Here is a 56,912-nt window from a genome sequence, read left to right on the forward strand (position 1 = left end):
ATGCGGCCGAGCTGCAGGCGCTTGTCATGATCGAGAAGCTCGTCACCGATGCGGTGCTCGACGAGCGGGCGCCGGGAAGTTTTGATCCCGTCGCGGTCATGCAGGACAGCCTCTCGGAGGAATTACGCAAGGCGCGTTTCAGCAAGAGCGAACTGGAGCGTCACGCCTCGCGAATCGGCCTGCATCTGGAACGACTCGAAAAACAGTCCGGCCGCGATGTGCTCGCGCACATGTTCCGCGCCCGCATCGAAGCGATCGGCAAGGCGGTCGCGGAAACCGAGGCGAAAATCAAGGCAGCCGAACGCGCCGCCGACATGCTCGCCGGCTATGTCTACGACGTCGATCCGTCACCGCTGACGGAGGCTTCCGTCGCCAGTCTCGAATGGATCGAAACGTCGAGAAACCGCTCCACCGGCTGAAGGAGCAATCTGGCCGAGGGTGACCGGAAATCAGCGCAGCCCAAGGTATGCCAATGGCGGCTTGCCGAACGCACGTTTAAACATGATCGTAAACGCGGCCGGGTTCTCGTATCCCAATTCCATCGCCACCGAGGTCACAGATTGACCGGCGGAGAGTTGTGGCAAAGCTGAAAGAAGACAGGCCTGCTGCCGCCACCCGACAAAACTCAACCCGGTCTGCTGTCGGAAAATGCGTGTGAAGGCACGCCGGCTCATCCCAAGCTCCCTGCTCCAGTCATCGGTCGTCTGATGAATGTTTGGCTGCCCCACGAACTCCCGGCACTTTTTGGCCAAGCGTTCGTCCGATGGAAACGGCAGTGACAAAGGCAGACTCGGCAGCCGTTCCATCTCGTATAGCGTTAAATCCATCAGTGCCTGACTGCGACCGTCGGCTTCTCTATCGAGAGAAAGCCCAACCACTTCGCCTATCAGACTCCTCATGAAAGAAGTAATCTCAAGAACCTGGCAGTGTACTGGCATAGCTTCTGCGCGGTCGGTTTCGACATACAGGCTTTGCATTCGGACCAGACCCACCGCGCGAACGCTATGCCGCACGCCCGCTGGGATCCACATACCGCGATGCGGCGGCATCACCCATTTTCCTTCCGGTGTGGTCAGGACAATGAGGCCTGAGGTCGCGTTCATAAGCTGGCCGCGTCGATGTTCATGGGGCTCTATCAAAAATCCGTCGGCGTAATCGTGGCTTAGCCCGATTACCGGCCGGGGAAGGTGATCAACCTTATCGATGCGAGGACTGCGCATACCGTGGCCCACTTTCGTAACATTGAGGCCCAACATCGGTGGATGGGTATCGAACAGAGCTTTAAACTGGACTGCACGATGGGGCAACCGCTCCGCTCTTCCCTCGAGGTTGTTGAATGTCGATTGCTACGTCACCGCCCATTAAAACCGAAACGGCAGTCTTCTCGGCTCTGGGTGCAGCCAGCTTATGTCATTTTCTAAATGACATGATGCAGGCTCTGCTTCCTGCCGTTTACCCGATCTTGCAAAGCAACTTTACGCTTTCGTTCGCGCAAATCGGAATACTGACTCTCGTCTACAACCTGACGGCGTCAATTCTGCAGCCGTTCATTGGGGCATATACAGATCGGCGGCCTGTGCCGTATTCACTCCCAGTCGGCATGGCATCTTCCATGTTAGGCCTCATCACCCTTGCCTATGCCCCAAGCTACGAGCTGCTGCTTGCGGGCGGGGTGTTGCTGGGGCTTGGCTCATCGATCTTTCATCCGGAAACCTCCCGGATAGCGCGTCTGGCTTCAGGTGGTTCGCACGGCCTGGCACAATCCCTGTTCCAGGTCGGCGGCAATTTCGGGTCAGCTGTGGGCCCGCTCGCTGCGGCATTCATTATCCTTCCGCGGGGGCAAGACGGCCTTGCGTGGTTCGCTCTGGCCGCGTTGGCAGGCATGATTATCCTGACGGCTCTGGGGCGCTGGTACAAACAGAATGGCCACGCGGAACGCCCGAAAGCTGGCACTGTGGTTCGATACTCGACCCTTTCCCGAAAAAAGGTGTTGGCCGTCATGGCGGTGCTAATCGCTTTGCTGTTTTCGAAATACATCTACCTCGCCGCCTTCACGAGCTATTACATATTCTACCTGATGGAAAAGTTCGGCTTGAGCACTCGGGATGCACAGCTTTACCAGTTTGTGTTCTTCGGGGCGGTTGCGGCCGGCACGATCGCTGGCGGGCCGATTGGCGACAGGCTTGGCCGGAAACTGGTGATTTGGGTTTCCATTCTAGGGGTTCTTCCCTTCACCCTGGTTCTTCCGCATGTGGGTCTTGTCCCGACAGTTGCTTTGAGCGCTATCATAGGTTTCGTCCTCGCTTCCGCGTTTCCGGCGATCGTTGTCTATGGGCAGGATCTGATGCCAGGCCGGGTTGGAATGGTTTCCGGGCTGTTCTTCGGATTCATTTTCGGGATTGGTGGTCTCGGCGCGGCGATGCTTGGCGCATTGGCCGACTGGAAGGGCATGGTTTTCGTATTCGATATCTGCGCCTTCCTTCCGGCGATCGGCATCCTCACCATTTTCCTCCCGAATGTGCGGGAAATCAAAGCATGATGCCGGCGAACGCGCAGGAGGCACTGTGAAAAAGGTAACACTTCTCACCGAGCATCTGAGCACACCAATCGGAACCCTCTTCCTTTTCAGTGAGGAAGACGGGACACTTCGTCTGGCGGATTGGGAAGATCTGTCGGAGCGGATGAACAAGCTTTTGATCCGCCATTTCGGCATCGACGGCTTGATAAACCGAGCGAGCAACCAGCGAAGCCCGTCCCACGAAGCCCTAGAGGCCTATTTTGATGGTGACCTCAACGCCCTTGCAAACGAACGGGTGAAAACCAGCGGAACCCCATTTCAGGTCAAGGTGTGGGAGCAACTTTGTCTGATTCCGCCTGGTTCAACGATCAGCTACGCAGAGCTTGCCCGCCGCGTCGGGAATCCGGCCAGTACCCGGGCAGTGGGCGCCGCGAATGGAGCAAACTTCATAAACATCGTCGTCCCGTGTCATAGGGTGATCGGATCCGATGCCTCATTGACGGGGTATGGGAGCGGCCTTTCGCGCAAACGATGGCTCCTCGATCATGAAAACGGAGCAAAGCCTCTCTTCGTTTGAACAGACCGGTTCAGCGAGACATGTGCCTAACAGCCTATTTGATCCCGGGGAGGCACTCCATTCTCCCCCAATTGGGGAGCGCCACCGGTGCTCCCTTTTTTGCTTAAATGAAAATATCGCCTTATTGGCAAGACACAGGTGTCCCCTCACCAGTTCCTGTCCACGGGTCTGTCGGAACTCAATAGGACAGCTTCGGATACCAGTCCGGCGCCCGGCCTTCGGGCGTGCAATCGAGCACGGTCCAGAGCGGCATCAGATCGGGCGCGCCACGCGGATCCTCGCCCGGATCGGCGGTCACCTCGCCCATCTCGCCGCTCCAGAAATGCCGGATCGTGCCGTCGCGCCGGGTGAAGACGTTGAAGGCCGCGTCATCGCCGCCGCCCCTGCCGATGGCATGATAATCGCGGCTGTACTCGCCCGTCGGATCGGAATAGAGCGGCAGGTGGTGCCAGCCGCGTTCCTTCTTGAAGGCGAGCAGCCTGCCGATTGGCGAAAGCGCGACGACCGCAAGCGCCACGCGCTGCTGGATATCGGGCACTTCACCGTCCCAGGCCGACAGCAGCGAGGTGCACATCGGACACGGCCGCTCGCGCGCGGGGCCGAACATATAGCTGTAGACGACCAGCGTTTCCTTGTCCGCGAAGAGCTCGCTGAAACCTATCGGCCCGCCGGCGCCTTCGAAGCGGTAGTCTTTCGTCACCGCGCCGCCCGGCGGCAGCGCCCGGCGCTGTACCGCCACGCGTTCGATGTGGCGGCGCAATTCGATCTCTTCGGCGAGCAGTGCATCGCGGGCGATCCGATATTCCTCGCTCTCGTTGGGGAACCGGACCCCGTTCTTTGCCGCAAGCACGGCGGCGGGTACGAGATTCTGATTATTCATATTCATATCTCCTACAATGGCCTGAGAACATGCTGACTGCAGCACATCGTTAAGATGACGATCGGCGGATGCGAAAATCGACAGCACGGCGCAAAAAGAACGGCAAGAAAAAATCCCACTTCGGAATCCCGAAATTCCCCCGCTTCGGGATCCCGAAATACGCCGGCTTTTTTGCCCCGTCGCGGCAGGGAAATATACAATGATTTCAATCACGCAGCCAATTTCGGGATTCCGAAGTGCTATATAGATTTTGGTGGGAGTTCCTCAAGATCGCCCAGCGAGGCCTCGAGAATGTCCGAAAGCAAAAAGGGCGCTCGACCCTTGCGGGGAGCGCCCTTATCCTGTCGAACAGCAAAGGGTTCGACGACGTCGATACCCCAGGCATCCGTTTTTCAGGCAGGGCTGGTATATGCGCCCTTTGCCTCGCCGTTTCAAGGGCCGATCTGCATGATAATTTCGCGATCCGCTAAAAGGCGACGCCGGTCACGGGGTTGACCACCGGCCGTTCGCTTTTGTCCCCTTCCCCCGCCGGCTGCACGGCTGGCGGCGCCATCGATTCTGAGTCGGCGGGCTCGGGTTTCTCGGGAACGACGGCGACATCCTTGGGACGGCGCTGCTCCGGCTTTACGTTTTCGTCGTTTGTCGACATTGTCTGTCTCCTTTCCAGGAACAAGTCGCGGCTGTCGACATGGTTCCGATGGCGGATGGAGGACTGCCGATGCTTGACCGGTTTCTGCTCGACGGCTCCGAGGATGCCCGCTTCACGATCCTGCTTGCGCATGGCGCCGGCGCGCCGATGGATTCGGCGTCGATGACGGCAGCGGCGAAAGCGCTTGCCGACACCGGTTTCCGCGTCATCAGGTTTGAATTCGCCTATATGGCCGCCCGCCGCAGCGGCGTCCGCAAGCCGCCGCCGCGCGCCGAAACACTCAATCCCGAATATGAGGCGGCAATTGCCGCGCTCGGCGCAAAGGGCCCCCTCATCATCGGCGGCAAGTCGATGGGCGGCCGCGTCGCCAGCATGGTCGCCGACGATCTCCATGACAAGGGGAAGATCGCCGGCCTCCTCTGCCTCGGTTATCCCTTCCATCCGCCCGGCCAGCCGGACAAGCTGCGCACGGGCCATCTCAAGCAGCTGGCGACCCCCGCGCTGATCTGCCAGGGAACGCGCGACGAGTTCGGCACGCGCGACGAGGTACCGGGCTACGATCTTTCCGACAGGATCGAGATCCGCTGGCTCGAGGACGGCGACCACGACCTGAAGCCGCGCAAGAAAATCTCCGGCTTCTCCGCTGCCGATCACCTTGCGACGATGGCCAAGGCGGCCAAGGCATGGGCCGAACGGTTGCCGGTTTAAGCTTTCAGCTGCCGTCGTCGGCTTGCAAGCTTCCTGAGGTCGATGCGCCGATCAGTGGCCGAAACGGTGATCTCGAAATGATCGGCCTGCACCACGTCGCGAATGTTGCGCGGCCGGTGGGCGGCGATGTTGACGCCGCCGCTCAGCCGGACGCTGTCGTAAAGAATGCCGGCGCCGGCGCTCGAACGCACCTGTTCTCCGAGCAGCTGCGACGCCGCATAGCTCGTGCCGTCATAAACATCGGGCCGCAGCGCCTGTTCGCCGCGAATGTCGAGATAGTCGCCGACCAGAGTGGCCTTGTAGCTTCGATAGGTGCGCGCCATCGTCGTCACGCCGCGCGCGACAGCCTCGCGCCGGAGATGATGGCCGACCTCGGCCGCGGCTGTCTTCAGATTGTCGGCGGCATACCAGGCGCCGAGCTCGGGGCCGTTGAAGCGCATGCCGCCGGGCGCGACATGCAGGAAGGCCGCCATCACGATGCTGGCATTCGGGCTGCCATAGACCCACTCGTTTTCGGGAAGCCGCCGGATGCGGTCGGCGACGAGACGATCGTTGGTCCAGCCGACGAGCTCCATCACGGCCTCGAGATCGGCCGCCCTCGCCACCGTCTCGAAAAGTCCGATCGGCGGAAATTGCGACGGAATCAGCCGGTAGGACGGCCGCGGCGCCTCGGCAAAACGGTCGCTCACCGGACGACGATGTCCGTGTCTTCGTAAGGCGTGAAGGTCTCGTCGAGACTGTTTGGCGGCATGTAAAGGCCGCCGCGCGCGCCGTCGAGAAAGCGGCGCACGGTCATCAACCCGTCCTGGGTTCCGTTGGTGACGATATCGAGCGGCGGATGGCCGCCGAACACCGGCGCCTGGTGCGGCGTGCGCAGCCAGGCGACGCCGGCCCGTTCATCGGAAAACAGCACGCCAAGCGCCTGATGAATGCCGAACACGGCGGAAATCCGGGTCAGCGTATCGACATCGAGCGTGAAAGCCCCGTGTTCGCGCGCCTGCTTGGCCCAGCTGTGATAGGTTGAGCGGGAGGGATAGCCGAGCACGAGCAGCCGCTGCTCTTCGTTCAAACCCCAGAGATCGGCGATCGCCAAGAACGTCCGCAAAGCCGGCGGGCTCAGCCGCCGTCGGTTTGCCGGCGCAAACCGCTCCGTTTCCAGCCGTTCCGGCTCCTGCTCCCTGCGTCGCGCGTGCTGCATGATGCTCTCCTGTCCTGAACTAGATTTAGTCCAAATCTGGGCATGCAGCAAGCGAATTTAAAGAGGTAAGGTCAGGATAGCTCCCGCGCCGCCTCGCGGATCGTCTGCATCAGGATCGATTGCGGCGCCGACGGCACGGCATCGGCCCGCATCGTCAGCCCGACCGGCCCCCTGGTCTCGCCGGTCTCGACCGGCAGAAGCGCCAGCCGCCCATCGGCGACATCGCCGGCCACCACGCCGTTGGAAATGATCCAGATCGCGTCGCTTGCCCTGAGGAACGCGCGGCCGAAGGCATCCGACACCGTCTCGATCTGGTTCGGCAGGCTGGAGACGCCGTTGGCGATGAGGAAATTTTCGACAACCGGCCGGATGATCGAACCGCGCGTTGGCATCAGCACCGTATAGTCGCCGAAGGCTGAGAACAGCGACTGCCGGCCATCAAGCAGCGGATGACCGGCCCGCACGGCAAACACCACCTGTTCGGAATAAAGGTGTTCGAAGGAAAAGCCCGCCATCTTTTCGGCGCCGGCCAGGCGCCCGACAACCAGATCGAGGTCGCCGACGCGCAGCTCTTCCAACAGCACCGCGTTCTCGCCGGTGACGATCTTCACTCGGCTCCACGTCTTCTCCTGGAGGAAGAGCTCCATCGCCCGCGGCATGATGCGCGACGAGACAGTCGGCAGGGCGCCGATGCGGATCGGCGGCGCTTCGGCGAACTGTTCCTGCGACACGGAATCGAGACCCTGGCGCAGCGCCGTCAGCGCCGCTCCGGCATGGCGCAGGAAAACCTCGCCGTAGCGGGTGATCTTGATGCCGCGGCCGTCGCGCTCGAAGACGTCGACGCCCAGCACCTGTTCCAGTTCGCGGATCGTCTTCGTCACCGCCGGCTGGCTGACATGCAGCAATTCCGCCGCCTTCATCACGCTCTTCTGCCGCGCCACCTCGACAAAGGTCTGCAGATGGCGAAACTTGATACGGCTGTCGATCATTGCTCGGATAACTCCTGGGTTATCGAAATGCCAGAAAATATCATTTTACTTAACCGGATCAACCGGTCAGTTTATCAGCAGGAGTATGTACCGCTGGATGGACGCCTGCGCCGGGGCGAGTTTGGCAAAAGCCAGCGCCGCCCTCCGTCATCCTCGGCCTTGAGCCGAGGATCCATGCCACGGCTGCTTGGTGGATGCCGCGTGGATGCTCGGGTCAAGCCCGAGCATGACGGAGTGTGGAGAGACGGACGCAGCCATTCGCGGCGTAAACCCGATTGAGGGAAGAGCCGGCCTAGTGAACCATCCAAGACGCGGTGTGCTTTGTAGGGTGGCGAGTTGGGCGAGACGCCGCCCCACGCTCCGTCATCCTCGGGCTTGACCCGAGGATCCATGGCGCGACTATCGGTGGATGCCGTGTGGATGCTCGGCTCAAGGCCGAGCATGACGGAGGGCGGGGGAACGGACGGAGCCATTCGTGGCGTAAAGCCGGCTGAAGGGAGAGGTGAAAGCCGGCCTGATGCAGCATCCGAGACGCGGCGTGCTTTGTAGGGCTGGCGAGTTTGGCGAAACGCCGCCCCACCCTCCGTCATCCTCGGGCTTGACCCGAGGATCCATGCCGCGGCGGCTGGTGGATGCCGGAGAGTGGAGAGACGGACAGAGCCATTCGCGGCGCGGGTATCCGTGTCAACGCGCTTCGCCAGTGGAACCAAACGATGCCGGCCCCCCGGCTGAGCTAACTTGATGAGGATGTGAAGTGCAGTTCGCCCGCATAAACGACGTCACGATCCATTATCAGGTCATCGGCGCGCCCGCCGACCGGCCGGTGATCGTCTTCATCAATTCGCTCGGAACGGATTTCCGCATCTGGCGCGATGTCGTGGTGCGGCTTGCCGGCGACTTCGCCATCCTGCTCTACGACAAGCGCGGCCATGGGCTTTCCGATGTCGGCCAGGTCCCCACATCGATCGAGGACCATGCGACCGATCTCGCCGGCCTGCTTGATCTGCTGTCGGTGAAGAACGCCGTCATCTGCGGCCTCTCCGTCGGCGGCCTCATTGCCCTATCGCTCTATCAGCGCCGGCCGGATCTTGTCGGCGCCCTCATCCTCAGCGACACCGCCCATAAGATCGGCACGGCCGAGAGCTGGAATGCCCGCATCGCCGCCGTCGAGCAAAACGGCATCGGCAGCATCGTCGACACCGTCATGGAGCGCTGGTTCACGCCCGCCTTCCGCCGGCCCGAGAACACAGCCTATTCAGGTTATTGCAACATGCTGACCCGCCAGCCGGTCGAAGGTTATATCGCCGCCTGCGAAGCGATCCGCGATGCCGATTTGACCGAGGCGGCGAAGAGGATCGCTGTCCCGACGATCTGCATCGTCGGCGACCAGGATGGCTCGACGCCGCCCGATCTCGTGCTGGCGACCGCAAAGCTGATCCCCGGCGCCCGTTACGAGCTCATCCCGGACTGCGCCCACATTCCCTGCGTCGAGCAGCCGGAAGCGCTGACGGCGATCATCCGCGCCTTCCTCACATCGATTTCGCCTGGAGACAGCAGCCCATGAACGAGACCCCCTCCGAACGCTACCGGCAGGGCATGGCGACCCGCCGCGCCGTGCTCGGCGACGCCCATGTCGACCGTGCCGCTGCCACCGCCACCGAATTCGACCGCCCCTTCCAGGAACTGATCACCGAAGCGGCCTGGGGCCATGTCTGGTCGCGTCCTGTGCTGAGCAAGCGCGAGCGCTCGATCGTCACCATCGCCCTGCTGGCGGCGCTCGGCCAGGACGATGAGGTCGCCATGCATGTGCGCGCCACTGCCAATACCGGCGCCACCCGCGAGGATATTTGCGAAGCGCTCCTGCATGTGGCGATCTATGCCGGCGTTCCCGCCGCCAATCACGCGATCAAGATCGCCAAACAGGCCTTTGCGCAAATGGACGCCGAAAAAGCGGCCTGAGGGGGAAACATGACTGAAAGAGCAAACAGCAAGCCGGAGACCGGCGCCTTCTTTGCCCGTGATCGCGGCTGGCATGCGCCGGCGCTGACGCCCGGCTACAAGACGTCGGTGCTGCGCGCGCCGCAGCGCGCCCTGCTCTCACTCGACGGCACGATCTCCGAAACCACAGGCCCGGTCTTCGGCCATTCGATGATCGGCGAGCTCGACAATGATCTGATCCTGAATTACGCGCGCCCCGGCGAAAGCGCCATCGGCGAGCGCATCATCGTTCATGGCCGCGTGCTCGACGAACGCGCCAAGCCGGTTGCCGGTGCGCTGGTCGAGTTCTGGCAGGCCAATGCCGGCGGGCGCTATCGCCACAAGAAGGAAAGCTATCTGGCGGCGATCGACCCGAACTTCGGCGGCTGCGGCCGCGCCATCACCGACGAGGACGGCCGCTATCATTTCCGAACGGTGCGGCCCGGCGCCTATCCCTGGCCGAACGGCGTCAACGACTGGCGCCCCGCCCATATCCACTTCTCGATCTTCGGTCACGGCTTTGCCCAGCGGCTGATCACCCAGATGTATTTCGAGGGCGATCCGATGATCTGGAAATGTCCGATCGTCGGCACGATCCCCGACAAGGCGGCGATCGAGCAGCTGATCGCGCCGCTCGACTGGGGCAACACGATCCCGATGGATTCACGCGCCTACAAATTCGATATCGTGCTGCGCGGCCGCCGCTCGACGATGTTCGAAAACAGGCTGGAGGGCAATTGATGCAGCAGCTCGGCTATCTCAAGGAAACCCCCTCGCAGACGGCAGGCCCGTATGTCCATATCGGCCTGACTCCGAATTTCTGCGACATAACGGGCGTCTATGACAGCGATCTCGGCGTGGCGATGATCAACGACAAGACGCTCGGCGAACGCATCACCGTCACCGGCCGCATCTTCGACGGCGCCGGCGCTCTGGTGCGCGACGCCGTCGTCGAGATCTGGCAGGCCGACAGCGCCGGCCTCTACAACAGCCCCTCTGAAATGCGCGGCGCCGCCGACCCGAATTTTACCGGCTGGGGCCGCTGCCCGACCCGCAGCGAGGACGGCGTCTACGGCTTCGAGACCATCAAGCCCGGTCGCGTCCCCTTCAAGGACGGCCGCAAGATGGCCCCGCACATCACCGTCTGGATCGCCGCCCGCGGCATCAATATCGGCCTGCAGACGCGCATGTATTTCCCGGAGGAGACGGAGGCCAACGCCGCCGATCCGCTGCTATCGCGCATCGAACATCGCGAGCGCGTCGCGACGATGATCGCCACCCGCGACGGTGCGACGTGTCATTTCGACATCCATTTGCAGGGTCCTGACGAAACGGTGTTTCTGGATATTTGAGGGGCTGGTGGCTTCTACGGAAAGCCCGGTGCCCGTAGCCCCTCGCCCTACCCTCTCCCCAAGGGGAGAGGGGATGTGCCATACGAGAGACATGCCCATAGGCGCCGGCGCTGCCTCATGCCCCTTCTCCCCTCGGGGGTCCGAAGGACGGGTCGAGACCGGCGGCTCGACCCCGGTTGGCAGCCGGATGAGGGGGCCACGACCACAAACGAGCAATCCATGACCGTATCGCCCTTCGACCACCCCTTCCTCTCCGGCCTCGTCGGCGACGATGAAATCGCGTCCTATTTCTCCGCCGAGGCTGATATCCGCGCCATGGCCGCCTTCGAGGCCGCGCTGGCGAAGGCGGAAGCCGCCCATGGCCTGATTCCTGCGGAAGCGGCAAGAAAGATCGCCGCAGCCTGCACCGGCTTCTCCCCCGATATCGCCAGTCTTCGCGCGGCAACGGCGCGGGACGGCGTCGTCGTCCCTGACTTCATCAAGCAGCTGCGCACCGCGGTCGGCGAGGAAGCAGCAAAAAGCCTGCATCTCGGCGCCACCAGCCAGGATGTCATCGACACCAGCCTGATGATCCGTCTGAAGGCGGTGGTTTTCCTGTTTGCCGGCCGGCTTTCCGCCGTCATTGCAGGGCTGGACGGGCTCGACCGCCGGTTCGGCGGCAACCGGCTGATGGGCCACACCCGCATGCAGGCCGCGATCCCGATCACCGTCGCCGACCGTCTCGCTGCCTGGCGCGCACCGCTGACGACCTATCGCGACCGCCTGACTGAGCAGAATTTCCCCGTCCAATTCGGCGGCGCCGCCGGCACGCTCGACAAGCTCGGGTCGCAGGCCACAGCCATCCGCGCCTCACTCGCCCAGGAACTCGGCCTCACCGACATCAACCAATGGCAGAGCACGCGCCTGGAGATCGCCGATATCTCCGGCCTGTTCGCCTCGATTTCGGGCAGCCTCGGCAAGATCGGCCAGGATATTGCCCTGCTCGCCCAGGTGGGCCGCGAGATCGAAATTTCAGGCGGCGGCACTTCCTCGGCCATGGCCCACAAACAGAACCCCGTCGCCGCCGAAGTCCTGGTCTCGCTTGCCCGCTTCAATGCCACGGCGCTCTCCGGCATCCACCAGTCGCTCGTCCATGAACAGGAACGCTCGGGTGCCGCCTGGACGCTCGAATGGCTGCTACTGCCGCAGATGACCATGGCAACGGCCGCCTCGCTGCGGCTCGCCGGGAAGTCGATAGGAAGTATCAAGAAGCTTGGAATAGCCTGAAGCCACGGCCCCAAGTCGGATTCGCACGTGAGAGCGCCCAAATTGTTTTTTCGATCGCGCGCAACCATCTAATAGACATGACTTGCGGAAAACGCCCGCCTCGAGCAGCCCATTTACCGAAAACCAACCATACTGGGTTGCTTTCCGACGCGAAAGCCGATTGCTTAGGAAAATCTACTTCTTCTTCCGCTAGCGGTTAGGAGAATGAAAGGGGGCGCAGGCAAACCCGTGGAATTCTGCTGCTTCGCATCGGGATAAACTATGAGTACGATGGCGATGCGGGAAGGCCGGTTTGAAAAACGATGACGACAGAACTGTTTCAGATAAAATTTTGGGGCGTCCGCGGCAGTATTCCCGTGTCGGGCCCCGAATTCGACCGCTACGGCGGTAACACTTCCTGCATCGAAATTCGCTGCGGAAACCATCGGATGCTTTTCGACGCGGGCTCCGGCCTGCGCGAGGCGGGGCTGTCATTGCTTGCCGACGGCGTCAGCGACGTCGATCTGTTCTTCAGCCATTGCCACTACGACCACATTATCGGCCTGCCGTTCTTCAAGGCGATTTATTATCCCTCGATCAACGTCAACATCTGGTCGGGCCATCTCGACGGCAAGATGAGCACACGGGAAATGGTCGAGCAGTTCATCAGCCCGCCCTGGTTCCCTGTTAAAACCGACATCTGCCAAGCAACGATGAACTTCCGCGATTTCCATGCCGGCCAAGTTCTGAGCCCGCATGAGGGCATCGAGATCAAGACCTTCACGCTCAACCATCCGGGCGGCGCCATCGGCTACCGCATCGAATGGCAGGGCCGGTCGATCGCGTTGATCTACGACATCGAGCATATCCCCGGCAGCTATGATCCGGTGTCGCTGGAGATGATGCAAGGCGCCGATCTCGTCGTCTACGACTGCACTTACAATGAAGACGAGATGCAGCGTTTCAAGGGCTTCGGCCATTCGACCTGGCAGCACGGCACCGAACTTGCCAAGATGGCCGGCGCCAAGCGCTTCGCGCTGTTCCATCACGCCCCCTCCCGCACGGATGAACAGCTGGCCGAGATGGAAGCGCAGGCCGAGGCCGCTTTCCCCGGCGCCTTCGCCGCCCGCGACAATCAGACCGTGGTGATCTGAACCATCGGCAGCCCGCAATGCGCGAGCTGCTGAGGGAACAGATGCAGGGGCAGGCCGTTTCCCCGGAATCGCAAGATCATCAACGGGGTATCAGCCATGACCGTGCTTTCCGGAAACTGCCTCTGCGGGCAGGTGCAGCTTTCTGTTCGGGGCGAAGCTTTGCGCGTCGGCATCTGTCATTGCACCGACTGTCGGAAGGAGAGCGGCTCGGCCTTCACATTCTATGGAATCTGGCCCGCCGCCCAATTCGAATATTCGGGGGAAACCGGCGAATTTCGCGGCCGGCATTTCTGCACCGGCTGTGGTTCGCGGCTGTTTTCCGTCGATGACGAAGAGGCCGAAATCAAGCTCGGTATTTTGTCCGAAGCCCCGACGCCCCTCGTGCCGCGCTACGAACTCTGGATCAAGCGCCGCGAAACGTGGCTGCAACCGGTGGAAGGCGCCGAGCAGCATGAGGAGGACCGAAGGTGAGCGTGGCCGGCCTCGTCCGGCATCGCGTCATGACGGTCGCAGGCATCGAGACTTTCTATCGCGAGGCCGGTCCACCGGCTGCTCCGGTCCTGTTGCTGCCGCACGGCTATCCCTGTTCGTCCTACGAGTTTCGTAATCTGATGCCGCGCCTTGCCGACCGCTGGCGTCTGATTGCCCCGGATTTCCCCGGCGCCGGCTACAGCGGCACCCCCGACGATTTCGACTACAGCTTCGACGGCTACGCCGCCTGGCTGGAGGCCTTCGTCGGCGCGGTCGACGTCAGCCGCTTCGCCCTCTACCTCCATGATTTCGGCTCGCCGATCGGCACGCGGCTGGCAATCAGAGATCCCGGGAGGATCACGGCGCTGATCATCCAGAACGGCGACATCCCCTATGAAGACGCCCTCGGGCCGAAATATGCGGATATCGAGGCGACATGGAGCCTCCCGCCGGCGGAGATGAAAAAGGCGCTGGCCGACGCGATCAGCGAAGAGACTTTCAAAGAGGAATTCCTCAATGATCTGCCGCCGCCTCTCGCCGAGACCATCCCGCCGGATCTTTGGAAGCTGCATTGGTCGCTGGTGACGCCGCGGCGCAAGGAAATCGCCATCGACCTGATCGCCGGATTGAAAGAGAACCGCGCCTGGTTTCCCGCGCACCGGAAATATCTGAGGGAAAACAGACCGCCGACCCTGATCGTCTGGGGGCCGAACGACCACTACATGCCGGAAAAGTCGGCGCGGGCCTATCTCCGCGACCTGCCGGATGGCGAACTGCATCTGCTCGTCGGCGGACACTGGCTGCTCGAGACGCATTTGGAGCCGGTCACGGCCCTGATACGGGACTTCCTCGGACGCGTTCATGCCGTCTGATTGACGGACTAAGTTTGCAGCAGCGCCGGCGCTCCCGACCAGCGGACGGCGGGATGCCGGCCTGTCGCCGCAAACAGTGCCGACAGGAAATTCCAGGCGGCTGCATCGTGCACCAGATGGTGGGTCAGCACCCCGATCGGCTCGTCGCTGCCGGCAAACCGGTCGCGCAACTCCGCCACCAGTTCGGCCACCAGCTCCTCGCCGCCGCGGCCGCCGCGCGTGCCGTGCCAGTCGATGATATCGACATGGGTGTTGAGAAGCGGCAGCGGGCCACCCGGCTTGGCCCGCCCGTAGACGGAAAGCGCTGCAAAGCCGAGGCCGGGCAACGCCGGGATGAGGGCGGCGTCGATCCGGTTCCACGGCGGCACCAGCACCGGCAGGAAACGGTCGGGATGTCGCCGCTCCAGCAGCCGGAACCCTTCGGCCAGTTCACCGAGCACGACGTCCGCCGGCCGATCGCTGCCGAGTTCCTGCTTCTTACGCTCCGGCCCGGCATGGTTCGTATGCGACCAGCCATGCACGGCGACACTGACGGCGTATTCCGCCGCCAGCCGGGCGGCCAGCGCCTCGCCGGTCAGGCCGGGAATGACGGCGAGCGTCAGCGGCACCGCGCTCTCGCCAGTGACCGCCAGCAGCCTTTCCAGATGAGGCGTCGGCTCGATCGCATCGTCGTCGCGCAACCAGAAGCGGGCTACGCGGCCGGCGGCCTGCCAGCGGTCGAGCTCGCGCTGCAGCGGCTCGAAGCTCATCCCGTCGATCATCGCACCACTCCCGTTGCTGCATAGTCGCGCAAAATCCCGTCCAGCCGCGCGGCCGCCGTCGCCAGCGAGCGTTCCGCAAGCACGAAGCGCCGCGCCGCCTGCCCCATCGCGTCGCGCTTTTGCCCGTCGTCAAGCAAGGCCGCGACGGCGCCGGCATAGGCGGCGACATCACCCTCGGGCGTGAGCAGGCCGGTCACCTCGGGTTCGACCACGGCAGGCACACCGGCCGTTTGCTGCGCGACGACAGGCAGGCCGGCGGCCTGGGCTTCCAGATAGGCAAGCCCGTACGCCTCGCCGCAGCCGGGCCAGACATAGAGGCCGCCGCATCCGAGCAAGCCGGCGATGTCAGCTCCATCCCGCTCGCCCAGCCATTCGATGCGGCCGGTGGGGAAATCCGCAAACAGCGTCTGCACCTGCTGGCGCATCGGACCATCGCCGATGACGGCAAGCGTCCAGGGCCGGCCTTCGATCAGCCGCAAAGCCTTTGCGAGCATCGCATAACTCTCCATCTTGTCGCCGGCCCGCATCATCGCCACCACCATCAGCCGGCGCGGATCGGGCACCGGCGACAGGCTCTCGAACGGCGCCGTATCGATGAAGGGCTTGAGGCCGGCAAGGCGCGCCTGCGGAAAGGCGGCGGCAAGCCCGGCCTGGTCCCGCCCGGTGAAACAGATATTGACGGCCGCCTGCAGGACCGCCTCGCCCACCCGCTTCTGCTGCGTCGCCCAGCCGGTCCCGTCCCGCTTTGCCGCATAGGAGGCCTCGGCGGTGACATAGGGAATGGCAAATTCGGCGGAGATCGCCGGCCCAAAGGGATCGGGCGATTTGTAATAGGGGTGATAGCAGAACCAGAGTTCGGGGCGCGGCGCGGATTGCCATTTCAGCCGCAGCCGCTCGCCTTCGAGAGCGATGGCGTTTCCGAGCGCGGCTGCTGCCTCCGGGGTTGCCGCATAGGTGCGGAATTCGGAGACGACCTCAACCTCGTGCCCGGCAAGCGCCAGCGCCCGGATCAGCAGCCGTGCCATCAGCCGATCGCCCGACGGCACCGGATGGTTCGGCGATTTCATCGGCGCGTAGAAAGCCACCCGCATGCCGCATCCCCTGTAAGACAGACTGTTTCCAAATCGGCGCTCACGGCCGAGCGAAAAATTCCGCTATTGTCCCATTCTCTAAAACTTGCGCATAAGCATATGGAATGTGATCGCGCTCGAAGCAATTCCGCCTTTTTCGCAATCTCTAAGAGCCTGCGGTTACATCGACAAGAACGGGAATGAATGACGACGGCCTCAGTCACAGGGATTTTTTCGGAGCGCGCGATCAGACGGGCGAGGCTCGGTTCCGGCCTCATCATTTTCATTTTCGTGCTGCTGCATTTGTCCAACCATGCGCTCGGGCTGATTTCGCTTGCCGCCGCCGACAAGGCCCGCCACCTTTTCCTCGCCATCTGGCGCAATCCCGTCGGCACCGCAGTGTTTTACGCCTCCGTGCTGACCCATATGGGGCTGGTGCTGCGCGCCATCTACATGCGCCGCAGCCTGGTCATGCCGAAGGGGGAGACGGCACAGCTCGTGCTCGGCCTGCTGATCCCGCTGCTTCTGATCGATCATGTCATCGGCACGCGCATCGCCCATGAGCTCTATGGCTATTTCGACGACTACGAGACCGTCGTCGAGCAGCTCTGGATCAAGAACCCGGCGAATGGCGCGCGCCAGGTGCTGGGCGTCATCGCCGTCTGGTTCCATGGCTGCATCGGCATTCATTTCTGGCTGCGCTACCGGCCGTGGTATGCGGGCTCCGCGCCGCTGCTGTTGGCGCTGGCGATCCTCGTGCCGGTGCTCTCCGTTCTCGGTTTCGTCCAGATGGGCCGCACCCTTGCCGATCCCTCCTATCAGCTGGCGACCAATCCTTACGAGGTGAACCTCAACGCCCACTATCTCCAGGACCCCGAGGTTCGCGCCCGGATCGCCGCTGTCCGCGCCGGGCTCTACGGGGCTTTCTCAGCCTCGCTGCTCATCGTCGTCGTCGCCCGCGCCCGGCGCCGGCTGAAGGAGCGCCTCGATCAGGTGGCGGTGCATTATCCGGGCGGCGAAGTGATCCGCGTACCGCGCGGCTTCACGGTGCTGGAAGCAAGCCGGCTCGGCGGCCTGCCGCATTATTCCGTCTGCGGCGGCAAAGGCCAATGCTCCACCTGCCGCGTTCAGATTCTCGGCGACTATGAAAGCCTGCCCGCGCCCGACAAGATGGAACAGACGACGCTCAAGCGCATCAATGCCGGCCCCGACGTCCGCCTTGCCTGCCAGCTGCGCCCGGACCGCGACGTGGCGGTCGCGCCGCTTCTCGTGCCGGCAGTCGAAACCGCCCTTCCCGCCAACAGCCAGGAGACCAGCCCCGGCCGCGAACGCGAGATCGCCGTGCTCTTCGTCGATATTCGCCATTTCACCACGCTGACGGAAACGCGCCTGCCCTTCGACGTCGTCTTCCTGCTGAACCGCTATTTCGCCATCATCGGCAAGGCGGTGGAGCAGGCGGGCGGGCGGCTCGACAAATTCATCGGCGATGGCGCCATGGCGCTCTTCGGCCTCGGCACGACGCCGGAGGAGGCCTGCCGCCAGGCACTGACCGCTGCCGCGGCAATCGTCGCCGAGATCGAAAAGCTCGCTGCAGAACTCGCCGACGAACTGACGCTGCCGCTACGCATCGCGATCGGCATCCACACCGGCCCGGCCGTCGTCGGCACGATGGGATATGGAAGGGTGCGCAGCATGACGGCGATCGGCGATACGGTGAATGTCGCAAGCCGGCTGGAAAGCGCCGCCAAGGAATTCGAGGCGGCGATCGTCATTTCCGAGCCGGTGGCGACGCTCGCCGGCGCCGATCTTTCCGGCATCGAAAGCCGTGAAATCAACGTACGCGGCCGGGCCCTGCCCTTGAAAGTCTATGTCATTCCGAGAGAGAAAGCGGCAGAACCGCTCAAAGGAAAAGACTGATGCCCGGCAAGCCCTGGCTCACCGCCAAATATTGGAGCCGCCGCCTGCGCAAGGCGCGTAATGCTGCGGCATCGCGCATCTTCGACACCCGCTTCGGCCGGCGGCTGCTGATCGAAAATATCGGGCCGCGCGTCGTCTCGATGACGGTCGACGCCGGCGATCATCTGATGACCTTTTCGCCCGCCGACTATATCGGCCGCAAGGTCTTCCGGAAGGGCCATTTCGAGCGCGACACCGTCGATCGGCTGATCGCCATCCTGCGCGAACGCGGCCTGTTGAGAAAGGAGGCGACGCTGCTCGAGATCGGCGGCAATATCGGCACCCAGACCGTCTATTTCGCCCTGAGCGGCACCTATACCGAGATCGTCAGCATCGAACCCGATCCGCGCAATTTCCCGCTGCTCGAACTCAACATCCGCCAGAACCGGCTGGAAGAGAAGGTCCGCCTCGTCAATTGCGCCGCCGGCGAGTGCGACGGCGAGATCGACTTTTTCCTGAACCGCAACAATCACGGCAAGAGCAGCGCTCTCCGCCAGAGCCCGACCGACCGAAGGATCAGCGTGCCGGTGAAACCGGTCTCCGAAATCCTGGCCGACCTCTCGATCGACCCGGCCACGATCGGCCTCGTCTGGATGGATATCGAAGGCTACGAGCCCGTCGCCTGCCGCTCGATGCAGCCGCTGCTTTCCCGCCGCGTGCCGCTCCACATGGAGTTCACGCCGCTCTTCTACGGGACTGAGGGAACGAGAACTTTCATATCGCTGCTCTCCGGCTACTACGAGGACTGCCTCGTGCTCTTCGAGGACCGCGAGGAGGAGATGAAGGTGCGCGATCTGCCGGTGGAGTTCGATCAGTATAACGTGCTGTTTTTGCCGTAGCTGACCGCCATTCGCAACGGGCCGAGCGCCCCTCTCTTCCCGCAATGCTCAAAGGCGCAGTCAAGCTATCCGCGGCACGCGCCATGTTCACATCGACGCCTTGTGCAAGCCCGAAAAAAGCAGTTAGCTGGCATCGCTGGGAACGCTCATTCCGCACAGGTGGACGAGCATCGGAACGCTAGGTGCGCTGAGACGTGTCCGCATTGCGAGGGGGAGCTCGTGCGCTGGTCCAAACCGCTCAGAGTGCATCTCGGCGTCCTGGTCGTCGCGTCGTTGCTGTGCACGTCGATGCCCATCATCTGGATGGCATTCTGGCAGGGAAGCGCTGCTGCGGTCAGCGCCGGCGCGCAGCAGATGCGCGAGATGAGCTTGCGGCTGATCGAGGGCTATAAAAGTACGCTTCAGGGCGGCACCGAGGCGGTGGCGCTGGCATCGACCCTGCCGCAGCTCATTTCCCCGCCGTCTCAGGATATCGAGCCAAAACAGGACGTCTTTCTCGAGGTTCTGCGAAACGTCCCCGAGGCGACGAGCGTTTACACCGGCTATCCCGATGGCTCCTATCTGCAGGTCATCAACACCGCCAGAAAGGATGTCCGTCAGGCGCTGGCAGCGCCAGATGGCACGGCCTTCGCGATCCGAACGATCGCGGAGAGACAAGGCGCGAATGTCATCTCGACGCTTCGCTTTCTCGACGGCCGGGCCAGACCGATCGGCGAGCGGGACACCAACTACGCATCCTTCGATCCGCGGCAGCGTCCCTGGTACCAATCCGTCGTCCAGGATGGTGTGCCGGTTTCCGTCGGGCCTTATGTGACCGGAACGCTCAATGTTCCGACGCTGACGATCGCGGCGCCGATGAAGGGTGACGGCCGGGTGGTCGTCGGCATCAACATTCATCTGCAGACGATCGGCCGTCTGCTGAATGCGCAGGGGATTTCTCCGCATGCCCGAGCCTACATCGTCGATGGCGGCGGCAATCTCGTGGCTCATTCCGACGCTCAGATCATGAGCAGGATCATCGGATTGTGGGCGAGAACATCAGGCGCCTTCGCCGCGACGGCAAACAGTTTCGACAGGAGCCTGGAAGCTGTGGTCAGGCTCAGGCAGGATCCCGCCTTCGCAAGCGGCGGCCTGGCGCGGCTCGATATCGAGGGCGAAAGCCACCTGGTGCAGATCGTCCCTGTCAGCGTCTCCGGCCTGTTTAAGGGCAGCACGGCCGCCATCGTCGTGCCGCTCGAAGACCTCGTGGAGGAGGCGCATAGGCTGCTCGTTCGCAACCTCCTGATCGCCGGCGCCCTGTTGATCGCCGGAGTCGGCGCATCGGTGGTGCTTTCCCGCATAGTCAGCCGCTCTCTCTATCGGCTCGCCGACGAGGCGCGGCGGATCGGTGATCTCGATCTTGGCGAGAAGGCCGCCTCGCATTCCTGGATAACGGAGATCAACACACTGGCCGGCGCGCTCTCGGCAAGCCGCCATGCCATCGGCCAATTTGCCCTCTACGTTCCGCGTGAAGTGGTCCGTCGCATCATCAGCCCTGAAGGGCGCGCGGTCGTCAAAGCCAAGCGCCAGGATGTAACCGTGCTGTTCACCGATATCAGGGACTTCACGACCATATCCGAGCTTAATTCTCCGGAAAACGTGGTCGATACGCTGTCAGCCTATTTCGAGCTCTTGAACATCATCGCCGAGCGCCACGGCGGGACGGTCGTGCAGTATCTCGGCGATTCCATTTTCGTCATGTGGAACGCCCCCGTTGCGGATGACAGACACGCCGAAAACGGCTGCCGCTGCGCGCTCGCGATGAAGGCGGCAATCGACGGCCTTAACGAGGAGAACAGAGGGAACGGCCGTCCTGTTCTCATCACGCGATTTGGCCTGCACACAGGCCCGGCCGTCGTTGGCAGTTTCGGGGCGATTTCGCGCCAGCAATACACGGCCATGGGCGATACGATCAATGTCGCCTCACGCCTGGAAGGATTGAACAAGGAATTCGGTACGTCGATCCTGGTCAGCGCCGCCATCCATAACGCCGTCGGCGATCGTTTCGCGTTTCGGTCGCTCGGTCTAGCACAGGTGAAGGGCCGGGCGGAGAAGGTGGGTATATGGGAATTGGTCGGGGAGAGTGGCGGCCAAATGTCTGGGCGCGAATCCTCGCGATAAGGGTATGCGGCCAGCCATCCATAATGCCGTTGGCGATCTCTTCAAGAGCCGCTCCGTCACTGCCACCATTTGGCTTTTTCCAGCGTGACTTTGCGCAGCACATTGTGGCTGTCGCGAACCCGGATCTCGATGGCCTTGCTTTTATTCCCTTTTTTCACCTCCGTACACACTGCTGCCACCGCCGGAAACAATGGGTCGTGAAGATCACTCATTCCAAGAGTGGCTGCAGCTTTTTCTGCCGATTCTGCCGTCATGTTGAAGCCGCATGACGATTTCGTAAAACTGTGAAAATAGAATGCCGCTGCGGCTCTGCGATCGTCAGCCTGAGCATGACCCGTCGCAGCAAGAACAAGCGCGATAGCGCCCAAAATACGCAGCTTCACTATACTACCCCTAAATTACAATTTTTGAGCGCACTACAACTTCGCGCATTTCCGAAGTCAATTGTCTGCAGTTCGAAACCACAATTCTTTCAGCGTTCGATCGGAAGAAGGGCTATGACAGCCGGGGCATTCAATCGGGCGCGGCATGCGCCCTGCCGGTTGAGAGGTGACGATGCCCAATATTCTGCCGGCACTTCCACCCCCTTAAACAAGTTTCTTCGCCTCTGCCCGCGTATGCTCGTGATACTTATTCTCCCGCACCGTTCCGAACAGCTTCAAGCTCTCCAGATGCTCACGCTGGGCGCGATAGAATTCGTTGAGGAAGAGCAGTTCCTGGCCGGGCTTGACGGTGTCGGGATAGCGTATCCTTCGGGTAATGGTGCGCACGATCTGGACGATCTCTTGGCTCTGGGCGTTCTTTGTCGTGTCGCGAAGCACGTCTTCCAGCGTCTGCAGCTCATATTTGCCGTAAACATCGAGATGCTGGGGCAAGAATTCGAATTCCAGCTGCGCGGCGGCGGTGGGTGCGGACAGTGCGAGGTCGGACAAAAGCACCGAGCGCGGATTATCGATGACCAACGTGCCGGCGATGATGTCGCCAAGGCGTTGCCGGCGCCGGTTGGCGAGCGGCACGATCACCACCACCAGAAGCCAGGCGCTCGTCAAAACGATTTCCCATCCCGACTGAGTGGCGACCGATGCCAGAAGGCTCATCGGGCCGAAGATCTCCACCTCTTTCATCAGGTTGCGCGCGGTCACCTGGTGCGGCGTCAGCCGCCGTCCGCCGGCGTTGATGACGCGGATGCCGGTTATCTTTTTTCCGAGCGTACGCCCGTTCCAGATGAGCTCCGAGAGAATGTAATAGGGGGTCCGCACCAGGAAGCCCAGCAGGACGATCAGCATCGCCTCGACGTTCGAAGGCAGGATTCCTGTGAAGGCGATCAGGAAGGCGCAGATGAAGATGAGGATATTGGTGAAGATGATGTCGAGGATTTGCGCGCCGAGGCGGCTGCCGATGGAGCCGATCGCGAAAGTGATCGGAACCCCTTCAGGCGGGATGAACCATTCGACGCGCTTGCTGTTCTGAACTGACTGGTTCATCGCACAGGCTCACGCGAAACTTTGCTGTCGCGGCCGCTAAACAGCAGCCAGCCCATCCAGAAGAGGCCCATGCCCCAGCCGACGGCAAGGCGCCAGATCGGATCCTGTATCAGCTGGCGCAGGAAGCCTTCGATGAAGGCCGCCACGATCAGCATCAGCGCCGCCAGGATCGCGAGCTTGACGGCATCATGCCCCTGGTGGCGCAACGCCTCCCTGCGCGTCCGTTCACCCGGCAGAAGAACGGCAAGGCCAAGCCTTGCGCCGCCGGCACAGGCAATGGCGATGGCCGCAAGCTCGGTCACGCCGTGGATCGAAAGCCAGCCGAACACCTCGTAACCCAATCCCTTGCGGGCAAACATCGCGAAGAAGGCGCCCAGGATCAGGCCGTTGTAAAAGGTCAGGACGAAGCTCGGCAGCGACACGAAAATGCCGAGCGTGAAAATCAGCACGGCGATGGTGGTGTTGTGGGAAAAGAGAAAGGCGGAAAAAGCGGCCAGCCTGTCGCTGTCATGCCCTTCATTGCCATAGATCGTCGAGCGGAGATATTCGGCCGATGCGTCCGGGGTGCGCTGGTCGGCGAGGTCCGGCGGCACCAAGGTATAGAACCAGCTCGGGTCACTGTTGCAGAGCTTGTAGCCGGCAAGCGCCCCCAGCACGAGCGCCAGGAAACCGATGAACAGAGGCAGGGCCGATCGGCGCACCGCCTGCGGAATGCTTTGCACCAGCAGGCGGGTGACCAGGCCGCCGAGGCTTTCCTGCGGCGCGTAGACGACCAGATAGGCCCGGGCGCAGAGGCTCTCGAGATAGGCGATCAGCGCACGGTCGAGGGAAATGTCGCGCGCCACGCTCAGCGAGTTCATCGCCTGCCTGTAGCCGCCGGCGAGATTGCGGACCTCGTCATAACCAAGCGCTGCTGCGCCACCCTTTTCGGCCCGCGTCACGAGGTCATCAAGCTGACGCCAGTGCGCTTCACGCTCCACCCGGAAGCGCGCCGAGCGAAGCATATCGGTCTGGATGGCGCCGACGTTCTCCGTCGCGCCCATTTCTCTCCTGCCGCCGATACCGACATCCATCATATCATCTCACCGGATTTGATTTCGATGTAACGCCCAATGAGATCCGAGGTCAGTGCCTCCGGCGTGCTGTCGAGACAGAGCACGCCGAGACGCGCCAGCTTTTCCATCACGGTGCGCCTCTCCTGCAGGATCTGGCGCGCGGCCACGGAGCGGGCGACGGCGTCCAGCGTCACCTCCTCGGGTTCTGTCAACTTTGCCAGCATCGGATCGCGCAGGGCGACATAGACGATGAAATGATGCCGGGCGAGCACCTGGATGTTCTCGATCATCAGCTCCGCCGTGATGCTGTCGACGAAATCAGAGAATATCACGATCAGCGATCGCCGTTTCAAACGCCCGGACAGATGCGTCAGTCCCAGCGTATGGTTGCTCTCCTGGGTTTCGTAACGCAGCTCGGCGCACATCGTCTGCAGCCGCGGAAAGGCCGCTCTTCCGGGCAAGGCCGGCACGAACAGGCGGGGGCGGCTGTCGAAGCTGTAGAAACCGACGAGATCGCCGGCAAGTCCTGCGGCCCAGCACATTGCCAGCGCGGCGTTGATGGCGCGATCGAGTTTGGTGAAACCCCCGAGCTGTTCGGCCATCAGCCGGCCGGAATCGACGCACAGGATGATCTGGTGGTTTCGTTCGGCCCGCATCTCGCGCACGACCAGATTGCGCATCCGGGCGGACCGCTTCCAATCGATGCTGCGCGGATCCATGCCGCTTGCAAATTCACGCAGCTGATGGAATTCCGATCCTTCGCCGCGCAGCCGCAGATCCTTCTGGCCGGCTTCCAGCGGCAGGATCTGGGTCTTGACCGCTCCCGACAGCACCGGCGATATGTCGGGCAGCACGGCGATCTCTTTCCCCACCGGCATGCGCGCGATCAGGTCGAGCAGCTTCAGCCGCGACGGCCATTTCAGCCACAGGTCATCGACGGCGTATCGTCCCCGTCGCGTCAGACGAAGATCGAAGGCAGCCCTGCTCTGTTCTTCTCCCTCGCCCGATGTGCCACTCGCCGATCTGCTTTCGCCGACGACAAGCTCAGGCGCGCAATCGAGCCGGATCTCGATATTCCGGGGCACCGCGCCCTTCTGAGGCTGGATGGCGAGCGTAAACGCGGCGGTGTGGCCGACAAAGCCTTGCGGCGGCAGATCGAATTCCACCGTCATCCGGCCCGACAGGACCGACATTACCAGATCGCCTGCCGTCATTGCCGCAAGCGCGACCCACAGGCCGATGAGGAGGTAGCCCATATCGTGCCACCACACGCTGACGAAAACCGTCACCGCCGCCAACATCAGCACAAGCGTGATCAGATACCGGGATGGCCGCATTTAACGGGGCGCGTCCACGCGGTTCACGATGTTACGGAGCACCTCGTCCGGTGTGCGGCCGTCGATTTCGGCCGAAGGCGAGAGAATGATGCGATGGCGAAGCGCCGGCACCAGCAATGCCTGGACGTCGTCAGGCAAGCCGTAGTCCCGGCCCTCGAAGGCCGCACGCACGCGCACGGCAGAGGCAAGAGCGTCGGCGGCGCGGGTCGATGCGCCGTAGAGAATATCGGCATCGGAGCGGGTGGCGCGCACCAGGTCGACGACATAGGTCAGGATCGTGCCGTCCAGATGGATCGCATCGATCAGCGCGCGTCCCTTGGCGAGCGCGGCGCTGGTGACGAGCGGGCGGATGCCGGCGTTGCGCATATCCGATTGCAGCGCCTGCTTGGCGTGTTTGGAGAGGATGGCAATTTCCGTATCGCGGTCGGGAAAATCGACGACGAGCTTGAACAGGAAGCGGTCGAGCTGGGCTTCGGGCAGAGGATAGGTGCCCTGCTGTTCGATCGGGTTCTGCGTCGCAAGCACGAAGAAATCCGGTCCCAGGGAGTAATCGGTTCCGTCAAGCGTCACCATCCGCTCGTTCATCGCCTGCAGCAGCGCCGATTGTGTCTTCGGCGGGGCGCGGTTGATCTCATCGGCCAGAAGGATATCGGTAAAGACCGGCCCCTTGGTCAGATGGAACTGATTGGTCTGGAAGTTGAAGAGATTGACGCCGAGCACATCGCCCGGCATCAGGTCGGGCGTGAACTGGATGCGGCGATAATCCAGCGCCATGGCGGCGGAAACCGAGCGGGCCAGCAGGGTCTTGGCCGTACCCGGCGGACCTTCGACGAGGCAGTGCCCGCCGGCAAAGATCGAGATCAGGACGAGATCGATGAGCGCATCCTGCCCCTGCACCACTTTGCCGATTTCGCCACGAACGGTGGCGATAAGATTGCGAAATTCACTTAGATCCAAGGTCAAAGCTCCCCAGCGATTTTCTGAATGTATCGAGATTGCGGTGCAGGTCCGCACGCGTCATCACATGTCCGCGTTCGATCAGTGCCTCGGCTGCGGCGTGCAAGGCCTGCGCGGCTGCCTTGTCCTGTCGTGCCAGGCGTTGAAACAGCCGCGCTATGCCGGCCTGATTGCCGGCTCCGGAACCAAAGAGCAGCTGCGCCTTGTCGGCAAGCAGATGCAGCACGAACTGGCCGGCCATCCGCCCGTCATTGCCCGACAGGCGCAAGAGCCGCGCCGTGGCGTCGATCGCGGCGGTCTTCGACAGCTCGACGTTTGCAGATGCCTCGCGCAACGCCGGCCCGAAGCGATAGGCACCCCGCCAGAAGCAGATCGCTGCGACGACGACCAGCGTTCCCCAGATGAGTGACAGCGGATAAGCGAAAAACCGCTTGAGATCGGAGGCTGAGCGCTCATAGGTCTTGCCTTCGTCAACCGGTTTCTCGCTGTCCAGAGGCTGGTCGGCCGTATCCAGATAGACCGGCCGCTGCGCTGTCCCGCGCAACAGCGTGACGAGCGACGCGGCAAAGGCGGCATTATCGGCCAGAGCCAGCCCGTGATTGTTCAACAGGTCGGGATCCGACAGGAGATAGGCGTGATGATAGTTCTCGCAATGGACGAGCAGCGCACCGGTCAGCGTGCCCGCAAGCTCCTTGCAGGAAGACGGCAGGCGCGCCAAATCGAAGGTTTGCGCGTTATACAAGGCGATGCTGACTGGCTGATCCGGCGTCAGGCGCGGATGTGCCTCTTCAAATCCCCTCTCGCTGCGATCGACACTCAAATCTGAATAACCGATCCTGTCGAGTTCGCTGCGGATGTCGGTGAGGTCAATCAGTCCCGCTGCGCTGGCAACACCATCGGTCGACACGCTGCCGCGCCATTTCGGCAAAATGATCAGCGTCGGCAGCGCGTAGCGACTTGATTCCTGCACTGAGCTTTCCGGATCCGCCTCATCCGCTTCTTCGCCCGCCGGCGATGCGACAGCCTCGCCTTGGCGGAGCGACAGGGGAACGATGCGCAGCGAGATTTCCGAACTCGTTCGGGCGATATGCGGGTCGGATCGGACGACAGGGATTCCCTTGGACTGCAGCCACAATTCCAATCCCTTGTTGCCGAGCGGCGAGCGGTCGTAATCGCTGCCCCGCGGCAGCCAGAAGAGCGCCAGTGCTGCGAGCCCAAGCACAAGAACCAGGATTAAAACGGGGGCTGACCTACGCATGGGTCAATCTGCCGATCGACAGAAGATCGCGCGCCGTCGAGAGAAGGATGCTGAAATGGTTTTCCGCAACGCTGCGGCCGCCGTAGTGAACGAGTTCCACCGCAGTCAGGAAATTTGCAAGCCGCTCGCGGTCGGGCATATTTTTCGGCAGGCGGGCGAAAACGGCGCGTTCCGTATCGGCGCGGAAAAGACGTGTTCCGGTGATATCCGCGGCGTGCAGCAGGCAATGTCTGAGCAGCAGGACAAGCGCCTGCCGCCGATCCGCCATGGCCGCAATACGCTGCAGGAAATCGCTCGGCTTTTCCTCAGCTTCGGCGGCTGATGTGCGCCAGCTTTCCGGCGCTTCGCCTTGTCGCTTCATCTCGCGGGGAGCCGATGAGAGCAAGACACCGCCATTGCCGAAGCGTATCAACAATCCGATGACCACGATGAGACCGACAAGCACCACGGCAACCGCCAGGGGGCCGCTGACGACCGGTTCCCGCGGCGTCATCAACGGCTTGCGTTGCGGTGACGATGTCGTCGTATTCGATGCCGGTGCAGCTTTTGCAGAGGCGTCGCCGTAGACAAGCGTACAACGCAAGCCGTTCTGCTGGCACTGCGAGGCATATTCGGCTCCGGCAGCGCTCCTTTGAAGATCACCGCCCTCGGCCTGCTGACTGCTGCTGTCCTGCGCTTGCGCAGGCGGAAAGGGAGCCGAGGCGACCAGGAACAAAGCCACCAGCAGGCCGGCGTTGCGGATGGTCATGCTCTACGCGAAGACTTCTGCGCGCGCTTCGGGACGCAGCGGATCCGGCCCGAACTTATTGGGGCCTTCGGTGCCTCTGAGAACGTTGATGACGAAAATCGCAATAATCGAAAGGATAGCGACGAAGGGGATGAAGCAGGAGACGAGCAGCCCGAGATACCACCAACCGGAAATGTTGCGGTCATGGAAGCGGCGAACCTGAAGGGATATCTGCGGCACGATCACTGCGATTGAAAGCAATCCGCCAATTATCGGGAAAATACCCACCTCTTGTGGTCGGAGACCGCCAGTAATCAAAAAATTCGCAGTCAGAAGTGCCATTCCCACCAGCCAGTAGAACAACTGGAACCACCAATATTCCGAGCGGGGAGCCCGGCCGGAAAAGGTTGCGTATTTCTGCGTCAGAACTGTCCTGACAGATTCAGTAAACCCCATTTCAATGCCCCCAATTATGCTTGCTGCAAGCGCAGTGGCGACTCACTATTCGCCTTGCTGCAATGGTTATTTCGACTAAAGAACAGCTACAATTCAAACGCAGAAATTGCAATAAGTCGGCTGCTTCAAACGGGCGCCAGCTGATGCGGAAACTAACCGCAGGAACGGAGCCGCCAGCAGGCCCAAAGTTGTGGAGGCCCATGCGCTTAGGCAAAGACCTCTGCGCGCGCTTCAGGACGCAGCGGATCGGGCCCGAACTTGTTCGAACCTTCGGTGCCCGGAAGCACGTTGATCACCAGGATCGCAATAACTGCAATGAGACCGATGTAGGGAACGAAGTTGCCGATCAATAACGCGAGATACCACCAGCCGGAAATGTTGCGATCATGGAAGCGGCGAACTTGAACTGCTATCGCTGGCAAAAACATCGCGAGCCAAATCAATCCGCAGAGGAAGAAGAGGAGGGCGAGTGGTGGGGGAACTCCGTCCCGGAAGTCGGAAAAGCTGGCGACTACATTGCACAAGATGCCCATCGCAAGCAGCACTAGAACATAAAATAAAACATACCACCAGTATTCCGAGCGGGAGGCCCTGCCGGAGAAAGTTGCATATTTCTGCACTAGAACCGTGCCGGCAGCTTCAGTTAACCCCACTTTGATGACCCATTTCTGCTAGCTGCGAGTTTGGTGATCCCTCACCTACCGGCTCGGACCTACAGCCCGACGAAAAACAGCTATAATTTAAACGTATAAATTGCAATAAGGCAGCTGCAGCGTGTCAGCGGATAGGCTTTAACTTCGACAACCGGGAGACGGGCTTCCTTTTTGCACTTTGCGGGGGAATTCGCTCATAGAATGTGGTGCTCAGCCCGCCTCGCCGTGCCGGCAGCCCCCTCATCCGCCTGCCGGCACCTTCTCCCGCGGGGGAGAAGAGGATCGTGGCAACGCCTCGCGTCTGTTGAAACTTCGGTTCGTCGCAGTCGCCGCTACGGCTCATGTCCTCCGATATAAAAAATACCGCCCTTCCTTGATCCCCTCCGGCAGCGGCAGCGCCGCCAGCTCGGGATGCTCCAGCGGCAGGCCGCTGACGGCGATGCCGTTGGGGGCGAGCACGCCGGCCACCAGTTGCGGCAGCCAGGTCAGCGTCACGGCGTCGATCTCGTCATGGCCGGTGCCGATATCGGCATGGGCGAGCGCCGCGCCGATGCCGAGGAAGGGCTGGCCGGAGTCGCGGATATTGCCGGTTACCATATCTTCCGGATCCGGAGTCGAGGCCGAATAGGAACGGACCTCCCAGTCGAAGGCGATGATGCGGCGGCTGGGAAAGTGCTCGCGCAGATGGTCGTAGGTGCGGCCATTGCCGAGGCCGAATTCCAGCACCGGGCCGTCGATTTCGGCGACCAGATCGGTGATCGCGTTCAAAATATCGCGTTGGGCCGTCAACCGGCGAATGAAGCTGTCGAGGCGGCTCATCTAATCCATATCCGTCATGAAAAATCGTGAGCGGGTGCTAACACATGAAACCTTGCCAAGTCGATTGCCGTAAATGGGAAATGGCGTTGCAGCACCAACATGGGTCTGTGCTAGGATCAATGACATGGAAACCGTGACCGACGAAGACTTCTTTGCCGCCGTGCCGCTCTTCAGCGCCTTCGAGGGCGTGACGGATGCCGCCAACTACCGGCCGCTGCCGGATGGATGGGTGCTGGCGCTGGCCGATATCGTCGGCTCGACCCAGGCGATCGCCGGCGGCCGCTACAAGGACGTCAACATGGCGGGCGCCAGCGTCATTTCGGCCGTCCTGAACGCCGTCGGCAAGGGCGATTATCCCTTCGTCTTCGGCGGCGACGGCGCGCTGATCGCGCTGCCGGGCTCGCTCGAGACGACGGCCCGCGAGGCGCTTGCCGCCGTGCAGGTCTGGGTCGAGGAGGATCTCGGCCTGATGCTGCGCGTCGCCATCGTTCCGGTCGCCGATACCCGCGCAGAGGGGCTCGACGTGCGCGTCGCGCGTTACTCGGCAAGCCCCTATGTCACCTATGCGATGTTCTGGGGCGGCGGCACCAGCTGGGCGGAACGGCAGATGAAGCGTGGCCACTACGCTATCGAGCGCGCCGCCCCGGGAACGCGGCCCGATCTCACCGGCCTCTCCTGCCGCTGGAGCCCGATCGACGCGCAGAACGGCGAGATCGTCTCGATCATCGCGGTTCCCGGCGAAGGCCGGCCGGGCGAAGAATTCCGCGACCTCGTCAACGGTATCGTCGCCATCACCGGCGAGCAGAACCGCGGCAGCCATCCGGTGCCGGCCGGCGGCCCGGACTTCGCCTTCTCGCTGCACGGCATCAATCGCGAGGCCAAGGCCACGGCACCCGCAGGCCGGCGGTTGCGCCAGAAGCTCTTCATTTTCCTGCAGCTCGCCATCACCGTCCTCTGCTACAAGCTCGGCATTCCGCTCGGCCGCTTCGATGCGCGCCGCTACAAGCGCGACGTCGCCGGCAATTCCGATTTCCGCAAGTTCGACGACGGGCTGAAAATGACGGTCGATGTCGATGCCGAACATCTGAAACGCATCGAGACGCTGCTCGAAGCGGCGCGGGCAAAGGGCATCGCCCGCTACGGCCTGCATCGGCAGGCCTCGGCGCTGATGACCTGCTTCGTGCCGACGCCGATTTCGCGCGACCACATGCATTTCATCGACGGCGCGTCAGGCGGCTATGCGGTGGCCGCGAGCCGGATGACCGGCAAGGCGCTTTCCGGCGTTGCCGTCACGCCTTGATGACGTGATCGGCCGGCAGGCCGCGCCGGTTGAAGACGTTGCGGGTGTCGATGATCAGTGCTGCGCTTTTCGCGATCGCCGCATAATCCACGCTCTCATGGTCGGTCGCCACCAGCACCGCATCGTAGCCGGAAACGGCGTCCGGCGTCAGCGCCACCGATTTGCGGCCCTTCAGCGCCTGGTGTTCGCGCGTCGGCGGGATCTCGGCGACGAAGGGGTCGTGATAGTCGGCCCGTCCGCCGCGTTCCTCGATGATCTCGATCAGCCGCAGCGACGGGCTCTCTCTGATATCGGCGACGTTTTTCTTGTAGGCGAGCCCGAGCACCAGCACCCGGCTGCGGCTCAGCGCCTTGCCGGCGCGGATGTCGAGCGCCTCGGCAAGCTTGCCGACGACATAACGCGGCATCGCCGAATTGATCTCGCCGGCAAGCTCGATGAAGCGGGTCGGCAGCTCGTATTCGCGCGATTTCCAGGTGAGGTAGAAGGGATCGATCGGGATGCAATGGCCGCCGAGGCCGGGGCCGGGATAAAAGGGCATGTAGCCAAAGGGCTTGGTCTTGGCCGCCTCGATCACTTCCCAGACGTCGATGCCCATCGCCGCATAGACGGTCTTCAGCTCGTTGACGAGGGCGATATTGACAGAGCGGAAGATGTTTTCGGTGAGCTTCACCGCCTCGGCCGTCGCATTCGAGGAAACAGGAACGACGGTCGATACCGCCGCGCCATAAAAGGCCTTCATCAGCGCCAGCGCCTCGGGCCCGTCGCCGGCGACGACCTTCGGGATGGTGGCGGTGTGATAATGCTGGTTGCCGGGATCCTCGCGCTCCGGCGAGAAGCCGACGAAGAAATCCGCGCCGGATTTCAGGCCGGTGCCTTCGAGAATGACCTTGACGATATCGTCGGTCGTGCCGGGATAGGTGGTCGATTCCAGCACGACGAGCTGGCCGGGACGCAGATGCCGGGCGATCGAGCGCGACGTCGCCTCGACGAAGGAAAGATCGGGATCGCGATGTTTGGTCAGCGGCGTCGGCACGCAGATGATGATGACGTCGCAGGCGGCAAGACCGGCGAAATCGGTGGTCGCCTGGAAACGACCGGCATCGATCTCGGCGGCAAGGGCTGCGTCGCTGACGGCGTCGATATAGGAGCGGCGGGCATCGAGCGCCACCATCTTGGACGGGTCGATGTCGAAGCCGGTGACCGCAAAACCGCTGCGCGCCACCGCGATTGCCAGCGGCAGGCCGACATAGCCGAGCCCGATGACGCCGGCACGCGCCGCGCGGGTTTCGATCTTCTGCAAAAGCGTATCGAAGGTGGAGGTGGCCAAGGCGGGATCTTTCAAACGGGGAACAGGGAAAGCTGATCTAATGCATCATCGCGGTGAATTAAACCCGATCCCCTCGTCTCTCCTCGCGACGATCGAAAGGCTGTATATGCCCGGTAAGGCCCCTCACCCCATCCTCTCTCCGCGAGGAGACAGGAAGCAAAGGCGAAATGTGATGGCGACGTCGAAAATTGATGGCGATGGTGTTGATCAATACCGCATTTTGCTACGTGTCATGGGAGACGTGTTGGTAGAAATTCGAGCGACTGAAAATTTGCAGAAAGCAAAGATTTTATCGGATGTCTTTCATAACGTCCCCGCCGGCATCGCAAGCAGATTCACACCCGAGGCGATCGAAAAGGATGTTTACCAAAGAGCGGCTCGACTCAAATGCGAGAAGCAGGTGGATTTAATGTTTGCATCGGCACGGCGACCTTGAACCGGTAAAAAGCGCCCGTCGCTCGACCAGAAGCAAAGGAAATCGACGTGCAGTGGCCGGCCCTGCAGTCCTTAGCCAGGTGTGGCTAAAATGCCCCGGCACAATCCTTTGTTGCAACTTTGGAGCACAAAAAAATCCTCGTCCCCATTGTTTCGCACATGCAGCACCCCTATTTTGACTTTTGATAATGAACCGCTGTGAAAGGACTACCCGTCCGGTTCCCGCCCGGGGAGCTGAGGGGCGCCGTTGCCGGGCTTTCGGCAGATCGTTGACACAATATTACCGCTCGTACATCCTGATTTCCTTGTGACCTGCGCATGAAAATGCGCCGGCCGAAGGATTTTTGCCTCTTGGGGATGGCGTGCCTTATGAGGATCATACCGAGAATGAGCACGATCGAATCCAGCGTGTCCTCCATCCTGTTGGACCGGGTCGCTGAATGGCTGACCAACTCTTCGCTGGCCGGCGACGAGCTTGAAAACATTGTGCGCGGTTTCTGCGAAAGGCTTGCCGCCGCCGGCCTGCCGATCGCACGCGTGCACCTGACGTTCTCGATGCTGCATCCGCTTTACGATGCGCTGAGCTTCACCTGGCGGCGCGCCAGCGGCGTCACCATCGAGGGCTTCCGCATGCCGGCCGGGCAGAAGCCGGACCGCTTCCTGCAGAGTCCCTATTATTACCTGCTCGACAACAACCTGCAGCACATCCGCCGCCGGCTGAGCCAAGAAGGGCCGGCCGAATTCCCGATCTTCGAGGATCTGCGCAAGGACAAGATCACCGACTACCTCGCCTTCGTGCAGCCCTTCGGCGACGGCTCGGTGCAGGGCATGATGGGCTCGTGGTCGACCGACCACAATAATGGCTTTTCCGACGACATGATCGATGCGCTGCTGCGGATGCAGAACCATCTGGCGGTCGCCGCCAAGATGGCGGTGCTCGGCAAGCTCGCCAACAATATGCTGACCACCTATCTCGGCGGCGACGCCGGCAAGCGGGTGCTGAACGGCCAGATCCGCCGCGGCGACGGCGAGACGATCCGTGCGGCCCTCGTCATGGGCGACATGCGCGAATCCACCATGTATGCCGAAAAGGAAGGCCGCCAGGCCTATATCGACACGCTGAACCAGTTTTTCGACGCGATCGCCGCCCCCTTCAACCGCAATGGCGGCGAAATATTGAGCTTTCTCGGCGACGGCTTCCTGGCCGTCTACCCCTGCGGGCGCCACAAGGACCCGTCGAAAATCGCCTGCGAGGCAGCGCTTTCGGCCGTCCACCAGGCACAGGCGCGGGTCGCCGAACTCAACGGCGAACGCGAGCAGAAGGGCCTCAGCAAGATCGGCTACGGCATCGGCCTGCATGTCGGCAACGTCATGTTCGGCAATGTCGGCCTGAAAGACCGCCTGACCTTCTCCGCCTTCGGATCGGCGGTCAACGAGGTGCAGCGGCTGCAGATCCTGACCAAGAAATACGGCCGCGAGGTGGTCGCCAGCCAGGCCTTCGCCGGTTATTGCGGCGGCGAGTGGACGCGGCTCGGCGAAGAGAAGCTGCGCGGCATCCGCCAGAAGGTGACGGTGCTGCAGCCGCGCGCGCCGGCCCCGGAGATCCATGTCGACGAACATTTCCGCGAGGCCGTGCAGAACGGGCTTTCCGAAGCCGAGCAGGTCATTCTGCTGCACCGGGACGCGAAGAAACAGGTCAAGCGCACCAGCATGGAGAAGTTCATCCAGTAAAACGCCAGGCCGGCACCGATAAAATTGCGTGTTTCGTCCGCACCACCACGGCGAAAGGCGGCAATATCCCCTTGATTGTCATCAGCTAGACACCCCGTTTGCGGTACGATAGTGTGCCTTAACGGGAACATAGAAGACTGGGGAATTTCATTGGTATGGCGTCCGCTGCCGATTTGTTGCGTATTGAGAACCTCGATATCTCCTTCTCCGTTTTCGGCGACCGGCTGCGTGTCGTAAAGGAAGCCAATCTCCGCATCCTTCCGGGCAAGGTCACCGCTCTCGTCGGTGAATCCGGCTCGGGCAAATCGGTGATCAGCCAGGCGATCATGGGCATCCTGCCCAATCCGGCCAAGGCGTCGGGCAGCATCCTCTTCACCGATCCGCTCGACAACAGCACGACCGATATCCTCTCCCTGTCGCGCGACAGCGAGGACATGCGCGACCTGCGCGGCCGGCGCATGGCGACGATCTTCCAGGAGCCGATGACCTCGCTGTCGCCGCTGCACACGGTCGGCAACCAGATCAGCGAAGCGCTTTTGATCCACACCGAGATCGACAAGCAGGAGGCGCGTGAAAAGACCGAGGAAATGCTCGGCCTCGTCGGTTTTTCCAATCCGCACCGCACCTACGACATGTATCCGTTCGAATTGTCCGGCGGCATGCGCCAACGCGCGATGATCGCCATGGCGCTGATCTGCAAGCCGGCGCTGCTGATCGCCGACGAGCCGACGACAGCGCTCGACGTGACGATCCAGGCGCAGATCCTGGAATTACTGCGCGACCTGCAGGCCAAGCTCGGCATGGCGATGCTGCTCATCACCCACGATCTCGGCATCGTCGCCAACATGGCCGACGAGGTGGTCGTCATCTATCACGGCGAAATCATGGAAGCCGGGCCGGTCGAGGCGATCTTCCGCAATCCGCAGCATCCCTATCTCAAGGCGCTGATGGCCGCCGTTCCGCATTTCGACATGAAACCCGGCGAGCGGCTGAAGGCGCTGCGCGATGTGCCGGTCAATCTCGAGACGCTGGTCGGCAAGAAGAAGCCGCTGCAGGCGGAGACGCCGGGCACGCTGCTGTCCGTCACCAATCTCTCGAAGACCTACAAGACGCGCAGGCGCAGTCTCCTCGGCAGGCAGGAGGCCACCGTCGTGCGCGCCGTCGACGATGTCAGCTTCGACATCCGCCGCGGCGAATGTCTCGGCCTGGTCGGCGAATCCGGCTGCGGCAAGACGACGCTCAGCAAGATCCTGATGCGCGCCGTAACGCCCGACAGCGGCGCGGTCGTGTTCAACGACGGCAAGGATGTCATCGACGTGCTTGCCGTCAAGGGCGCCGAACTGCAGGATATGCGCACCAAGATCCAGATGGTGTTTCAGGATCCGGTCTCCTCGCTTTCGCCCCGCATGACGGTGCGCAACATCTTGAGCGAACCACTGGAGATCCATGATCGCGGCGACAGCGCCGAGCGCAAGCGCAAGGTCGAAGGACTGATGGGGGCGATCGGCCTCGACAAGCGTTATCTCAGCCGCTACCCGCACAGCTTCTCCGGCGGCCAGCGCCAGCGTATCGGCATTGCCCGCGCGCTTGCCCTCGGGCCGAAACTCGTCATCCTCGACGAACCGGTCTCCGCACTCGACGTCTCCGTCCAGGCGCAGATCCTCAACCTCTTGAAGGATCTGCAGAAGGAACTGGGGCTGACCTATCTGTTCATCTCGCACAACCTCGCCGTCGTCGATTACATGGCCGACCGCATCGCCGTCATGTGCAAGGGCCGCATCGTCGAGATCGCGCCGCGCGAGATCATCCTGCGCGATCCGGTGCATCCCTATACGAAATCGCTGCTCGCCGCCGTCCCCTTCCCCGATCTCGACCGGCCGCTCGATTTCAAGGCGCTGCGCGAAAACGGCGCCGCCGACAAGCAGAACTGGGGGAAAACCTTCACCGCCGAGCATGACGATGCCGCCGAGCTTGCCTATGCCGATCTCGGCGACGGCCATCTCGTGCGCGCCCGCAAGGGCGCCGATATCAGGGAGTTGCGCTGATGGTAACGCGTCGCACCTTTTTGGGCGGCCTTGTCGGCGCCGCGATCGCCCCGGCGGTGCTTCGCGCCGAGCAGGCAGTCGAGCCGGAATTCCTCAAGGAGCGGTTGGCCGCAGGCAGCCTGCCTGGCATGGCCGAGCGCATTCCCGCCCGTCCGCGCATCGTCAATTTGAAGGAGATGGGGCTCGAACCCGGGACCTATGGCGGCACGGTGCGCACCATCATCGGCAGCCAGCGCGACATCCGCTTCATGACGATCTACGGCTATTCCCGCCTGGTCGGCTACGACAAGCACCTGCAGTTCCAGCCTGACATTCTCGCCGACTTCCGCTCCGAGGACGACACGGTCTTCACCTTCACGCTGCGCGAAGGCCATAGATGGTCCGATGGCGAGCCGTTCACCGCCGACGATTTCCGCTACTGGTGGGAAGACGTCATCCTGAACGACAAGCTGACGCCGGGCGGCGGCGCGCTCGAGCTTCGACCGCACGGCAGCCTGCCGCGCTTCGAGATGCTCGATCCGCTGACGGTGCGCTATACGTGGGAAAAACCCAATCCGATGTTCCTGCCGACGCTCGCAGGTCCCCAGCCGCTCGTCATCTTCGGACCGGCGCATTACCTCAAGCAGTTCCATAAGAAGTTCCAGCCCGACCAGGCGAAGATGGAACAGATGATGCAGACGAGCCGCGTCAAGAAGTGGCAGGATCTGCACATCAAGATGGCGCGCTCCTACCGTCCTGAGAATCCCAACCTGCCGACGCTCGATCCCTGGCGCAACACGACGGCGTTGCCGGCCGACCAGTTTGTCTTCGAGCGCAATCCGTTCTTCCACCGGGTCGACGAGACCGGCAGACAGCTGCCCTATCTCGACCGCTTCGTCCTCAACGTCTCCTCCTCGTCGATCATCGCCGCCAAAGCGGGTGCCGGCGAAGCCGATCTGCAGGCGACCGGCATCGATTTCAACGACTACACCTTCCTGAAGGAGGCCGAGAAGCGCTTCCCGGTGAAGGTCAATCTCTGGAAGGTGGCGCGCGGCTCGCGCATCACGCTGCTGCCGAACCTCAACTGCGCCGACGAGGTGTGGCGCGGCCTGTTCCGCGACGTGCGCCTGCGCCGGGCGCTGTCCCTCGCGATCGACCGGCATGAGATCAACATGGTCGCCTTCTACGGCTTGGGCACGCCGAGCGCCGATACCGTGCTGCCCGACAGCCCGCTGTTCAAGCAGGAATATGCCGACGCCTTCGTCAAGTTCGATCCCGACGAGGCCAACCGCCTGCTCGACGAACTCGGCTTGACCAAACGCGACGACGACGGCATCCGGCTGCTGCCGGACGGCCGGCGCGCCGAGATTACCGTCGAGACCGCCGGTGAAAGCAATCTCGATACCGACGTGCTGGAGCTGGTGCACGATCACTGGGCCAATATCGGCCTGGCGCTCTATACCCGCACCTCGCAGCGCGATATCTTCCGCAACCGCGCCATGAGCGGCACGATCATGATGTCGATCTGGTACGGCCTCGACAATGGCGTGCCGACGGCCGACATGTCGCCGTCCGGGCTCGCCCCGACGCTCGACGATCAGCTGCAATGGCCGCTCTGGGGCATGCACTATCTCTCTGCCGGCCAGGAGGGTGTGGCGCCCGACCTGCCGGAGGCGGCCGAACTGATCGATCTGCTCAACCAATGGGGCTCGACGGCGAAGTTCGAGGAGCGCCAGGCGATCTGGCACAGGATGCTGTCGCTCTATACGCAGCAGGTGTTTTCGATCGGCCTGATCAACAGCACGCTGCAGCCGATCCTTCGCGCCGCCAAGCTGCAGAACCTGCCCGAGAAAGCCCTCTACGGCTTCGATCCCACCTCCTATCTCGGCATCTACATGCCGGATGCATTCTGGTACAAGGAGGCCTGAGGCGTGCTCAGATATATTCTCTGGCGCATCGCCGCCATGGTCCCGACGCTCTTCGTCATTTCGGCGCTGGTCTTCACCATCATCGAACTGCCGCCCGGTGACTTCTTCGAGAGCCAGATCGCCGAGCTGCGCGCTTCCGGCGAGACCGCCAATCTCCAGGAAATCGAGGAGATGCGCCAGCAATACGGCTTCGACAAGCCCGAGATCGTGCGCTATTTCTACTGGGTCGGCGGCATGCTGCACGGCGATTTCGGCTATTCCTTCGAATACCAGCTGCCGGTGTCCGACGTCGTCGGCGACCGGCTGTGGCTGACCATCCTCGTCTCCTTCACGACGATCCTGCTCACCTGGCTGATCGCTTTTCCGATCGGCATCTATTCGGCCACGCACCAGTACAGCTGGGGGGATTACGGGCTGACCTTCCTCGGCCTGCTCGGCATCGCCATTCCGAACTTCATGCTGGCGCTGATCCTGATGTATTTCGCCAATGTCTGGTTCGGTCTGTCGATCGGCCATCTGATGGGCCAGGAATATATCAACGAGCCGATGAGCTGGGCGAAGGCGAAGTCGATCCTCGCCCATCTGTGGATCCCCGTCATCATCGTCGGCACCGCTGGCACGGCCGGCATGATCCGGCGCCTGCGGGCCAACCTGCTCGACGAGATGCAGAAGCAATATGTGACGACCGCCCGCGCCAAGGGCCTGCATCCGATGCGGGCGCTGGTCAAATATCCGTTGCGCATGGCGCTTAACTTCTTCATCGCCGATATCGGCTCGATTCTGCCGTCGATCATCTCGGGCGCGGAAATCGTCGCGATCGTGCTGTCGCTGGAAACGACCGGGCCGATGCTGATCAAGGCGCTGCAGAGCCAGGACATGTATCTCGCCGGCTCATTCCTGATGTTCCTCGCCTTTCTCAACGTCATCGGCGTGCTGATATCCGATATCGCCCTCGGCTTCCTTGATCCCCGCATCCGTCTGCAAGGCAGGAGCACCAAATAATGTCGCCCCTTCCCGCACCCGGCGCGCCGCTTCCGCATTACGTCTCGACCGCGCCTTTCGATCCGCATGCGACCGAAACCATGACGGCGGCGCAATCGCGCATCCATCTCGCCTCGCAGAAGCATCTGATGTGGTGGAAGTTCAAGCAGCACAGGCTGGCCTTGATCTCCGGCATCTTTCTCGCCGTCGTCTACCTGATGATCCTGATCGTCGAGTTCCTGGCCCCCTACGGCCTGCACACCCGCAACGTCGATTTCATCCACGCGCCGCCGCAGCGCGTCCACTTTTTCGATAAGGGGGAGTTCGTCGGCCCCTTCGTCTACGGCCGCAGCATGACGCTCGATCTCGACACATTGCGCAGGGTCTATACCGACCGGCCGAACGACGTGCAGCCGATCCGTTTCTTCTGCCGCGGTGATTCCTATAAATTCTGGGGCCTCGTCGCCTCGAACTATCATCTGGTCTGCCCGTCGATCGGTGGCCAGATGTTCCTGCTCGGCACCGATCGGCTCGGCCGCGACGTGCTCTCGCGCATCCTCTACGGCGCGCGGATATCGCTGACGATCGGCCTGATCGGCATTTCGATCAGCTTCGTGCTCGGCATCGTCATTGGCGGTCTTGCCGGCTATTGGGGCGGCGTGTTCGATCTCATCGTCCAGCGCCTGATCGAGGTCTTGCAATCGCTGCCGAGCCTGCCGCTTTGGATGGCGCTCGCCGCCATCATGCCGGTGACCTGGAGCCCGATCGTCATCTATTTCGGCATCACCGTCATCCTCGGCATTATCGATTGGACCGGGCTAGCGCGTGCCGTTCGCTCCAAGCTGCTGGCGCTGCGCGAGGAAGATTACGTGCAGGCCGCCCAGCTGATGGGCGCCAGTACGCCGCGCATCATCGGACGCCATCTCGTGCCGGGCTTCATGTCGCATCTCATTGCCTCGGCAACGATTTCGATCCCCGGCATGATCCTCGGCGAGACCGCGCTCTCCTTCCTCGGCCTCGGTCTGCGCCCGCCGATCACCAGCTGGGGCATTCTGCTAACCGAGGCAAAAAGCGTCAGCGTCATCGCCTTCTATCCTTGGCTGCTCTTTCCGATCATTCCTGTTGTTCTTGTCATTTTGGCGTTCAACTTTCTGGGAGACGGCTTGCGTGATGCGGCAGATCCCTACAAATAGCAGAAAAGCCGGCGGCGCCTCACGGCATCGCCCCCGCCTCATGGCCTCCGGACGGTGGGGGTGCTAACAATGTTGTTCACCCCGGAGGGAACGCCCATGGCCAGACGTCTCGAAGATGCACGCATCCTCATGTACAGCCACGACACCTTCGGCCTCGGCCATCTGCGCCGCTGTCGCGCCATCGCCCATGCGCTGGTCGAGGATTATCGCGGCCTCAACATCCTGATCATTTCGGGTGCGACGATCGCCGGCGCCTTCGACTACCGCGCTCGCGTCGACTTCGTGAAGATCCCGAGCGTCATCAAGCTGCGCAACGGCGAATATACCTCGCTCGCCAGCCACATCGACCTGCACGAGACGCTGAAGATGCGCGAATCGAGCATCCGCCACACGGCCGAGACCTTCCAGCCCGATATCTTCATCGTCGACAAGGAGCCGATGGGGCTGAAGGGCGAGATCGAGGATACGCTCGCCTATCTCAAGGCCCGCGGCACCGTGCTGGTGCTCGGCCTGCGCGAGATCATGGACGCGCCGCATCTGCTCGAGGCCGAGTGGAAGCGGAACGGCATCATGCAGAAGATCGACCAATATTACGACAGCGTCTGGGTCTATGGTCCGCCTGACTTCTACGACCCGCTGATCGGTCTCGACGTGCCGGCCAGCCTGCGCCGGAAGATGGATTTCGTCGGTTTCCTGCAGCGCAGCGTCTCCAAGGGCAAGACCTCGATCAACGCCCGCAAGGATAATTACCTGCTGGTCACCACAGGCGGCGGCGGCGACGGCTCCGATCTCGTCCACGACGTGATGAACGCCTACGAGGCCGATTCGACGCTGACGCAGAAGGCGCTTGTCGTGCTCGGGCCCTATATGCCGGCGGCCGAACGCGCCAAGCTGGTGCAGAAGGGCGAAGCCATTCCCTATATCGAGGTGATCGAGTTCGACAACCACATGGAAGAGCTGATCGACGGCGCCACCGGCGTCGTCGCCATGGGCGGCTACAACACCTATTGCGAGATCCTCTCCTTCGACAAGCCGGCTCTCATCGTGCCGCGCGTCAAACCGCGCGAGGAACAGCTGCTGCGCGCCAAGCGCGCCAGCGAACTCGGCCTCGTCGATATGCTGCTGCCGGACCAATCGGCCGATCCGACTGTGATGGCCGAGGCGCTGAAGCGTCTGCCCTCCCGCCTGCCGCCGTCGAAAAGCGGCAGCAATATGCATCTCGAAGGGCTCGACCACATCTCGCAGACGGTCGGCCGATGGATCGATGGCCGCGCCAGCCACCTTTCCCTCGTCGCGGAATAGGGCACAGCCTTTGCCGCCACGCCGCAAGATTCTCGTCGTGCTGAAAGGCTATCCCCGCCTTTCGGAAACCTTCATCGCCCAGGAACTGCTCGGCCTCGAAAAGGCCGGCTTCGACCTGACGCTGATCTCGATGCGCCGGCCGACCGACAAGAAGCGCCATCCCGTGCATGACGAGATCAAGGCGCGCGTCGTCTACCTGCCGGAATATCTGCACGAGGAGCCGATCCGGGTGCTGAAAGGCCTCATCGCCGGCTTCTCCAGACCCGGCTTCAAGGCGCTGATCAAACGCTTCCTGGCCGACCTGCCACGTGACCTCTCCCGCAACCGCTTCCGCCGTCTCGGCCAGGCGCTGGTGCTGGGTCGCGAATGGCCGGATCACGGCGAGTGGCTGCATGCCCATTTCATCCATACGCCGGCCTCGGTGACGGAATATGCGAGCATGCTGACGGGCACCCCCTGGAGCTGTTCGGCGCATGCCAAGGACATATGGACCTCGCCCGACTGGGAGCTCACCGAAAAACTGAAGAGCGCCCGTTGGACCGTCACCTGCACCCGGACGGGCTACGAGCACATGCGCATGCTGACATCGCGCAAGGATGCAGTGCATTTGAGTTACCACGGTCTCGATCTCGCCCGCTTCGGCCACTTTGCCAGCGCGCGTTCGCAGCGGACCGGCGATGAGCCGAACGATCCCGCCCTCATCTTGAGCGTCGGCCGCGCCGTCGAGAAGAAGGGCTACGACGTGCTGCTGCGCGCACTCGCCCTGCTGCCCGCCGACCTGCACTGGCGCATGGACCATATCGGCGGCGGCGAGGCGCTAGCGAAGCTGAAGACGCTCGCCGCCGACCTCGGCCTCTCCGGCCGCATCGTCTGGAAGGGCGCCCTGGCGCAGGACGATGTGCTCGATCACTACCGCCGCGCCGACATCTTTGCGCTGGCCTGCCGGATCGCCGCCAACGGCGACCGCGACGGCCTGCCGAACGTGCTTGTGGAAGCCTCGAGCCAGCGGCTGGTCTGCGTTTCGACCGACGTGTCCGGCGTGCCGGAACTGCTGAAGGACGGCGAAAACGGCCTCGTCGTGCCGCCGGAAGATCCGGCTCTGCTGGCGAAGGCCCTGACGGCGGCAATCCGCGACCCGGCGCTGCGCAAGCGTCTCGGCGATGCCGCCGAAAGGCGGGTGCGCGAAGAATTCGACTATCATTCCAGCATCCGACAGCTCAGCGGCCTGTTCGAGGCCGAATGGCAGAAGGCGTCATGACGGCACCGCGCATCTTCTTCTACGTCCAGCACCTGCTCGGCATCGGCCACATCGCCCGCGCCAGCCGCATCGCCAATGCCCTCGTCAAGGACGGTTTCGACGTCACCGTCGTGACCGGCGGCCTGCCGGTACCGGGCTTTCCCGGTGAGGGCGTCAAGACCGTGGCGCTGCCGGCGGTCGTCGCCAGCAATGCCGGCTTTTCCGGCCTCGCCGATGCCGAAGGCCGCCCCGCCGGCGAGGAATTCCTCCATGCCCGCCGCGATCTGCTGCTTGCGGCCTTTCATGCCGCAAGGCCCGATGTCGTCATCATCGAAGCCTTCCCCTTCGGCCGCCGACAGATGCGCTTCGAACTGCTGCCATTGCTCGCGGCGATCGAAAAGGCCGAGCCGCGGCCGAAACTCCTGAGCTCGGTCCGCGACATCCTGCAGGAAAACCGCAAGGCCGGCCGAGACGCGGAAACCGCAGCCCTGGTCAGGGATCATTTTGATGCCGTGCTCGTCCACGGCGATCCCGCCTTCGTCAAGCTTGAGGACACCTTCCCGCTGACGACAGAGATTGCCGACAGGGTGCGTTATACCGGCCTCGTCACCGCGCCGCCGGCGCCCGAACCGACCGAAACATTCGATATCATCGCTTCGGCGGGCGGCGGCGCCGTCGGCGCCGAACTGATTGGCGCGGCGAAAGAGGCGGCAGCGCTCATGCCGGACAAGCTTCGCTGGCTGCTGATCGCGGGGCCCAACCTGCCGGAGGCCGATTTCACCGCGCTGTCGCAGGACGCCCCCCCAAACGTGACGCTGGTGCGCTTCCGCAAGGATTTTCCCTCGCTGCTGCGCGGCGCCAAAGTCTCGATCTCGCAGGCCGGCTACAACACGGTCGGCGACCTCATGCGCAGTCCATGCCGGGCAATCCTCATCCCCTTCGTCGCCGGCGGCGAGACCGAACAGACGGTGCGCGCCGAACGGCTGCAGGCGCTTGACCTTGCCGACATTCTGCCGGAACAGGGGCTGACGCCGGCCCATGTGAAAGAGGCGGTCGAAAGGGCGCTTGCAGCATCCCGGCGCGGGCCGGTCTCGCTCGATCTCGAGGGGGCGGAGAAAACCGCCGGCATCATTCGCTCGATGATTGCCGAATCGCTCGCCTAATTCAAAATTCCTGTGATATAAGCAAAGTTCCGGCGAGAATCGGCCTTTCCACAGCCGGTCGCTTCGCCTTGTTTTCATTGCGATATCGGCGGTCCGGCTACATGGTTCGTTCTCAAGGATTTCTCCCGTCCCGGCGCCCGGATCGCGCCTCCGGAATTTCCCAGCAAGCTGACGGTTAGCCATGGAAAAAAGCCTCGCCCGCTACATCTGGAAGAACACGCGGCTGCAGCAGCTGTGGATCCTGGCTGTCGTCGCCGCCTCGATGGTGCCCTATTTCCTGTCCTTCGACCTGCCGAAGCAGATCGTCAACGGACCGATCCAGGGCGACGGCTTCGAAGGTCCCGGTGCAACCCAGACCTTCATGCACATAGCCTACAATATTCCGCTGATCGGCCATGTCGAATTCTTCCAGGGCGTGCAGCTCAACCGCTTCCAGATGCTGATGGCGCTCAGCCTGGTGTTCCTGGCGCTGGTGGTGCTGAACGGCCTCTTCAAATTCTACATCAACACCTATAAGGGCCGGCTCGGTGAACGCATGCTGCGGCGCATCCGCTTCGAGCTCATCGACCGGGTGCTGCGGTTTCCGCCTGCGCATTTCAAGCGGGTGAAATCGGCCGAGATCGCCACCATGATCAAGGACGAGGTGGAGCCGATGGGCGGCTTCACCGGCGATGCCTTCGTCTCGCCCGCCCTGCTCGGCGGCCAGGCGATCACCGCGCTCGCCTTCATCATCGTGCAGAATTTCTGGCTCGGCATGATCGCCGCCGGCATCGTCGGCGTCCAGGCGGTGGTCATTCCCCGCATGCGGAAACGCCTCTTGGACCTCGGCCGCCAGCGGCAGCTGACGGCGCGCGAGCTTTCCGGCCGCGTCGGCGAAATCGTCGACGGCATCGGCACGATCCACGGCAACGACACCTCCAACCTCGAACGCGCCGACATCGCCTCCAGGCTCGGCCGCATCTTCTCGATCCGCTACGATCTTTACCAGTGGAAATTCCTGGTGAAGTTCATCAACAACTTCCTCGCCCAGGTCACGCCTTTCCTGTTCTACGCGATCGGCGGTTACCTAGCGCTGCAGGGCCGGCTCGACATCGGCCAGCTCGTCGCCGTCATCTCAGCCTACAAAGATCTGCCCGGACCGCTGAAGGAACTGATCGACTGGGACCAGATGCGCCAGGACGTGCAGGTGAAGTACCAGCAGGTCTACGAACAGTTCAACGTCGAGCCGCTGATCGACAGCCGTATTCAGGAACTGGCTACCACCCCCGTCGGCGCGCTGACCAGCGCACTCGTCGTCACCAATCTCTCCCTCTCCGACGACAGCGGCGCCCGCCTGGTCGACCACGTCTCCGTCGAGATCAAGCCGAATGAGACGGTTGCGATCGTGGGCCCGAACGGCAGCGGCGCGGAAGCCTTCGCCGAAGCGCTCGGCCGGATGATCTGGCCCGATTCCGGCCGCATCACCATCGATGGGCGCGACCTGCTGGACCTGCCGGAATCGATCACCGGCCGGCGCATCTCCTATGCCTCGGCCGACACTTTCTTCTTCCATGGCTCGCTCGCCAGCAATCTGCTCTACGGCCTCAAGCATGCGCCGATGACCGATGCCGTCTACGACGAGAAGGAAGCGCTCGAATATAAATGGCATTCCATCGAGGCGGTGAAGGCCGGCAACCCTACCCTCGACCTCAACAGCGACTGGGTGGATTACCAGGCGGCCGGCGCCAGCGGGCCGGAGGACCTGCTGAAAGCCATCCGCCCGGTGCTCGACGCCGTGCTGATCTCGCAGGACATCCTCGATCTGGCGCTGCGCTCGAACGTCAACACCGACGTGCATGTGGCCGTCAGCGACCATGTCGTCGCCCTGCGCGCTTCGCTCAGGGACCGGCTGCGTGACGAGGGGCTGGACGGCATCGTCGTCCCCTTCGATTTCGACGCCTACAATGCCCAGGCGACGGTCGGCGAGAACCTGCTTTTCGGCACGATGAAGCGGCCGCTGATGACCAACCGCCGGCTGGCCGCCCATCCCTATTTCCAGCAGCTGTTCCGCGAGACGGGCCTCAGCACCGATCTCTACGCCATGGGCCTCGAGATCGCTGAGAACGCCGTCGAACTCTTCCACGACCTGCCGCCGGACCATCCGTTCTTCCAGCAGCTGACCTTCATGACGGCGGACGACATTCCGACCTACCAGGCGCTGCTGCAGAAGCTGCAAAGCCGCCGCTTCGAGGATGCGACGCCCGAGGAGCGCTCAGCCATCATCCGCCTGAGCTTCGCCTATATCGAGCCGCGTCACCGCTTCGGCCTGCTGACCGACGAGCTGATGGACAAGATCGTCAGCGCCCGCAAGCAGTTCCACGAGCATATCCCGGCCGATCTCGCCGAGCTGATCGAGCGCTACGACGCCGAGCGTTTCACGCCGTCGGCCAGCCTGATGGACAATGTGCTGTTCGGCCGCATCGCCTATCAGCAGGCCGACGCTTCCGACCGCATCCGCGCCATCATGGGCGAGCTTTTCGACGCGCTCGATCTTTATGACGATGTCCTGTCGATCGGGCTGGAATTCGACGTCGGCTCCGGCGGCAAGCGGCTGACCATGGTGCAGCGGCAGAAGCTGAATCTGGCCCGTGCATTGCTGAAACGCTCGGACTATTTCATCTTCAACCGGCCGCTGTCGGCGCTCGATCAGCGCGTCCAGGACCAGATCACCCGCAACATCATTGAGGACCTGCATAAGGAAGGCGAGCGGCCGGCGATCATCTGGGTGCTTTCCAATGCGCGGCTCGCCGAGATGTTCGACCGGATCCTGCTCTTCGACCGCGGCGGCTTGGCCGAGGCCGGAAACTATCCGGAGCTTTCCGAGAAAAACGGTATGTTCAAGGAACTGTTATCGTAATATTCTATGGGAGCGGCGATGGTAGGCATTCCCTAGGGAATGCCCGGAATTGAAGGCGCCCGGTTCGAAGAACCCTGCGCCCAGGGGATTGAAACGCTAATGCTGTTGAGAGACGAAGTCGAAATGCTGCGACGGGTGCCGATCTTTTCGAGGATTGCGCCGGCAAAACTCAAGCTTTTGGCCTTCACCTCCGACCGCATGACCTACAAGGCCGGTCAGGATCTCTTCCATCAGGGTGATGTCGGCGACGCCGCCTATGTCATTCTTTCCGGCACCGCCGACATCATCGTCTCCTCGCCGGCCGGCGAGATCAAGGTCGCCGACGTCGAGCTCAATTCCATCGTCGGCGAAATCGCCATCCTCTGCGACGTCTCGCGCACGGCAACGGTGCGCGCCACCTCGCCGCTCGAAGTGCTGCGCATCAGCAAGGAACACTTCCTGAAGCTGCTCAGCGACTTCCCCGAAATGGCCGTCGAAATCATGCGCGTGCTCGCCGACCGCCTGAACCACACCACCGCGGAACTGACCGCGGCGCGGGCGGCAAAGCAGCCGCAGATGGCGCAGTAAAAGTCGCCGAACCAGAATTGCTCCACAGCAAATACAAAGACCGAACCGGCTGTAAACATCATGCAGTCCGGAGGATCTTGCGGGCGTTTCAACGGGTCTGGAAGAGCTTCATCCGGCGACCATGGATCAGAAGCGCGCTCAAAACACCTGTTTCGCAGGCGCCGGTATCCAGGTTGATCCTGTGTTGGTTGCTGAGAACGACATCGGCGATGGGCGTGTGACCATGGATGACGGCCAGCCCATTTTCATAAGGCCCCGCCGAAGACAGCCACGGCTCGCGAATCCACGCAAGGGTTTCTGCAGTCTGGCGATCGATCGGAACCTCGACGTCTATGCCCGCATGGACGAAGAGCAGGTTTCCGAACCGGAGCTTTAGAGGCAGCGAATGCAGCCATTCAATTGTATGGCGTCCTAGAAGCTCGGACACTCGGTCTTCCCATCCGTCACGGGGGTCAACGCCAAGTTCCTCGAAGAATTCGGTACCGCCATGCGTCAGCCATCGCTCCATCATCTTGGCGTCAGGCGCGCGAAGCAACTGAAGCAATCGATGCTCATGATTTCCGATCAGGGTACAATTGGTGGCACCGGGAATGCCCTGCATGGCCAAGCTGAGCGCCCGCACGCTTTCCGCGCCACGGTCAATCAGATCGCCGAGATGGATGCAATAAGCAGCGCGCGGAGAGATGAGGTCAAATTCATGGGCGATACCGGCATGCATTTCTTGGAGAAGATCAGCGCATCCATGCACGTCGCCTATCGCGCAAATAGCCGTCGCTTCATCGATTTCGCGGATGGAGGGCATCCATTCTGAACAGGCTATGAGCATTCGACCTTCCCGGGATTGGATATCGTCAAAGAGGGATAAAAGTTCGGCCTGAAGGCCAAGGTGGCCAGGCTATGTTAAGAGACCAGAAAACCGCCGCGCAGTCCCACTACACCACGGAAGTTGGTCATGTGGTTTGTTTCGCTCCTTGCAGCAAACGGCGGGCATCATTGGTTCAAGCTCTGTTCGATGTCAGCGTACGATTTGGAACGGTTCTTGTTCCGCCTCTAAGGCTTCAAACTAAGATCTCGGCGGCCATTGCTGGGCGCCATGAAGAAGGCGCAATATTTCCACCCGCTGCGCCTTTCTGTCGATGCGATAGATCAGCAGAAATGCGGTGCGCGGAATGACCAATTCCCGTGTTCCCTCGAGACGACCGCTGCGTCCTGCTTCGGGGTGATCGGCGAGCATTTTGGCCTGATGCCGGATAACATCATCCAATGCGATCGCAGCCTGTGGATTCTGGCTGAAGATGTGCCGAATCTGACCCTCCCGATCGAGAAGAGCCTGGTGCAGCCACTTGACGATCAAGCCTTATCTCCGGATTCGAGCTGCGCCAGCAGTTCGGCCCGAAGCTTGTCCATTTGCTTTTCGGCATCCTCCGCACTGATCCAGACCGCATTCGGATCATCGGCTTGGCGGATCGCGTCTTCGACCTGTTCGCGGAACCACTTGTCATATTCCGCCGCCTCATGGGTCCGACGCAGGGCGGCGGCCCGGTCCGGCCGCGAAGCCTTGTCGGGAGTGTAATCGGCTGCATCGACATCGAACTGCGAGATGCCGACATCCTTGAGATAGGAAACCAGGGTGTCCATGCGCCTGAACACACGCACCTGCCGGCTACGTTGGGCAGCGAGCGGACGCTCCGCCTTGCCGTAGCGGATGACGACGGACCAGCCGCCGGTTTTGCCGACGACATGCGCGGCATCGACTGCTCCTGCATCGACAAGGCGGGAAAGGGTCGAATGATCGATGGTTTCTGCGGTCACGGCATATCCTCGCTGATCATGGATATCATATTGCAATTAATTATAGGTTGCAATGCAATCAATAATTGGAGCTGCAGCCGCAAATGAAAGCCTGCATGTTCGCAAAACCACGGCGTCCGGCCCGCGCCGACGCAAGCGCCACAAATATGCGCTATGCGAACAGGAAACGGCCTTCAATGAACGCGGCGATATCGGCCCGTAACGGCGATTCGCATGCAAGCGCATCGATGCGGTAAAAATCGTGCTGCTTGCCGGCATAGGTTTTCCAACGCTGGGCAACAGCGTGGTTCCAGCTTACATGTGGCCGATATGGATCGAGCTCTCCCCAGACGACCATTGTAGGGATATTCAATGGAGACGTTTCGAAGCGCAATCTGGTTGATGACACGCAGATCAGCCCCTGGAGCTCCAGACCCTCTTTGACCGCATTCCACAAAGCGGTTCCACCGGCGCTGAAACCAACCCCTAAGCACGTGCGTCCGTCAATCTCGCGAACTGCCCGAACCGCATGCCGCATGCCGTCTTCGTTGAAAAGATGGTGGTGAAGTTCGTCTCCGCGCAGACCAGGTCGACCACTCAGGTCGGCCAGTTGCAATACGCGGTGCTGAGAGCACCCAACCTCCGATAGGTCGGCAAAGGTTTCGGGAAAGCCGTGGATATCGCTAACGACCAACAAATATTGCATCAATTCGGCGGTGCCGCTCTTCGATACGATAGAGGATGAGACGGCACGCCGGGCTTGCCGGCGTGCTGCTGCGGTTCGACCTATTCGCGCTGTTCCAGCGCCTTGCTGAAGGCGAGTGCGGCCAGGGTGCAGATGGCGCCGGAGAGCAGGTAGTAGCCGACGAAGGTCAGGCCGAAGCGGCTGGAGAGGCTGAGCGCCACCAGCGGTGCGAAGCCGGCGCCGATCAGCCAGGCGAGGTCCGAGGTGAAGGCAGCACCGGTATAACGATAGCCGCGGCCGAAGCGCGACGAGATCGAGCCGGTTGCCTGGCCGAAGGACAGGCCGAGCACGCCGAAGCCGATAATCACGAAAGCGTCGTGGCCGTTATTGCCGGATGCGATCAGGATCGGTCCGACAAAGCTGAAGACGGCGATGATGACGGCGCAGATGGCAAGCTGGGCGCGCCGGCCGATGCGGTCGGCGATCAGCCCCGAGGCGATGATCGCGACGATGCCGACCATGGCGCCGACCACCTGCACCACCATGAAGGCGCCGATCGGCTGGTTGCCGTAAAGGCTCATCCAGCCGAGCGGGAAGATGGTTACGAGGTGGAACATGGCAAAGCTCGCGAGCGGCACGAAGGCGCCGATCAGAATGTCGCGGCCGTGAACGCGCAGCACCTCGAGGATGGGTGCTGCCTCCAGCTCGTGCTGTTCGAGCAGCGTGCCGAATTCCTTGGTCATGACCAGGCGCAGACGCGCAAACAACGCCACGACATTGATCGCGAAGGCGACGAAGAAGGGATAACGCCAGCCCCAGGAGAGGAAATCCTCGCTGGAAAGATTGGCGACGAAATAACCGAACAGCGTGCTCGCCAGCGCAAAGCCGATCGGTGCGCCGAGCTGCGGGATCATCGCATACCAGCCGCGGTGATTGGCCGGCGCGTTGAGCGCCAGCAGCGAGGCAAGCCCATCCCAGGCGCCGCCGAGCGCAAAACCCTGGCCGAGACGGAAGAGCGCCAAGAGCGCGATCGACCAGACGCCGATCTCCTCGTAACCCGGCAGGAAGGCGATCGAGGCGGTCGAGCCGCCGAGCAGGAAGAGCGCGATCGTCAGCTTGGTGCCGCGCCCATACATCCGGTCGATGGTCATGAAGACGACGGAGCCGACGGGACGGGCGAGGAAGGCGAGCGAGAAGATGGCGAAGGAATAGAGTGTGCCGGTCAGCCGGTCGGGCGCGAAGGGAAAGACGAGCTGCGGAAAGACCAGGACCGAGGCGAGGCCGTAGACGAAGAAATCGAAGAATTCCGACATGCGGCCGATCACCACGCCGATGGCGATGCTGCCCGGTGATACCGGCTTGTCGTCGTGAATGCGCCGCGCGTCGCGTTCCAGCGACGACGACGACGGTCCGTAATGCGATGTTGTTGCCATAAACGCCTCCTCGTTAAGGCGCTTCCGGCAAGGCGCCCCAAGCGTGATCTTGATCAAACCTGCAGGCTTATCAAGTCCGTGAGACTGAAATAGTTCATCATCACGGCCCAAATGAAGCGGAGACCGAAAAAACTGCGTGATCCGGACGGCGATTTCCCCTGCAAATGCTGGCCTGACCGGCTGTTGCGGATATATTGGATTGAAACATGCGCGGGCGTAAAATCCTTCTATATTTCATCAGGATTTCAAAGCACTAGCGCCCAATGATTTTTGCCGCAGTGCGGCATGTTTGCTGCACTGCGACCTTCCGCCTCATGTCGCTATCCGGTTCAGTGCTTTAGTCGCGGACCAAACGAAACAACAAGAGCTTAGAGACGTGCCAAAACTCATGAAGTTTTCCCGCCTTCTATCCGTCTTGCCGCTGCTTTTCCTGGCAGGATGCAACATGGTGGTCATGGCGCCCTCCGGCGACATCGCCGCGCAACAGCGCGATCTGATCGTCATCTCGACGGTGCTGATGCTTCTGATCATCGTTCCGGTGATCTTCCTGACGCTGCTCTTCGCCTGGCGCTACCGCCGCTCCAACACGGCCGCGACTTACGCGCCGGAATGGCATCATTCGACCCGCCTCGAAATCGTCATCTGGGCGGCACCCCTGGCGATCATCATTGCGCTCGGCGCCGTCACCTGGATTTCCACGCACAAGCTCGATCCCTACCGCCCGCTCGACCGCCTCGATGCGGAGCGCGCCATTCCGGCCGATACCAAGCCGCTGACCGTCGAGGTCGTGGCGCTCGACTGGAAATGGCTGTTCTTCTATCCTGAACTCGGCGTCGCCACCGTCAACGAGCTCGCCGCTCCGGTGGACATGCCGATCAATTTCAAGATCACCGCCTCCTCGGTGATGAACTCCTTCTACATCCCGGCGCTCGCCGGCCAGATCTACGCCATGCCGGGCATGGAGACGAAGCTGCACGCCGTCATCAACAAAGAAGGCGAGTATGAGGGCTTCTCGGCCAATTACAGCGGCGCCGGCTTCTCGCACATGCGCTTCAAGTTCCATGGCCTCACCCGCGAGGGCTTCGACGCTTGGGTGGCCAAGGTCAAGCAGCAGGGCACGATGCTCAACCGCGACGCCTATCTGAAGCTCGAGAAGCCGAGCGAGAAGGAGCCGGTGCGTTATTATGCCGGCGCCGACGCCGATCTTTACACCGCCATCCTCAACATGTGCGCCACGCCGGGCAAGATGTGCATGAACGAGATGATGCACATCGACATGATGGGCGGCGGCGGCAAGGAAAGTGCTGAGAACCGCGAGAAGCTGCAATACGACAACCGCCATGCCGACGAAGGCGTCGTGGCGCCCGCCGCCACCGTGCCGGCAACGGGTGCACCGGCACGCAGCGAGCCGGCCAGAAGCACCGATGGCAACAGCATGCAGCACGACATGCCCGGCATGCAGGGCATGCCCGGCATGGACAGCACGTCCGGTACGGACATGCGGCATGACGGCCATTCGATGCCCGGCATGAGCAACGGCGCCGATCCGGCGCCGGCGCAGCTCAACAACAACAATTAACCTGGCGCTTTGCGTCGCAAGACATAATGAACGGGTTGTTCCATGTTTTCCAATCCTGACCTCCTGAAGTTCGTCTTCGGCCGGTTGACCCTCGATGCCATCCCCTATCACGAGCCGATCCTGGTCGTGACCTTCATCGGCGTCGTCATCGGCGGTCTCGCCGTGCTCGGCGCCATCACCTATTTCAAGTTCTGGGGCCCGCTCTGGAACGACTGGGTCTGCAGCGTCGATCACAAGAAGATCGGCATCATGTACGTGATCCTGGCGGTCATCATGCTGTTGCGCGGCTTCTCCGACGCGATCCTGATGCGCATCCAGCAGGCGATCGCCTTCAACGGGTCCGAAGGTTACCTGCCGCCGCACCATTACGACCAGGTGTTCACCGCCCACGGCGTCATCATGATCTTCTTCGTGGCCATGCCCTTCGTCACCGGCCTGATGAACTTCGTGGTGCCGCTGCAGATCGGCGCGCGCGACGTCTCCTTCCCCTTCCTCAACAATTTCTCCTTCTGGATGACCACCGCCGGCGCCATCATCATCATGCTGTCGCTGTTCATCGGCGAATTCGCCCAGACCGGCTGGCTCGCCTATCCGCCGCTATCGGGCGCCGCCTATAGTCCGGGCGTCGGCGTCGACTATTATATCTGGGGCCTGCAGGTGGCCGGTGTCGGCACGACGCTGTCCGGCATCAACCTGATCGCCACCATCGTCAAGATGCGCGCGCCGGGCATGACCTTCATGAAGATGCCGGTTTTCACCTGGACGGCGCTCTGCACCAACGTGCTGATCGTCGCCTCCTTCCCGATCCTGACCGCAACGCTCGTGCTGTTGTCGCTCGACCGCTATGCCGGAACGAACTTCTTCACCAACGACCTCGGCGGCAATCCGATGATGTACATCAACCTCATCTGGATCTGGGGCCATCCGGAGGTCTACATCCTGGTGCTGCCGGCCTTCGGCATCTTCTCGGAAGTCGTCGCCACCTTCTCGGGAAAGCGCCTGTTCGGCTACGCCTCGATGGTCTACGCCACCTGCGTGATCATGATCCTGTCCTACATCGTCTGGCTGCACCACTTCTTCACCATGGGCTCGGGTGCCTCCGTCAACTCCTTCTTCGGCATCACCACGATGATCATCTCGATCCCGACAGGGGCGAAGATCTTCAATTGGCTCTTCACCATGTATCGCGGCCGTATCCGCTATGAGGTGCCGATGCTGTGGACGGTCGGCTTCATGGTCACCTTCGTCATCGGCGGCATGACCGGCGTTATGCTTGCCGTGCCGCCGGCCGACTTCGTGCTGCACAATTCGCTGTTCCTCATCGCCCACTTCCACAACGTCATCATCGGCGGCGTGCTGTTCGGCATGTTCGCCGGCGTGAACTACTGGTTCCCGAAGGCCTTCGGCTTCAAGCTCGATCCCTTCTGGGGCAAGTTGAGCTTCTGGTTCTGGCAGATCGGCTTCTGGTTCGCCTTCATGCCGCTCTATGTGCTCGGCCTGATGGGCGTCACCCGCCGCATGAGCCAGTTCGAGGATCCGTCGCTGCAGATCTGGTTCATCATCGCCGCCTTCGGCGTCGGCCTGATCGCGTTGGGGATCGCTGCCTTCCTGATCCAGATCGTCGTCAGCTTCATGAAGCGCGAGGAACTGCGCGACGACACGGGCGATCCGTGGGACGGCCGCACGCTGGAATGGTCGACCGCCTCGCCGCCGCCGGACTACAACTTCGCCTTCACGCCGGTCGTCCACGACCATGACAGCTGGTACGACATGAAGAGGCGCGGCTACGAGCGTCCGCTCGGCGGCTTCAAGCCGATCCACATGCCGAAGAATACCGGCACCGGCGCGATCCTGTCGGCCATCAGCGTCGCACTCGCCTTCGGTCTGATCTGGTACATGTGGTGGCTGGTCGTCGTCTCCTTCGTCGCCCTGATCGTCGTGGCGATCGGCCATACGTTCAACTACAAACGCGACTTCTATATCGCCGCCGAAGACGTCATCGAAACGGAAGGCAAGCGCACCACGCTGCTTGCCGAACAGGTGTAATGACCATGAGCGATCACACTGTCGACACGGCCGCAAAGCCTGAATTCTACCTGACGGAAGACCATCATCCGGAGAACAGCACCAATCTCGGTTTCTGGCTCTACCTGATGAGCGACTGCCTGATCTTCGCGGTGCTGTTTGCGACCCACGGCGTGCTCGGCCGCAACTATGCCGCCGGGCCGTCGCCGGCCGATCTCTTCGATCTGCCGATCGTGGCGCTGAACACCTCGATGCTGCTCCTCTCCTCGATCACCTACGGCTTCGCCATGCTGCAGATGGAGCGGAACGCCAAAGCGGAAACGCTGTTCTGGCTCGCCGTCACCGGCCTGTTCGGCGCCGCCTTCATCAGTCTCGAACTCTACGAGTTCATCCACCTGATCCACGAAGGCGCCGGGCCGACGCGCAGCGCCTTCCTCTCCTCCTTCTTCACGCTGGTCGGAACGCACGGGCTTCACGTCACCTTCGGCATCATCTGGCTGATCACGCTGATGGTCCAGGTGTCGATGCACGGGCTGATCGAGGCCAATCGCCGCCGGCTGATGTGCCTGTCGATGTTCTGGCACTTCCTCGACGTCGTCTGGATCGGCGTCTTTTCCTTCGTCTATCTGCTCGGAGTTGTCGGATGAGTTCGCAAGCACCCGCCCATGAGGATGCCCACGAGGCCCATCACGGCCACAGCCACGGCCATCAGGCCGGCCACGGCACCTTCCGCAGCTATATGACGGGCTTCGCGCTCTCCGTCATCCTGACCGCCATTCCCTTCTGGCTGGTCATGGCAGGCGTCTTCGAAAGCCCGGCGGTGACGGCGGTGCTGGTCATGGCCATCGCGGCGATCCAGATCGTCGTCCACATGGTCTTCTTCCTGCACATGAACCCCCGCAGCGAGGGCGGCTGGACGATGATGGCGCTGATCTTCACCCTCATCATCGTCGCCATCGCGCTCTCCGGCTCCCTCTGGGTCATGCATCATCTCAACACCAACATGATGCCGATGAGCCCCGAGATGATGAAGAACATGCCGTGACGGTATCGAAAGGGCGGCGGCACCGCCGCCCGAAGCGATTCTTGCCATGAGCGAGGTTCCCTCCGAAAACGCGGACAAACGGCATTCGCCAGTAAAACGCGCCGCCTTTGCCGTCTGCCTGGCGCTGCTTGCGGCGGCGCTTGCAGCC

56 protein-coding genes (2 of these 56 running past the window's edge) are annotated in these 56,912 nt (G+C 62.2%); 32 read left to right on the forward strand and 24 right to left on the reverse strand.

Annotated elements, in window-relative coordinates:
• Window positions 1-419 carry the 3' portion of a J domain-containing protein gene (locus EFD56_RS08975; protein WP_085743995.1) on the forward strand. It extends 211 nt beyond the left edge of the window, so the window shows 419 of its 630 coding nt (coding positions 212-630); its start codon lies beyond the left edge, outside the window; it ends in the stop codon at window positions 417-419.
• A gap of 30 nt (window positions 420-449) precedes the next feature.
• Here the strand turns inward: EFD56_RS08975 and EFD56_RS08980 are convergent, their stop codons facing one another.
• Window positions 450-1,103, reverse strand: coding sequence for an AraC family transcriptional regulator (locus tag EFD56_RS08980; protein WP_225881530.1), 654 nt, complete (start codon window positions 1,101-1,103; stop codon window positions 450-452).
• 233 nt (window positions 1,104-1,336) lie between these two features.
• On the opposite strand from EFD56_RS08980, the gene EFD56_RS08990 reads away from it, so the two are divergent.
• Window positions 1,337-2,539, forward strand: a complete 1,203-nt coding sequence (locus EFD56_RS08990) for an MFS transporter (RefSeq protein WP_085743993.1) — start codon at window positions 1,337-1,339, stop codon at window positions 2,537-2,539.
• 25 nt (window positions 2,540-2,564) lie between these two features.
• Complete coding sequence (locus tag EFD56_RS08995; protein ID WP_085743992.1) at window positions 2,565-3,095, forward strand: methylated-DNA--[protein]-cysteine S-methyltransferase; 531 nt, start codon at window positions 2,565-2,567, stop codon at window positions 3,093-3,095.
• A gap of 178 nt (window positions 3,096-3,273) precedes the next feature.
• Here the strand turns inward: EFD56_RS08995 and EFD56_RS09000 are convergent, their stop codons facing one another.
• Both EFD56_RS09000 and EFD56_RS09005 read right to left on the reverse strand, forming a co-directional pair.
• Window positions 3,274-3,975: a DUF899 family protein gene (locus tag EFD56_RS09000; protein WP_085743991.1), complete on the reverse strand. Its 702-nt coding sequence runs from the start codon at window positions 3,973-3,975 to the stop codon at window positions 3,274-3,276.
• Between the two features lie 466 nt (window positions 3,976-4,441).
• The gene (locus EFD56_RS09005; protein ID WP_064819793.1) at window positions 4,442-4,624 is read right to left on the reverse strand and encodes a hypothetical protein; all 183 of its coding nucleotides are present in this window, start codon (window positions 4,622-4,624) and stop codon (window positions 4,442-4,444) included.
• A 69-nt stretch (window positions 4,625-4,693) separates the two neighbouring features.
• Here EFD56_RS09005 and EFD56_RS09010 point away from each other — a divergent pair, with 69 nt between their 5' ends.
• Window positions 4,694-5,332, forward strand: a complete 639-nt coding sequence (locus EFD56_RS09010; protein ID WP_085743990.1) for an alpha/beta hydrolase family protein — start codon at window positions 4,694-4,696, stop codon at window positions 5,330-5,332.
• Here the strand turns inward: EFD56_RS09010 and EFD56_RS09015 are convergent.
• From EFD56_RS09015 to pcaQ, 3 genes are all read right to left on the reverse strand, one after another.
• Window positions 5,329-6,021 (reverse strand): RES family NAD+ phosphorylase, encoded by a 693-nt coding sequence (locus tag EFD56_RS09015; protein ID WP_010009341.1) that lies wholly within the window; start codon window positions 6,019-6,021, stop codon window positions 5,329-5,331. The genes EFD56_RS09010 and EFD56_RS09015 overlap by 4 nt on opposite strands.
• On the reverse strand, window positions 6,018-6,530 hold the full coding sequence (locus EFD56_RS09020) for an MbcA/ParS/Xre antitoxin family protein (protein WP_004673851.1): 513 nt from the start codon (window positions 6,528-6,530) through the stop codon (window positions 6,018-6,020). Before EFD56_RS09020 ends, EFD56_RS09015 begins: the two co-directional genes overlap by 4 nt.
• 71 nt (window positions 6,531-6,601) lie before the next feature.
• A complete protein-coding gene (gene pcaQ / locus EFD56_RS09025; RefSeq protein WP_037145012.1) occupies window positions 6,602-7,519 on the reverse strand; it encodes a pca operon transcription factor PcaQ in 918 nt (305 codons plus the stop codon).
• Between the two features lie 754 nt (window positions 7,520-8,273).
• Between pcaQ and pcaD the strand changes: the two genes are divergently transcribed.
• The 8 genes from pcaD to EFD56_RS09070 all read left to right on the forward strand — a co-directional run bounded on the left by pcaD (window position 8,274) and on the right by EFD56_RS09070 (window position 14,590).
• Complete coding sequence (gene pcaD / locus EFD56_RS09035; protein WP_085743989.1) at window positions 8,274-9,083, forward strand: 3-oxoadipate enol-lactonase; 810 nt, start codon at window positions 8,274-8,276, stop codon at window positions 9,081-9,083.
• Entirely contained in the window at window positions 9,080-9,478 is a 399-nt protein-coding gene (pcaC, locus tag EFD56_RS09040) for a 4-carboxymuconolactone decarboxylase (protein ID WP_085743988.1), read from the forward strand. Before pcaD ends, pcaC begins: the two co-directional genes overlap by 4 nt.
• A 9-nt stretch (window positions 9,479-9,487) precedes the next feature.
• Window positions 9,488-10,237 (forward strand): protocatechuate 3,4-dioxygenase subunit beta, encoded by a 750-nt coding sequence (gene pcaH / locus EFD56_RS09045; RefSeq protein ID WP_085743987.1) that lies wholly within the window; start codon window positions 9,488-9,490, stop codon window positions 10,235-10,237.
• A complete protein-coding gene (gene pcaG, locus EFD56_RS09050) occupies window positions 10,237-10,848 on the forward strand; it encodes a protocatechuate 3,4-dioxygenase subunit alpha (RefSeq protein WP_085743986.1) in 612 nt (203 codons plus the stop codon). The genes pcaH and pcaG overlap by 1 nt, the downstream gene beginning before the upstream one ends.
• A 219-nt stretch (window positions 10,849-11,067) precedes the next feature.
• Window positions 11,068-12,114 carry a 3-carboxy-cis,cis-muconate cycloisomerase gene (locus EFD56_RS09055; protein WP_085743985.1) on the forward strand — a complete coding sequence of 349 codons (1,047 nt, stop codon included), beginning with the start codon at window positions 11,068-11,070 and terminating at the stop codon, window positions 12,112-12,114.
• Between the two features lie 302 nt (window positions 12,115-12,416).
• A complete protein-coding gene (locus tag EFD56_RS09060; RefSeq protein ID WP_004675494.1) occupies window positions 12,417-13,247 on the forward strand; it encodes an MBL fold metallo-hydrolase in 831 nt (276 codons plus the stop codon).
• A gap of 96 nt (window positions 13,248-13,343) precedes the next feature.
• A complete protein-coding gene (locus EFD56_RS09065; RefSeq protein ID WP_010009600.1) occupies window positions 13,344-13,718 on the forward strand; it encodes a GFA family protein in 375 nt (124 codons plus the stop codon).
• 29 nt (window positions 13,719-13,747) lie between these two features.
• Window positions 13,748-14,590, forward strand: coding sequence for an alpha/beta fold hydrolase (locus tag EFD56_RS09070; RefSeq protein ID WP_126905182.1), 843 nt, complete (start codon window positions 13,748-13,750; stop codon window positions 14,588-14,590).
• Between the two features lie 8 nt (window positions 14,591-14,598).
• On the opposite strand, the gene EFD56_RS09075 is transcribed toward EFD56_RS09070, so the two are convergent.
• Together EFD56_RS09075 and EFD56_RS09080 are read right to left on the reverse strand one after the other, a co-directional pair.
• Window positions 14,599-15,351, reverse strand: coding sequence for a polysaccharide deacetylase family protein (locus EFD56_RS09075; protein WP_010009603.1), 753 nt, complete (start codon window positions 15,349-15,351; stop codon window positions 14,599-14,601).
• Entirely contained in the window at window positions 15,348-16,442 is a 1,095-nt protein-coding gene (locus tag EFD56_RS09080) for a glycosyltransferase family 4 protein (RefSeq protein ID WP_085743984.1), read from the reverse strand. Before EFD56_RS09080 ends, EFD56_RS09075 begins: the two co-directional genes overlap by 4 nt.
• Before the next feature lie 183 nt (window positions 16,443-16,625).
• Here EFD56_RS09080 and EFD56_RS09085 point away from each other — a divergent pair, with 183 nt between their 5' ends.
• The 3 genes from EFD56_RS09085 to EFD56_RS09095 all read left to right on the forward strand — a co-directional run bounded on the left by EFD56_RS09085 (window position 16,626) and on the right by EFD56_RS09095 (window position 21,376).
• Complete coding sequence (locus EFD56_RS09085) at window positions 16,626-18,338, forward strand: adenylate/guanylate cyclase domain-containing protein (RefSeq protein WP_085743983.1); 1,713 nt, start codon at window positions 16,626-16,628, stop codon at window positions 18,336-18,338.
• A complete protein-coding gene (locus EFD56_RS09090; RefSeq protein ID WP_010009200.1) occupies window positions 18,338-19,216 on the forward strand; it encodes an FkbM family methyltransferase in 879 nt (292 codons plus the stop codon). The genes EFD56_RS09085 and EFD56_RS09090 overlap by 1 nt, the downstream gene beginning before the upstream one ends.
• Before the next feature lie 219 nt (window positions 19,217-19,435).
• Window positions 19,436-21,376, forward strand: coding sequence for an adenylate/guanylate cyclase domain-containing protein (locus EFD56_RS09095; protein ID WP_085743982.1), 1,941 nt, complete (start codon window positions 19,436-19,438; stop codon window positions 21,374-21,376).
• Window positions 21,377-21,432: 56 nt separating this feature from the next.
• Here EFD56_RS09095 and EFD56_RS09100 read toward each other — a convergent pair whose 3' ends face one another.
• The 10 genes from EFD56_RS09100 to EFD56_RS09145 form a co-directional block, all read right to left on the reverse strand.
• Window positions 21,433-21,759 (reverse strand): hypothetical protein, encoded by a 327-nt coding sequence (locus EFD56_RS09100; RefSeq protein ID WP_037114777.1) that lies wholly within the window; start codon window positions 21,757-21,759, stop codon window positions 21,433-21,435.
• 204 nt (window positions 21,760-21,963) lie between these two features.
• Entirely contained in the window at window positions 21,964-22,860 is an 897-nt protein-coding gene (locus tag EFD56_RS09105) for an RDD family protein (RefSeq protein ID WP_085743981.1), read from the reverse strand.
• Window positions 22,857-23,933, reverse strand: a complete 1,077-nt coding sequence (locus EFD56_RS09110) for a stage II sporulation protein M (RefSeq protein ID WP_085743980.1) — start codon at window positions 23,931-23,933, stop codon at window positions 22,857-22,859. The genes EFD56_RS09105 and EFD56_RS09110 overlap by 4 nt, the downstream gene beginning before the upstream one ends.
• Window positions 23,933-25,252: a DUF58 domain-containing protein gene (locus EFD56_RS09115; RefSeq protein WP_085743979.1), complete on the reverse strand. Its 1,320-nt coding sequence runs from the start codon at window positions 25,250-25,252 to the stop codon at window positions 23,933-23,935. The genes EFD56_RS09110 and EFD56_RS09115 overlap by 1 nt, the downstream gene beginning before the upstream one ends.
• Window positions 25,253-26,209: an AAA family ATPase gene (locus tag EFD56_RS09120; protein ID WP_085743978.1), complete on the reverse strand. Its 957-nt coding sequence runs from the start codon at window positions 26,207-26,209 to the stop codon at window positions 25,253-25,255.
• Complete coding sequence (locus EFD56_RS09125) at window positions 26,196-27,467, reverse strand: hypothetical protein (protein ID WP_126905100.1); 1,272 nt, start codon at window positions 27,465-27,467, stop codon at window positions 26,196-26,198. The genes EFD56_RS09120 and EFD56_RS09125 overlap by 14 nt, the downstream gene beginning before the upstream one ends.
• A complete protein-coding gene (locus EFD56_RS09130) occupies window positions 27,460-28,215 on the reverse strand; it encodes a hypothetical protein (RefSeq protein WP_126905101.1) in 756 nt (251 codons plus the stop codon). The genes EFD56_RS09125 and EFD56_RS09130 overlap by 8 nt, the downstream gene beginning before the upstream one ends.
• 3 nt (window positions 28,216-28,218) lie before the next feature.
• Window positions 28,219-28,650, reverse strand: coding sequence for a DUF805 domain-containing protein (locus EFD56_RS09135; RefSeq protein WP_126905102.1), 432 nt, complete (start codon window positions 28,648-28,650; stop codon window positions 28,219-28,221).
• A gap of 206 nt (window positions 28,651-28,856) precedes the next feature.
• Complete coding sequence (locus EFD56_RS09140) at window positions 28,857-29,303, reverse strand: DUF805 domain-containing protein (RefSeq protein WP_126905103.1); 447 nt, start codon at window positions 29,301-29,303, stop codon at window positions 28,857-28,859.
• A gap of 339 nt (window positions 29,304-29,642) precedes the next feature.
• Window positions 29,643-30,122 (reverse strand): class I SAM-dependent methyltransferase, encoded by a 480-nt coding sequence (locus tag EFD56_RS09145; protein ID WP_126905104.1) that lies wholly within the window; start codon window positions 30,120-30,122, stop codon window positions 29,643-29,645.
• 124 nt (window positions 30,123-30,246) lie between these two features.
• On the opposite strand from EFD56_RS09145, the gene EFD56_RS09150 reads away from it, so the two are divergent.
• A complete protein-coding gene (locus EFD56_RS09150) occupies window positions 30,247-31,422 on the forward strand; it encodes a DUF3095 domain-containing protein (protein ID WP_126905105.1) in 1,176 nt (391 codons plus the stop codon).
• On the opposite strand, the gene EFD56_RS09155 is transcribed toward EFD56_RS09150, so the two are convergent.
• Window positions 31,412-32,749 carry a nucleotide sugar dehydrogenase gene (locus EFD56_RS09155; RefSeq protein WP_126905106.1) on the reverse strand — a complete coding sequence of 446 codons (1,338 nt, stop codon included), beginning with the start codon at window positions 32,747-32,749 and terminating at the stop codon, window positions 31,412-31,414. The genes EFD56_RS09150 and EFD56_RS09155 overlap by 11 nt on opposite strands.
• A 172-nt stretch (window positions 32,750-32,921) precedes the next feature.
• Between EFD56_RS09155 and EFD56_RS09160 the strand changes: the two genes are divergently transcribed.
• The 11 genes from EFD56_RS09160 (at window position 32,922) to EFD56_RS09210 (ending at window position 48,206) form a co-directional block, all read left to right on the forward strand.
• Complete coding sequence (locus EFD56_RS09160; protein WP_126905107.1) at window positions 32,922-33,185, forward strand: hypothetical protein; 264 nt, start codon at window positions 32,922-32,924, stop codon at window positions 33,183-33,185.
• A 386-nt stretch (window positions 33,186-33,571) separates the two neighbouring features.
• Window positions 33,572-34,915, forward strand: coding sequence for an adenylate/guanylate cyclase domain-containing protein (locus tag EFD56_RS09165; protein ID WP_126905108.1), 1,344 nt, complete (start codon window positions 33,572-33,574; stop codon window positions 34,913-34,915).
• Between the two features lie 155 nt (window positions 34,916-35,070).
• The gene (locus EFD56_RS09170) at window positions 35,071-36,960 is read left to right on the forward strand and encodes an ABC transporter ATP-binding protein (RefSeq protein ID WP_126905109.1); all 1,890 of its coding nucleotides are present in this window, start codon (window positions 35,071-35,073) and stop codon (window positions 36,958-36,960) included.
• On the forward strand, window positions 36,960-38,867 hold the full coding sequence (locus tag EFD56_RS09175; protein ID WP_126905110.1) for an ABC transporter substrate-binding protein: 1,908 nt from the start codon (window positions 36,960-36,962) through the stop codon (window positions 38,865-38,867). The genes EFD56_RS09170 and EFD56_RS09175 overlap by 1 nt, the downstream gene beginning before the upstream one ends.
• Window positions 38,868-38,870: 3 nt before the next feature.
• Window positions 38,871-39,869: an ABC transporter permease gene (locus EFD56_RS09180; protein ID WP_016736520.1), complete on the forward strand. Its 999-nt coding sequence runs from the start codon at window positions 38,871-38,873 to the stop codon at window positions 39,867-39,869.
• Complete coding sequence (locus tag EFD56_RS09185; RefSeq protein ID WP_004679756.1) at window positions 39,869-41,041, forward strand: ABC transporter permease; 1,173 nt, start codon at window positions 39,869-39,871, stop codon at window positions 41,039-41,041. The genes EFD56_RS09180 and EFD56_RS09185 overlap by 1 nt, the downstream gene beginning before the upstream one ends.
• Window positions 41,042-41,137: 96 nt before the next feature.
• Complete coding sequence (locus EFD56_RS09190) at window positions 41,138-42,343, forward strand: glycosyltransferase family protein (protein WP_126905111.1); 1,206 nt, start codon at window positions 41,138-41,140, stop codon at window positions 42,341-42,343.
• A gap of 10 nt (window positions 42,344-42,353) precedes the next feature.
• Window positions 42,354-43,601 carry a glycosyltransferase gene (locus EFD56_RS09195; RefSeq protein ID WP_126905112.1) on the forward strand — a complete coding sequence of 416 codons (1,248 nt, stop codon included), beginning with the start codon at window positions 42,354-42,356 and terminating at the stop codon, window positions 43,599-43,601.
• Window positions 43,598-44,743, forward strand: a complete 1,146-nt coding sequence (locus EFD56_RS09200; RefSeq protein WP_126905183.1) for a glycosyltransferase family protein — start codon at window positions 43,598-43,600, stop codon at window positions 44,741-44,743. Before EFD56_RS09195 ends, EFD56_RS09200 begins: the two co-directional genes overlap by 4 nt.
• Window positions 44,744-44,924: 181 nt before the next feature.
• Complete coding sequence (locus EFD56_RS09205; protein WP_126905113.1) at window positions 44,925-47,639, forward strand: ABC transporter ATP-binding protein; 2,715 nt, start codon at window positions 44,925-44,927, stop codon at window positions 47,637-47,639.
• Window positions 47,640-47,738: 99 nt separating this feature from the next.
• Window positions 47,739-48,206: a cyclic nucleotide-binding domain-containing protein gene (locus tag EFD56_RS09210; RefSeq protein WP_116276458.1), complete on the forward strand. Its 468-nt coding sequence runs from the start codon at window positions 47,739-47,741 to the stop codon at window positions 48,204-48,206.
• A gap of 88 nt (window positions 48,207-48,294) precedes the next feature.
• Here EFD56_RS09210 and EFD56_RS09215 read toward each other — a convergent pair whose 3' ends face one another.
• The 5 genes from EFD56_RS09215 to EFD56_RS09235 form a co-directional block, all read right to left on the reverse strand.
• Window positions 48,295-49,032, reverse strand: a complete 738-nt coding sequence (locus EFD56_RS09215; protein WP_126905114.1) for a metallophosphoesterase — start codon at window positions 49,030-49,032, stop codon at window positions 48,295-48,297.
• A gap of 237 nt (window positions 49,033-49,269) precedes the next feature.
• Window positions 49,270-49,560, reverse strand: coding sequence for a type II toxin-antitoxin system RelE/ParE family toxin (locus EFD56_RS09220; protein ID WP_126905115.1), 291 nt, complete (start codon window positions 49,558-49,560; stop codon window positions 49,270-49,272).
• Window positions 49,557-50,018 (reverse strand): hypothetical protein, encoded by a 462-nt coding sequence (locus tag EFD56_RS09225; protein ID WP_126905116.1) that lies wholly within the window; start codon window positions 50,016-50,018, stop codon window positions 49,557-49,559. Before EFD56_RS09225 ends, EFD56_RS09220 begins: the two co-directional genes overlap by 4 nt.
• Before the next feature lie 151 nt (window positions 50,019-50,169).
• A complete protein-coding gene (locus tag EFD56_RS09230; protein WP_126905117.1) occupies window positions 50,170-50,703 on the reverse strand; it encodes an alpha/beta hydrolase family protein in 534 nt (177 codons plus the stop codon).
• 80 nt (window positions 50,704-50,783) lie between these two features.
• Window positions 50,784-52,115 (reverse strand): MFS transporter, encoded by a 1,332-nt coding sequence (locus tag EFD56_RS09235; protein ID WP_126905118.1) that lies wholly within the window; start codon window positions 52,113-52,115, stop codon window positions 50,784-50,786.
• A gap of 376 nt (window positions 52,116-52,491) precedes the next feature.
• Between EFD56_RS09235 and cyoA the strand changes: the two genes are divergently transcribed.
• The 5 genes in view from cyoA to EFD56_RS09260 are tightly spaced (at most 46 nt apart) and all read left to right on the forward strand, a layout consistent with a single transcriptional unit that may run on beyond the window.
• Window positions 52,492-53,694: a ubiquinol oxidase subunit II gene (cyoA, locus tag EFD56_RS09240; RefSeq protein WP_126905119.1), complete on the forward strand. Its 1,203-nt coding sequence runs from the start codon at window positions 52,492-52,494 to the stop codon at window positions 53,692-53,694.
• Between the two features lie 42 nt (window positions 53,695-53,736).
• Complete coding sequence (cyoB, locus tag EFD56_RS09245; RefSeq protein WP_126905120.1) at window positions 53,737-55,740, forward strand: cytochrome o ubiquinol oxidase subunit I; 2,004 nt, start codon at window positions 53,737-53,739, stop codon at window positions 55,738-55,740.
• Window positions 55,740-56,366, forward strand: a complete 627-nt coding sequence (gene cyoC, locus EFD56_RS09250; protein ID WP_425376304.1) for a cytochrome o ubiquinol oxidase subunit III — start codon at window positions 55,740-55,742, stop codon at window positions 56,364-56,366. Before cyoB ends, cyoC begins: the two co-directional genes overlap by 1 nt.
• A complete protein-coding gene (gene cyoD / locus EFD56_RS09255) occupies window positions 56,363-56,764 on the forward strand; it encodes a cytochrome o ubiquinol oxidase subunit IV (RefSeq protein ID WP_126905122.1) in 402 nt (133 codons plus the stop codon). The genes cyoC and cyoD overlap by 4 nt, the downstream gene beginning before the upstream one ends.
• Before the next feature lie 46 nt (window positions 56,765-56,810).
• Window positions 56,811-56,912, forward strand: partial view of an SURF1 family protein gene (locus tag EFD56_RS09260; protein ID WP_126905123.1) — the beginning only. Its footprint extends 657 nt past the window's final position; the window shows 102 of its 759 coding nt (coding positions 1-102); its start codon is at window positions 56,811-56,813; its stop codon lies off the right edge, out of view.

This window comes from Rhizobium phaseoli, from assembly GCF_003985125.1.
In the GTDB taxonomy this organism is placed as follows: domain Bacteria; phylum Pseudomonadota; class Alphaproteobacteria; order Rhizobiales; family Rhizobiaceae; genus Rhizobium; species Rhizobium phaseoli.

Coding starts and splice junctions, on each gene's coding strand:
- EFD56_RS08980 (WP_225881530.1), bottom strand. CDS start 1,103: ATGAACGCGACCTCAGGCCTCATTGTCCTGACCACACCGGAAGGAAAA.
- EFD56_RS08990 (WP_085743993.1), top strand. CDS start 1,337: ATGTCGATTGCTACGTCACCGCCCATTAAAACCGAAACGGCAGTCTTC.
- EFD56_RS09000 (WP_085743991.1), bottom strand. CDS start 3,975: ATGAATAATCAGAATCTCGTACCCGCCGCCGTGCTTGCGGCAAAGAAC.
- EFD56_RS09005 (WP_064819793.1), bottom strand. CDS start 4,624: ATGTCGACAAACGACGAAAACGTAAAGCCGGAGCAGCGCCGTCCCAAG.
- EFD56_RS09010 (WP_085743990.1), top strand. CDS start 4,694: ATGCTTGACCGGTTTCTGCTCGACGGCTCCGAGGATGCCCGCTTCACG.
- EFD56_RS09020 (WP_004673851.1), bottom strand. CDS start 6,530: ATGCAGCACGCGCGACGCAGGGAGCAGGAGCCGGAACGGCTGGAAACG.
- pcaQ (WP_037145012.1), bottom strand. CDS start 7,519: ATGATCGACAGCCGTATCAAGTTTCGCCATCTGCAGACCTTTGTCGAG.
- pcaC (WP_085743988.1), top strand. CDS start 9,080: ATGAACGAGACCCCCTCCGAACGCTACCGGCAGGGCATGGCGACCCGC.
- pcaH (WP_085743987.1), top strand. CDS start 9,488: ATGACTGAAAGAGCAAACAGCAAGCCGGAGACCGGCGCCTTCTTTGCC.
- pcaG (WP_085743986.1), top strand. CDS start 10,237: ATGCAGCAGCTCGGCTATCTCAAGGAAACCCCCTCGCAGACGGCAGGC.
- EFD56_RS09055 (WP_085743985.1), top strand. CDS start 11,068: ATGACCGTATCGCCCTTCGACCACCCCTTCCTCTCCGGCCTCGTCGGC.
- EFD56_RS09060 (WP_004675494.1), top strand. CDS start 12,417: ATGACGACAGAACTGTTTCAGATAAAATTTTGGGGCGTCCGCGGCAGT.
- EFD56_RS09065 (WP_010009600.1), top strand. CDS start 13,344: ATGACCGTGCTTTCCGGAAACTGCCTCTGCGGGCAGGTGCAGCTTTCT.
- EFD56_RS09070 (WP_126905182.1), top strand. CDS start 13,748: ATGACGGTCGCAGGCATCGAGACTTTCTATCGCGAGGCCGGTCCACCG.
- EFD56_RS09075 (WP_010009603.1), bottom strand. CDS start 15,351: ATGATCGACGGGATGAGCTTCGAGCCGCTGCAGCGCGAGCTCGACCGC.
- EFD56_RS09080 (WP_085743984.1), bottom strand. CDS start 16,442: ATGCGGGTGGCTTTCTACGCGCCGATGAAATCGCCGAACCATCCGGTG.
- EFD56_RS09085 (WP_085743983.1), top strand. CDS start 16,626: ATGACGACGGCCTCAGTCACAGGGATTTTTTCGGAGCGCGCGATCAGA.
- EFD56_RS09090 (WP_010009200.1), top strand. CDS start 18,338: ATGCCCGGCAAGCCCTGGCTCACCGCCAAATATTGGAGCCGCCGCCTG.
- EFD56_RS09105 (WP_085743981.1), bottom strand. CDS start 22,860: ATGAACCAGTCAGTTCAGAACAGCAAGCGCGTCGAATGGTTCATCCCG.
- EFD56_RS09110 (WP_085743980.1), bottom strand. CDS start 23,933: ATGGATGTCGGTATCGGCGGCAGGAGAGAAATGGGCGCGACGGAGAAC.
- EFD56_RS09115 (WP_085743979.1), bottom strand. CDS start 25,252: ATGCGGCCATCCCGGTATCTGATCACGCTTGTGCTGATGTTGGCGGCG.
- EFD56_RS09125 (WP_126905100.1), bottom strand. CDS start 27,467: ATGCGTAGGTCAGCCCCCGTTTTAATCCTGGTTCTTGTGCTTGGGCTC.
- EFD56_RS09130 (WP_126905101.1), bottom strand. CDS start 28,215: ATGACCATCCGCAACGCCGGCCTGCTGGTGGCTTTGTTCCTGGTCGCC.
- EFD56_RS09135 (WP_126905102.1), bottom strand. CDS start 28,650: ATGGGGTTTACTGAATCTGTCAGGACAGTTCTGACGCAGAAATACGCA.
- EFD56_RS09145 (WP_126905104.1), bottom strand. CDS start 30,122: ATGAGCCGCCTCGACAGCTTCATTCGCCGGTTGACGGCCCAACGCGAT.
- EFD56_RS09150 (WP_126905105.1), top strand. CDS start 30,247: ATGGAAACCGTGACCGACGAAGACTTCTTTGCCGCCGTGCCGCTCTTC.
- EFD56_RS09160 (WP_126905107.1), top strand. CDS start 32,922: ATGGCGACGTCGAAAATTGATGGCGATGGTGTTGATCAATACCGCATT.
- EFD56_RS09165 (WP_126905108.1), top strand. CDS start 33,572: ATGAGCACGATCGAATCCAGCGTGTCCTCCATCCTGTTGGACCGGGTC.
- EFD56_RS09170 (WP_126905109.1), top strand. CDS start 35,071: ATGGCGTCCGCTGCCGATTTGTTGCGTATTGAGAACCTCGATATCTCC.
- EFD56_RS09175 (WP_126905110.1), top strand. CDS start 36,960: ATGGTAACGCGTCGCACCTTTTTGGGCGGCCTTGTCGGCGCCGCGATC.
- EFD56_RS09185 (WP_004679756.1), top strand. CDS start 39,869: ATGTCGCCCCTTCCCGCACCCGGCGCGCCGCTTCCGCATTACGTCTCG.
- EFD56_RS09190 (WP_126905111.1), top strand. CDS start 41,138: ATGGCCAGACGTCTCGAAGATGCACGCATCCTCATGTACAGCCACGAC.
- EFD56_RS09200 (WP_126905183.1), top strand. CDS start 43,598: ATGACGGCACCGCGCATCTTCTTCTACGTCCAGCACCTGCTCGGCATC.
- EFD56_RS09205 (WP_126905113.1), top strand. CDS start 44,925: ATGGAAAAAAGCCTCGCCCGCTACATCTGGAAGAACACGCGGCTGCAG.
- EFD56_RS09210 (WP_116276458.1), top strand. CDS start 47,739: ATGCTGTTGAGAGACGAAGTCGAAATGCTGCGACGGGTGCCGATCTTT.
- EFD56_RS09215 (WP_126905114.1), bottom strand. CDS start 49,032: ATGCTCATAGCCTGTTCAGAATGGATGCCCTCCATCCGCGAAATCGAT.
- EFD56_RS09230 (WP_126905117.1), bottom strand. CDS start 50,703: ATGCAATATTTGTTGGTCGTTAGCGATATCCACGGCTTTCCCGAAACC.
- EFD56_RS09235 (WP_126905118.1), bottom strand. CDS start 52,115: ATGGCAACAACATCGCATTACGGACCGTCGTCGTCGTCGCTGGAACGC.
- cyoB (WP_126905120.1), top strand. CDS start 53,737: ATGTTTTCCAATCCTGACCTCCTGAAGTTCGTCTTCGGCCGGTTGACC.
- cyoC (WP_425376304.1), top strand. CDS start 55,740: ATGACCATGAGCGATCACACTGTCGACACGGCCGCAAAGCCTGAATTC.
- cyoD (WP_126905122.1), top strand. CDS start 56,363: ATGAGTTCGCAAGCACCCGCCCATGAGGATGCCCACGAGGCCCATCAC.